The 57,671-nt window shown below is 56.3% G+C and carries 49 protein-coding genes (1 of these 49 running past the window's edge); 22 read left to right on the top strand and 27 right to left on the bottom strand.

What is annotated here, in order from left to right; translation table 11 throughout:
* On the bottom strand, positions 1–462 hold the 5' portion of the coding sequence (locus tag ACA052_RS00245) for a choline sulfate utilization transcriptional regulator (protein WP_497647879.1). The gene continues 489 nt to the left of window position 1, outside the view; the window shows 462 of its 951 coding nt (coding positions 1–462); its start codon is at positions 460–462; its stop codon lies off the left edge, out of view.
* A gap of 114 nt (positions 463–576) precedes the next feature.
* Between ACA052_RS00245 and betC the strand changes: the two genes are divergently transcribed.
* The 3 genes from betC to ACA052_RS00230 all read left to right on the top strand — a co-directional run bounded on the left by betC (position 577) and on the right by ACA052_RS00230 (position 4,737).
* A complete protein-coding gene (gene betC, locus ACA052_RS00240; protein ID WP_497647878.1) occupies positions 577–2,091 on the top strand; it encodes a choline-sulfatase in 1,515 nt (504 codons plus the stop codon).
* 16 nt (positions 2,092–2,107) lie between these two features.
* Entirely contained in the window at positions 2,108–3,028 is a 921-nt protein-coding gene (gene choX, locus ACA052_RS00235; RefSeq protein ID WP_497647877.1) for a choline ABC transporter substrate-binding protein, read from the top strand.
* A 140-nt stretch (positions 3,029–3,168) separates the two neighbouring features.
* Positions 3,169–4,737, top strand: a complete 1,569-nt coding sequence (locus ACA052_RS00230; RefSeq protein ID WP_497647876.1) for a SulP family inorganic anion transporter — start codon at positions 3,169–3,171, stop codon at positions 4,735–4,737.
* An 80-nt stretch (positions 4,738–4,817) separates the two neighbouring features.
* Here ACA052_RS00230 and aroE read toward each other — a convergent pair whose 3' ends face one another.
* Together aroE and hemF are read right to left on the bottom strand one after the other, a co-directional pair.
* Entirely contained in the window at positions 4,818–5,639 is an 822-nt protein-coding gene (aroE, locus tag ACA052_RS00225; protein WP_497647875.1) for a shikimate dehydrogenase, read from the bottom strand.
* Between the two features lie 64 nt (positions 5,640–5,703).
* Entirely contained in the window at positions 5,704–6,618 is a 915-nt protein-coding gene (hemF, locus tag ACA052_RS00220) for an oxygen-dependent coproporphyrinogen oxidase (protein ID WP_497647874.1), read from the bottom strand.
* 172 nt (positions 6,619–6,790) lie between these two features.
* Here hemF and ACA052_RS00215 point away from each other — a divergent pair, with 172 nt between their 5' ends.
* Positions 6,791–7,768: an NADPH:quinone reductase gene (locus ACA052_RS00215; RefSeq protein ID WP_497647873.1), complete on the top strand. Its 978-nt coding sequence runs from the start codon at positions 6,791–6,793 to the stop codon at positions 7,766–7,768.
* 140 nt (positions 7,769–7,908) lie between these two features.
* Here ACA052_RS00215 and tsaC read toward each other — a convergent pair whose 3' ends face one another.
* The 3 genes from tsaC to ACA052_RS00200 all read right to left on the bottom strand — a co-directional run bounded on the left by tsaC (position 7,909) and on the right by ACA052_RS00200 (position 10,727).
* Positions 7,909–8,466: an L-threonylcarbamoyladenylate synthase type 1 TsaC gene (gene tsaC / locus ACA052_RS00210; RefSeq protein ID WP_497647872.1), complete on the bottom strand. Its 558-nt coding sequence runs from the start codon at positions 8,464–8,466 to the stop codon at positions 7,909–7,911.
* A gap of 54 nt (positions 8,467–8,520) precedes the next feature.
* A complete protein-coding gene (gene dprA, locus ACA052_RS00205; protein ID WP_497647871.1) occupies positions 8,521–9,621 on the bottom strand; it encodes a DNA-processing protein DprA in 1,101 nt (366 codons plus the stop codon).
* Positions 9,622–9,701: 80 nt separating this feature from the next.
* On the bottom strand, positions 9,702–10,727 hold the full coding sequence (locus ACA052_RS00200; protein WP_497647870.1) for a LysM peptidoglycan-binding domain-containing protein: 1,026 nt from the start codon (positions 10,725–10,727) through the stop codon (positions 9,702–9,704).
* Between the two features lie 172 nt (positions 10,728–10,899).
* Here ACA052_RS00200 and def point away from each other — a divergent pair, with 172 nt between their 5' ends.
* The 5 genes from def to ACA052_RS00175 all read left to right on the top strand — a co-directional run bounded on the left by def (position 10,900) and on the right by ACA052_RS00175 (position 15,566).
* Entirely contained in the window at positions 10,900–11,406 is a 507-nt protein-coding gene (def, locus tag ACA052_RS00195) for a peptide deformylase (RefSeq protein ID WP_109627010.1), read from the top strand.
* Positions 11,407–11,463: 57 nt separating this feature from the next.
* Entirely contained in the window at positions 11,464–12,423 is a 960-nt protein-coding gene (fmt, locus tag ACA052_RS00190) for a methionyl-tRNA formyltransferase (protein WP_497647869.1), read from the top strand.
* Positions 12,420–13,730: a 16S rRNA (cytosine(967)-C(5))-methyltransferase RsmB gene (rsmB, locus tag ACA052_RS00185; protein ID WP_497647868.1), complete on the top strand. Its 1,311-nt coding sequence runs from the start codon at positions 12,420–12,422 to the stop codon at positions 13,728–13,730. Before fmt ends, rsmB begins: the two co-directional genes overlap by 4 nt.
* Before the next feature lie 22 nt (positions 13,731–13,752).
* Positions 13,753–15,126 (top strand): Trk system potassium transporter TrkA, encoded by a 1,374-nt coding sequence (trkA, locus tag ACA052_RS00180; protein ID WP_497647867.1) that lies wholly within the window; start codon positions 13,753–13,755, stop codon positions 15,124–15,126.
* Positions 15,127–15,251: 125 nt separating this feature from the next.
* A complete protein-coding gene (locus tag ACA052_RS00175) occupies positions 15,252–15,566 on the top strand; it encodes a tetratricopeptide repeat protein (RefSeq protein ID WP_497647866.1) in 315 nt (104 codons plus the stop codon).
* Here ACA052_RS00175 and ACA052_RS00170 read toward each other — a convergent pair whose 3' ends face one another.
* The 3 genes from ACA052_RS00170 to tag form a co-directional block, all read right to left on the bottom strand.
* Complete coding sequence (locus tag ACA052_RS00170; protein ID WP_497647865.1) at positions 15,567–15,806, bottom strand: PilZ domain-containing protein; 240 nt, start codon at positions 15,804–15,806, stop codon at positions 15,567–15,569.
* A 107-nt stretch (positions 15,807–15,913) separates the two neighbouring features.
* Entirely contained in the window at positions 15,914–16,801 is an 888-nt protein-coding gene (locus tag ACA052_RS00165; RefSeq protein WP_497647864.1) for a lysophospholipid acyltransferase, read from the bottom strand.
* A 40-nt stretch (positions 16,802–16,841) separates the two neighbouring features.
* Positions 16,842–17,399: a DNA-3-methyladenine glycosylase I gene (gene tag / locus ACA052_RS00160; protein ID WP_497647863.1), complete on the bottom strand. Its 558-nt coding sequence runs from the start codon at positions 17,397–17,399 to the stop codon at positions 16,842–16,844.
* A gap of 81 nt (positions 17,400–17,480) precedes the next feature.
* Between tag and glyQ the strand changes: the two genes are divergently transcribed.
* From glyQ to ACA052_RS00140, 4 genes are all read left to right on the top strand, one after another.
* The gene (gene glyQ / locus ACA052_RS00155; RefSeq protein WP_008155694.1) at positions 17,481–18,434 is read left to right on the top strand and encodes a glycine--tRNA ligase subunit alpha; all 954 of its coding nucleotides are present in this window, start codon (positions 17,481–17,483) and stop codon (positions 18,432–18,434) included.
* Positions 18,431–20,485: a glycine--tRNA ligase subunit beta gene (gene glyS / locus ACA052_RS00150; RefSeq protein ID WP_497647862.1), complete on the top strand. Its 2,055-nt coding sequence runs from the start codon at positions 18,431–18,433 to the stop codon at positions 20,483–20,485. The genes glyQ and glyS overlap by 4 nt, the downstream gene beginning before the upstream one ends.
* 6 nt (positions 20,486–20,491) lie before the next feature.
* Positions 20,492–21,025, top strand: a complete 534-nt coding sequence (gene gmhB, locus ACA052_RS00145) for a D-glycero-beta-D-manno-heptose 1,7-bisphosphate 7-phosphatase (RefSeq protein ID WP_497647861.1) — start codon at positions 20,492–20,494, stop codon at positions 21,023–21,025.
* 82 nt (positions 21,026–21,107) lie between these two features.
* Positions 21,108–21,887: a lysophospholipid acyltransferase family protein gene (locus ACA052_RS00140; protein ID WP_497647860.1), complete on the top strand. Its 780-nt coding sequence runs from the start codon at positions 21,108–21,110 to the stop codon at positions 21,885–21,887.
* A gap of 548 nt (positions 21,888–22,435) precedes the next feature.
* Here ACA052_RS00140 and ACA052_RS00135 read toward each other — a convergent pair.
* The 3 genes from ACA052_RS00135 to ACA052_RS00125 all read right to left on the bottom strand — a co-directional run bounded on the left by ACA052_RS00135 (position 22,436) and on the right by ACA052_RS00125 (position 26,453).
* Complete coding sequence (locus ACA052_RS00135) at positions 22,436–24,808, bottom strand: TOTE conflict system archaeo-eukaryotic primase domain-containing protein (RefSeq protein WP_497647859.1); 2,373 nt, start codon at positions 24,806–24,808, stop codon at positions 22,436–22,438.
* Between the two features lie 128 nt (positions 24,809–24,936).
* Positions 24,937–25,794: an Nmad3 family putative nucleotide modification protein gene (locus ACA052_RS00130; protein WP_490182506.1), complete on the bottom strand. Its 858-nt coding sequence runs from the start codon at positions 25,792–25,794 to the stop codon at positions 24,937–24,939.
* Positions 25,779–26,453, bottom strand: a complete 675-nt coding sequence (locus ACA052_RS00125; protein WP_497647858.1) for an Nmad2 family putative nucleotide modification protein — start codon at positions 26,451–26,453, stop codon at positions 25,779–25,781. The genes ACA052_RS00130 and ACA052_RS00125 overlap by 16 nt, the downstream gene beginning before the upstream one ends.
* 357 nt (positions 26,454–26,810) lie before the next feature.
* Between ACA052_RS00125 and ACA052_RS00120 the strand changes: the two genes are divergently transcribed.
* Together ACA052_RS00120 and ACA052_RS00115 are read left to right on the top strand one after the other, a co-directional pair.
* Positions 26,811–27,137, top strand: a complete 327-nt coding sequence (locus ACA052_RS00120; RefSeq protein ID WP_020333669.1) for a helix-turn-helix domain-containing protein — start codon at positions 26,811–26,813, stop codon at positions 27,135–27,137.
* 140 nt (positions 27,138–27,277) lie between these two features.
* Entirely contained in the window at positions 27,278–27,730 is a 453-nt protein-coding gene (locus tag ACA052_RS00115) for an ImmA/IrrE family metallo-endopeptidase (protein WP_202884430.1), read from the top strand.
* A gap of 413 nt (positions 27,731–28,143) precedes the next feature.
* Here ACA052_RS00115 and ACA052_RS00110 read toward each other — a convergent pair whose 3' ends face one another.
* The 3 genes from ACA052_RS00110 to ACA052_RS00100 form a co-directional block, all read right to left on the bottom strand.
* Positions 28,144–29,487 carry a DNA-processing protein DprA gene (locus ACA052_RS00110; protein WP_497647857.1) on the bottom strand — a complete coding sequence of 448 codons (1,344 nt, stop codon included), beginning with the start codon at positions 29,485–29,487 and terminating at the stop codon, positions 28,144–28,146.
* Positions 29,487–31,583 (bottom strand): RecQ family ATP-dependent DNA helicase, encoded by a 2,097-nt coding sequence (locus ACA052_RS00105; RefSeq protein ID WP_497647856.1) that lies wholly within the window; start codon positions 31,581–31,583, stop codon positions 29,487–29,489. Before ACA052_RS00105 ends, ACA052_RS00110 begins: the two co-directional genes overlap by 1 nt.
* A gap of 269 nt (positions 31,584–31,852) precedes the next feature.
* Complete coding sequence (locus ACA052_RS00100; protein ID WP_497647855.1) at positions 31,853–32,989, bottom strand: hypothetical protein; 1,137 nt, start codon at positions 32,987–32,989, stop codon at positions 31,853–31,855.
* 237 nt (positions 32,990–33,226) lie between these two features.
* Here ACA052_RS00100 and ACA052_RS00095 point away from each other — a divergent pair, with 237 nt between their 5' ends.
* From ACA052_RS00095 to ACA052_RS00085, 3 genes are all read left to right on the top strand, one after another.
* Positions 33,227–33,652 carry a hypothetical protein gene (locus tag ACA052_RS00095; protein ID WP_497647854.1) on the top strand — a complete coding sequence of 142 codons (426 nt, stop codon included), beginning with the start codon at positions 33,227–33,229 and terminating at the stop codon, positions 33,650–33,652.
* Between the two features lie 86 nt (positions 33,653–33,738).
* On the top strand, positions 33,739–34,308 hold the full coding sequence (locus ACA052_RS00090; RefSeq protein ID WP_497647853.1) for a hypothetical protein: 570 nt from the start codon (positions 33,739–33,741) through the stop codon (positions 34,306–34,308).
* 68 nt (positions 34,309–34,376) lie between these two features.
* Positions 34,377–34,670: a hypothetical protein gene (locus tag ACA052_RS00085; protein ID WP_497647852.1), complete on the top strand. Its 294-nt coding sequence runs from the start codon at positions 34,377–34,379 to the stop codon at positions 34,668–34,670.
* A 73-nt stretch (positions 34,671–34,743) separates the two neighbouring features.
* Here the strand turns inward: ACA052_RS00085 and ACA052_RS00080 are convergent, their stop codons facing one another.
* The 8 genes from ACA052_RS00080 to ACA052_RS00045 form a co-directional block, all read right to left on the bottom strand.
* Positions 34,744–34,962, bottom strand: coding sequence for an AbrB/MazE/SpoVT family DNA-binding domain-containing protein (locus ACA052_RS00080; protein WP_497647851.1), 219 nt, complete (start codon positions 34,960–34,962; stop codon positions 34,744–34,746).
* A 113-nt stretch (positions 34,963–35,075) separates the two neighbouring features.
* The gene (locus ACA052_RS00075; protein ID WP_497647850.1) at positions 35,076–35,513 is read right to left on the bottom strand and encodes an Xre family toxin-antitoxin system antitoxin; all 438 of its coding nucleotides are present in this window, start codon (positions 35,511–35,513) and stop codon (positions 35,076–35,078) included.
* 27 nt (positions 35,514–35,540) lie between these two features.
* Entirely contained in the window at positions 35,541–35,855 is a 315-nt protein-coding gene (locus tag ACA052_RS00070) for a hypothetical protein (protein WP_497647849.1), read from the bottom strand.
* Between the two features lie 326 nt (positions 35,856–36,181).
* A complete protein-coding gene (locus ACA052_RS00065) occupies positions 36,182–36,538 on the bottom strand; it encodes a hypothetical protein (RefSeq protein ID WP_497647848.1) in 357 nt (118 codons plus the stop codon).
* 169 nt (positions 36,539–36,707) lie between these two features.
* The gene (locus tag ACA052_RS00060) at positions 36,708–38,552 is read right to left on the bottom strand and encodes a TniQ family protein (protein ID WP_497647847.1); all 1,845 of its coding nucleotides are present in this window, start codon (positions 38,550–38,552) and stop codon (positions 36,708–36,710) included.
* Positions 38,552–39,493, bottom strand: coding sequence for a TniB family NTP-binding protein (locus ACA052_RS00055; protein ID WP_497647846.1), 942 nt, complete (start codon positions 39,491–39,493; stop codon positions 38,552–38,554). The genes ACA052_RS00060 and ACA052_RS00055 overlap by 1 nt, the downstream gene beginning before the upstream one ends.
* Positions 39,490–41,457 carry a TnsB C-terminal domain-containing protein gene (locus ACA052_RS00050; RefSeq protein WP_497647845.1) on the bottom strand — a complete coding sequence of 656 codons (1,968 nt, stop codon included), beginning with the start codon at positions 41,455–41,457 and terminating at the stop codon, positions 39,490–39,492. The genes ACA052_RS00055 and ACA052_RS00050 overlap by 4 nt, the downstream gene beginning before the upstream one ends.
* Positions 41,454–42,182, bottom strand: coding sequence for a hypothetical protein (locus ACA052_RS00045; RefSeq protein ID WP_497647844.1), 729 nt, complete (start codon positions 42,180–42,182; stop codon positions 41,454–41,456). Before ACA052_RS00045 ends, ACA052_RS00050 begins: the two co-directional genes overlap by 4 nt.
* A 453-nt stretch (positions 42,183–42,635) precedes the next feature.
* Here ACA052_RS00045 and ACA052_RS00040 point away from each other — a divergent pair, with 453 nt between their 5' ends.
* From ACA052_RS00040 to ACA052_RS00025, 4 genes are all read left to right on the top strand, one after another.
* Positions 42,636–44,393 (top strand): N-6 DNA methylase, encoded by a 1,758-nt coding sequence (locus ACA052_RS00040; protein WP_497647843.1) that lies wholly within the window; start codon positions 42,636–42,638, stop codon positions 44,391–44,393.
* 486 nt (positions 44,394–44,879) lie between these two features.
* Entirely contained in the window at positions 44,880–46,169 is a 1,290-nt protein-coding gene (locus tag ACA052_RS00035; RefSeq protein ID WP_497647842.1) for a hypothetical protein, read from the top strand.
* Between the two features lie 764 nt (positions 46,170–46,933).
* A complete protein-coding gene (locus ACA052_RS00030; RefSeq protein WP_497647841.1) occupies positions 46,934–48,469 on the top strand; it encodes a site-specific DNA-methyltransferase in 1,536 nt (511 codons plus the stop codon).
* 18 nt (positions 48,470–48,487) lie between these two features.
* A complete protein-coding gene (locus ACA052_RS00025) occupies positions 48,488–51,193 on the top strand; it encodes a DEAD/DEAH box helicase (protein WP_497647840.1) in 2,706 nt (901 codons plus the stop codon).
* Positions 51,194–51,454: 261 nt separating this feature from the next.
* Here the strand turns inward: ACA052_RS00025 and gyrB are convergent, their stop codons facing one another.
* Genes gyrB through dnaA form a run of 4 tightly spaced genes read right to left on the bottom strand, consistent with a single transcriptional unit; the run spans position 51,455 to position 57,671 of the window.
* Positions 51,455–53,878 (bottom strand): DNA topoisomerase (ATP-hydrolyzing) subunit B, encoded by a 2,424-nt coding sequence (gene gyrB, locus ACA052_RS00020; protein WP_497647839.1) that lies wholly within the window; start codon positions 53,876–53,878, stop codon positions 51,455–51,457.
* Positions 53,879–53,883: 5 nt separating this feature from the next.
* Positions 53,884–54,987 (bottom strand): DNA replication/repair protein RecF, encoded by a 1,104-nt coding sequence (gene recF, locus ACA052_RS00015; protein ID WP_497647838.1) that lies wholly within the window; start codon positions 54,985–54,987, stop codon positions 53,884–53,886.
* 20 nt (positions 54,988–55,007) lie between these two features.
* The gene (dnaN, locus tag ACA052_RS00010; protein WP_017341709.1) at positions 55,008–56,111 is read right to left on the bottom strand and encodes a DNA polymerase III subunit beta; all 1,104 of its coding nucleotides are present in this window, start codon (positions 56,109–56,111) and stop codon (positions 55,008–55,010) included.
* Between the two features lie 39 nt (positions 56,112–56,150).
* The gene (gene dnaA, locus ACA052_RS00005) at positions 56,151–57,671 is read right to left on the bottom strand and encodes a chromosomal replication initiator protein DnaA (protein ID WP_497647837.1); all 1,521 of its coding nucleotides are present in this window, start codon (positions 57,669–57,671) and stop codon (positions 56,151–56,153) included.

Raw genomic sequence — 57,671 nt, 5'->3', positions numbered from 1 at the left:
AAAACGCCCATCACCGAACAGCACTGCCACGTCGATATCGGTGCGCAGCATATTGAGGCTGCGTTCACTGGTAACCAGGCTGACGTCCACTTGAGGGTTGGCCGCATGAAACCGGTGCAAACGCGGCATCAACCAATAGGCGGCAAAGGCAAAATCAGTCGCAACCTGCAGCACTTCATGTTGGTTCTGTGCGCTGATCGCGCTCAATCCTGCGTCGATATTCTGCAAACCGAGCTGAACCTGTTCAAACAGAATGGTCCCCGCCTCGGTCAACTCAATCCCACGGTAGATGCGGTCAAACAGACGGGTAGCGAGCTGCTCCTCCAACCGCTTGATCTGCTGACTGACTGCCGGTTGCGTGGTGCCGAGCTCCACTGCAGCGGCGGTGAAACTGCGCTGGCGGGCGGCCGCTTCGAACGCTCGAAGCAAGTCGAGCGACAAATCACCAAGGGCGTCGTACATAAGCTGGGCTTATCCTAGTCATTGCCTGAAGCGGGCTTTACCAGAGAGCGCATGGAATCCATGCTCGATCGCAGCACTCTCGCATAAATATTCACTATGGAATGCCGCGATCACATGAAGCGCAAGAATATTCTTTTCATCATGGCCGATCAGATGGCCGCGCCAATGTTGCCGTTCTACGGCCCTTCGCCCATCAAATTACCCAATCTCAGTCGCCTCGCCGCCCAAGGCGTGGTGTTTGACGCCGCTTATTGCAACAGCCCACTCTGCGCGCCGTCGCGTTTTACCCTGGTCAGCGGTCAGTTGCCGAGCAAAATTGGCGCCTACGACAACGCGGCCGATTTCCCCGCCGACGTACCGACGTATGCCCACTACCTGCGGCGCCTCGGTTACCGCACTGCCCTGTCGGGCAAAATGCACTTCTGCGGTCCGGATCAGCTGCACGGCTATGAAGAACGGCTGACCAGCGACATTTACCCGGCCGACTACGGCTGGGCCGTGAACTGGGATGAACCGGACGTGCGTCCGACCTGGTATCACAACATGTCGTCGGTGCTGCAAGCCGGGCCGTGCGTGCGCACCAACCAGCTGGATTTCGACGAAGAGGTGGTATTCAAGGCTCAGCAATACTTGTTCGATCACATCCGTGAGGACGGCGACCAGCCATTCTGCCTCACCGTATCGATGACTCACCCACACGACCCGTACACCATTCCCAAGGCATTTTGGGACATGTACGACGACGCCGACATCCCGTTACCCGAGACACCGGCGCAGACCACACTTGATCCGCATTCCCAGCGGTTGTTGAAGGTTTACGACCTGTGGGACAAGCCCTTGCCTGTGGATAAAATTCGTGACGCGCGCCGTGCGTACTTCGGCGCTTGCAGCTACATCGACAGTAACGTCGGCAAACTCCTGCAAACGCTCGAGGAAACCGGGCTAATCAATGACACCATCATCGTGTTCTCCGGCGACCACGGCGACATGCTCGGCGAGCGTGGCCTCTGGTACAAAATGCACTGGTTCGAAATGGCCGCGCGAGTCCCCCTGTTGATAAGTGCGCCCGGGCAATTCGGGGCTGGCCGCGTGAGTGCCGCGGTTTCCACCGCCGACCTGCTGCCAACCTTTGTGGAACTGGCTGGCGGCTCACTGGAGCCAGGCCTGCCGCTGGACGGACGTTCACTGGTCTCGCACCTGCAAGGGCAGGGCGGCCACGACGAAGTCTTCGGCGAATACATGGCCGAAGGCACCATCAGCCCGCTGATGATGATTCGCCGGGGCGCCTACAAATTCATCTACAGCGAAGACGACCCTTGCCTACTCTTCGACGTACACAACGACCCGCTTGAGCAGGAAGAACTCAGCCAGTCGCCGCCACATCGGGCGCTGTACGAGGAGTTCCTGGACGAAGCACGGGCCAAATGGAACATCCCGGAGATTCATCAACAGGTGCTCGCGAGCCAGCGTCGCCGGCGCTTCGTCGCCGATGCACTGACCATCGGCAAGCTGAAGAGCTGGGATCACCAGCCGCTGGTGGACGCCAGTCAGCAGTACATGCGCAACCACATCGACCTCGACGATCTGGAGCGTAAAGCACGTTATCCACAACCCTGCCAAAACCAATAATGTTAAGGGGAAGTCCATGCAAAAGTTATCCACAGTACTGACGGTCGGGCTGCTGGCCCTGGGCAGTGCGGCGGCGTATGCCGATCAAAGCTGCGAGACGGTGAAAATGGCCGACCCTGGCTGGAGTGACATCGCCGCGACCAACGCCATCACCGGTTTTCTGCTGGACGGCATGGGCTACAATGCCAAAGTCGATACCCTCGCGGTGCCGATTACCTTTGGCGGGTTGAAGGATGGCCAGGTCGATGTGTTCCTGGGTAACTGGATGCCGGCGCAGCAGGGCTTCTACGACAAGTTCGTGGCCACCGGCGACGTCACGCAACTGGCGAAGAACCTCGACGGCACCGAATTCACCCTCGCTGTTCCGGACTACGTGTGGGACGCGGGTGTGCATAACTTTGCCGACCTGAATAAATTCGCCGACAAATTCGACAAGAAAATCTACGGCATCGGCTCCGGTGCGCCGGCGAACATCTCGCTGCAGGAGATCATCAAGAAGAATGATTTCGACATGGGTCAGTGGAAACTGGTCGAGTCCAGCGAGCAGGCGATGCTGGCGGAAGTGTCCCGCGCCGTGAAGAAACAGAAGTTCGTGACCTTCCTCGGCTGGACGCCACACCCGATGAACGTGCAGCTGAAAATGCATTACCTGAAGGGCGGCGAAAAGTACTTCGGTGACACCGGAAGCGTGCACACCCTGACCCGCAAGGGTTACGCCGAAGCCTGCCCGAACGTGGGCAAACTGCTGACCAACCTGAGTTTCACCCAAGACATGGAGAACAGCATCATGGCCGAGGTGGTGAACAAGAAAGTCAGCAACGCGGACGCGGCCAAGGCGTGGATCAAGGCTAATCCGGCGGTGCTGGATAAATGGCTGGATGGCGTGAAGACGGCGGATGGGAAGGATGCGTTGCCGGCAGTAAAAGCCAAACTCTGAGCCAGTGTGGGAGCGGGCTTGCTCGCGAATGCGGTGGGTCAGTCGACATTGAAGTTGCCTGACCCACCGCATTCGCGAGCAAGCCCGCTCCCACAAGTGTCATCCTGATACCCTTTGCAAAACCCCACCCGAGAGGACCCATGGCCTTCCCCAGCCGCCATTCACTCTTTCCCTTCCTCAGCTGGTTGCCCCGGCAGACCCGCGCCAGCATCGGGCGAGACTTGATTGTCGGTCTCAGCGGCGCCATTCTCGCGTTGCCGCAATCCATTGCCTACGCCCTGATCGCTGGTCTCCCACCGGAATACGGCTTGTACGCCGCCATTATTCCGGTGCTGATCGCTTGCCTCTGGGGTTCGTCGTGGCACCTGATATGCGGTCCTACGGCCGCGATCTCTATTGTCCTGTTTGCCAGCGTCAGTCCTCTGGCCGTTCCCGCGTCACAGGACTACATCACGCTGATCCTGCTTCTGACGCTCCTCGCCGGCATTTTCCAATGGCTACTGGGGATGCTGCGTTTCGGTGCCTTGGTCAATTTCGTCTCGCATTCGGTGGTGTTGGGTTTCACCCTCGGCGCGGCGGTGGTGATTGCCATCGGACAAATGCCGAACCTGCTGGGGCTGGACTTGCCCAGCCAGGCCACGGCATTGAACAGCCTGATCAAACTCTTCAGTCACCTTCATGAGGTGGATAAACCTTCACTGGTCCTCGGCCTGGTGACGGTCGTCGTGGGCATTGTGTTGAAACTGCTGTTGCGGCGTTGGCCAACGCTATTGATCACCCTGGTGCTGAGCGGATTGCTGGTGTGGTTGTGGCCGTCGATGTTTGGCCATGTGAAGTTGGTCAGCGCCTTTGTCGGGCAACTGCCACCCTTTAGTCCGCTGCCCCTGGACCTGGAGCTGATCCTGCGTCTGCTGCCCAGCGCTGTGGCCGTGGGGATGCTTGGCCTGGTGACCAGCCTGTCGATTGCTCGCTCGTTGTCAGCCCGTTCGCAACAGTTGCTCGATGCGAATCAGGAAGTCCGCGCCCAGGGTTTATCGAACATCGTCGGTGCGTTTTTTTCCGGTTCGCTGTCAGCCGGCTCTTTCACCCGCTCGGGCCTGAGCTACGAAGCGGGCGCCTGCTCGCCAATGGCCGGGGTGTTTTCAGCGCTGTGGGTCGCCCTGTTTGCGATTTTCGGGGCGACGTTGATCGCGCATATTCCGATTCCGGCCATGGCGGGCAGCATCCTGTTGATCGCCTGGGGATTGGTCGACCATCGCGGCATTCGTGCCTTGTTACGGGTCAGCCGCGCCGAGTTCGTGGTGATGGCGCTGACCTGCGTCGCCACACTGTTGCTGGAACTGCAGACGGCAATCTATGCCGGCGTACTCGCGTCGTTGTTCTTTTACCTCAAGCGCACATCACAACCGCGGGTTCAGCATTGGCGCGAAGGCAATGAAGACATTCTGCGAGTGGGGGGTTCGATCTTTTTCGGCGCCAGCCATTACCTGCAAGTGCGCCTGCAACGGATGCACGGTGCGCGAGTGGTGATCGAAGCGCAGCAGATCAACTTCATCGACTATTCAGGTGTGGAAATGCTGCACCAGGAAGCACGACGGCTGCTTAAGCAGGATCGCAGCCTGACGCTGCGCGGGGCAAGGCCGCCGGTGGTGGAGGAGTTGCGCAAGCTGGAAGGCGCGGAGAAATGCCCGATCCGCTTCGAAGATTGAAAAGATCGCAGCCTTCGGCAGCTCCTAAAGGCGTACACAAAAACCATGTAGGAGCTGCCGCAGGCTGCGATCTTTTGATCTCAAAGACCTAACTGCCGACGCAATTCAGCCAACACCGGCGCCGTATCCGGTCGTACACCACGCCACAGATAGAAGGCCTCCGCAGCCTGCTCAGCCAACATCCCCAACCCATCCATCGCCACCGCAGCGCCCTGTTCACTGGCCCAGCGACAGAACGAAGTCGGCTCCTTGCCATACATCATGTCGTAGCACACAGTCTTGCCCGGTTCGATCAGGCTGCTGGCAATCGGTGGGACGTCGCCTGACAAACTCGCCGACGTTGCGTTGATGATCAGGTCGACCGATTCCTGCAGCCAGTCGAAGCCGCTGGCCGACACCGGCCCCAGGTCCGAGAACAGCTCCGCCAGTAACTCGGCTTTCTCCACCGTGCGGTTGGCAATGATCACCGAAGCCGGTTGCTCGGCCAGCAGTGGCTCCAACGCGCCACGCACCGCGCCGCCAGCCCCCAGCAGCAAGATACGTTTACCTTTGAGGCTGAAACCGGCGTTGACCGTCAGGTCCCGCACGAGTCCGGCGCCATCGGTGTTGTCGCCCAGCAAGGTGCCATCGGCGAGTTTGCTCAAGGTGTTGACCGCACCCGCCCGCTGCGCCCGTTCCGTCAGGCTGTCGGCCAGGCGATAGGCCTCCTCCTTGAACGGCACCGTGACATTCGCCCCACGACCTTCAAGGAAGAAGGCTCGCGCGAAGTCGGAAAAGTCATCGAGCGGTGCCAAGGAAGTGCTGTAGTCCAACTGCTGAGCCGTCTGCTCGGCGAACAAACGATGAATCAACGGCGACTTGCTGTGACCAATCGGGTTACCAAAAACGACATAACGGTCCATCAACACACCTCACCTGTAGGAGCTGCCGCAGGCTGCGATCTTGGCGGCCCCAAAAAAACAGAACTCAACCCTTGGCCAACCAATCTCGGTCTTGCAGGAAATACTCGGTCAGCCGCGCTTCTTCGCTGCCCGGCTCGGCTTTCCAGTCGTAGCTCCAGCGAACTTGTGGCGGCAGCGACATGAGGATCGACTCGGTACGCCCACCCGATTGCAGGCCGAACAATGTGCCACGGTCGTAAACCAGGTTGAATTCGACGTAACGGCCACGACGGAACTCCTGGAATTCGCGCTGTTTGGCCGTGAACGCATCATTTTTGCGGCGTTGCACAATCGGCAGGTAGGCGTCGATGTACGCGTCACCGATGGCGCGCATGAACGCGAAACTGGTGTCAAAGTCCCACTCGTTCAAGTCATCGAAGAACAGCCCGCCGATGCCGCGCGGTTCATGGCGATGCTTGATGTGGAAGTAGCTGTCGCACCATGACTTGTAACGGGAATAGACATCCGGACCAAACGGCGCACAGGCCTGCTCGGCGATGCGGTGCCAGTGCATGCAGTCTTCTTCGTTGCCGTAATAGGGGGTCAAGTCAAAGCCGCCGCCGAACCACCAGACCGCTTCTTCACCTTCTTTTTCAGCGATGAAAAAGCGCACGTTGGCGTGGGAAGTCGGCACATGCGGGTTGTGCGGATGAATGACCAGCGACACGCCGAGGGCTTCGAAGCCACGGCCCGCCAGTTCCGGACGGTGCGCGCTGGCGGACGGTGGCAGACCGCTGCCAAAGACGTGGGAAAAGTTGACGCCGCCTTTTTCGATGACTGCGCCGTTCTCGATCACGCGTGTGCGACCGCCACCGCCGGCAGGCCGTGCCCAGGCGTCTTCGACGAAGTGTGTGCCTCCGTCCTCGGCTTCCAGGGCAGCGCAAATGCGGTCTTGCAGGTCGAGCAGGTAGGCTTTTACGGCCTCGGTGCGGGTCGTCATGTCATCACCTTGAATCGGGCAAAGCTACGCGGCGCACGAATGGCCGGTGGCAAATTGCTGCGTAGGATAACACTGCGCCTTGTTCCGCCGCAGTTGACGAAGATCAAGCTTGGGAGTTCGATAGGCAGCTTCGCGCTACAACTCCAGTAGCCAAGACCCAAGGAGTAGGCAAATGGCAAAGCGAATCCAGTTCCGCACCCATGGCGGCCCCGAAGTGCTCGAATATGTGGATTACCAACCCGCCGAGCCCGGCCCGCAGCAAGTCCGCGTCGCCAACAGGGCCATTGGCTTGAACTTCATCGACACCTATTACCGCAGTGGTCTGTATCCTCCGCCAGCCTTGCCATCGGGCCTGGGCTCGGAAGGCGCGGGCGTGGTCGAGGCGGTGGGCGATGAAGTCACCCGCTTCAAGGTGGGCGATCGCGTGGCGTATGGCAGCGGCCCGTTGGGCGCCTACAGCGAAGTGCATGTGTTGCCAGAGGCCAATCTGGTGCGCCTGCCCGATGCAATCAGCTTTGAACAGGCCGCCGGTGTGATGCTCAAGGGCCTGACTGTGCAGTACCTGTTGCGTCAGACCTATGAACTCAAGGGCGGCGAAACCATTCTGTTTCACGCCGCTGCCGGCGGCGTCGGCTCGCTGGCCTGCCAATGGGCCAAGGCCTTGGGCGTGAAGTTGATCGGTACGGTCAGCTCGCCGGAGAAAGCCGCACTGGCCAAGGCCAATGGCGCTTGGGCGACCATCGACTACAGCCATGAAAACGTCGCACAACGCGTACTGGAATTGACTGACGGCAAGAAAGTCCCGGTGGTGTACGACGGCGTCGGCAAGGACACGTGGCTGACCTCACTGGAGAGTGTGGCACCTCGGGGCCTGGTGGTGAGCTTTGGCAATGCGTCTGGCGCGGTGGACGGGGTGAACCTGGGGATTTTGTCGGCGAAAGGATCGTTGTACGTGACCCGGCCAACGCTCGCGACCTACGCCAACAACGCGCAAAACCTGCAGCGCATGGCGGATGAGTTGTTTGAGATGATCATCAGCGGGAAGTTGAAAGTGGATATCAGCCACCAGTATCCATTGGCTGAAGCGGCGAAGGCGCAGACCGAGTTGTCGGCGCGGCGGACCACTGGCTCGACTGTTTTGTTGCCTTGATACCAGACTGTGGCGAGGGGGCTTGCCCCCGTTCGGGTGCGAAGCGCCCGCCAATGAGCAATGCGTTCTAATCGACCGAACGCATCATCAGGCTGTGGACTGCTGCGCAGTCCAACGGGGGGCAAGCCCCCTCGCCACAGTCAATCCGGGCGCACAACATGCCCCGTCGCCAGATCACGGATAACACTCGGGTTCTTGCGCCCACCCAAATTCCCACCCAGGACAAAATCAACCTGCCCACGGAAATACTGCTCGATGCGAATGCGCGTCCGCGCCGCCGGCCGGCCCTGCGGGTTGGCGGACGTCGACACCAGTGGCCCGACCGCCGCGCACAAATCCCGCACCATTGGGTGATCGCTGACCCGCAGCGCTACCGTTTCATGCACACCGGTAATCCATTGCGGCAACAGATTCTGGTGCGGCACCAGCCAGGTATTCGGCCCCGGCCAGGTGCTGGCCATGCGGTCCATCCACAGTTCAGGGAAGTCTTCGAAGAGGAAATCGAACTGGCGAATGTTGTCGGCCACCAGGATCAGGCCCTTACCCATCGCCCGCCCCTTGATCATCAACAAACGCGATACCGCTTCTTCGTCCCACGGGTCACAACCCAGGCCCCACACCGCTTCGGTTGGATAGGCAATCACCGCCCCTGCGCGAATGGCTTGCGCGGCTTGTTGCACACGCCAACTGTTGACCATGAAAAACTCTCCGGAATAAGGCTATGCGCAGTTTACCGATCTTCCTTATAAAACCTAGCTCACCCGTGCAAACCAGCGCCCGCTTTCACAGACCGCCCGGCCTTCCATTTCCAGTTCCGTCAGCGCAGCGAGCACTTTGGGCAAGGTCCAACCGCTGGCGACGGATAACGCTTCACTGGTGTGCGGCGCCGCATGCAGCAGCATAAGCAGTGGATGGGTCACCGACGGCGGCTCCATGGACAAGGGTAACTGTTGCCAGCCGCGCAAGGCTTCGAGGATATGGTCGATGGTTTCCACCAGCATCGCGCCGTCACGAATCAACTGATGACACCCCTTCGCGCCGGGATGATGAATCGATCCTGGAATCGCATACACCTCGCGACCTTGCTCCGCCGCCAGCCTCGCCGTGATCAACGAACCACTGGCAACACTAGCCTCCACCACCAGTACACCGAGGGACAAACCGCTGATGATTCGATTGCGTCGCGGGAAGTTACTGGCGGTGGGACCGGCGTCCAGCGGGAACTCCGAAAGCACGGCGCTGCCCGATGCAATCATCGCGTCCGCCAGCCGTCGATTGCGCTGTGGATAAAACTTTTCAAGTCCCGTGCCAAGTACCCCGACCGTTTGCCCGCCAACGTCCAGGGCAGCTTGATGCGCGGCGGCATCAATCCCCAGCGCCAGGCCACTGGTGATGACAAAACCGGCGCTGGCCAGGCTGCGCGAAAATGCGCCAGCAGTGTCCATCCCCGGCCTGGACGCACGCCGACTGCCCACCATCGCCAGTTGCGGTTTTTCCAGAATCCCCGGATCGCCCGCCACAAATAACAGCGGCGGTGAATCACTGATCTCCGCCAGCAGCGCCGGGTAGTCAGGCTGGTCCCACATCAGTAAATGCTGGCCCGGACGCTCTAGCCAGGCCAACGCGTGGCTCGCGCCGTCACGGACTTCACTGGCGCGCCGGGCATCCGAACACGCGAACGGCAGCCCCAATGCACGCCATGCACTGGCCGGTGCGCTGATCGCCTTGGACGCCGAGCCGAAGGCTTCCAGCAATTTCTTGAACCGCGCCGGACCGAGTTCCGGCAGGCGATGCAGACGTAAACGAGCTTCCAGTTCCGCAGGGGAAACCGATGTAGCAGCAGACAGCGACATGGATCATCCTTGATCGTTATGAGCCCCGTTCAAACGGGAATAAGCTGTGGATAACTCTGTTGGTAACTTGTGAAGCCTGCTTACGGATTTCGCACCTTGTCCAGCACCGCCAAGGAGCGCGATGCGTTGAGCACCAATCCGTAACTGAGTTTGTCGTACGTTCGGAAAACCATCAGTAAACCGGCACGCTCATCAGGAATTTTCAGCGGCTGGCCGGTAATCCGGTCGCGCACGGTTTCGCCGGTTTTCATTACCACCAGCACGTTGCCTTCCGCCAGGCCGTCGCGCTGCCCCTTGTTCAGCGTGACGACATCCATTGCGCCAATCTGGGTGACCCCACGCGGCACATCGATGATCAACCCGTTGATCTCGGTCTTGGGCGAACTGGGCATGAATGTCGAGTTGATCGATCGCTCCTCGCCAGTGAACAAACGGTCGCCGAGACGGACTTCCTGAGTCGTGCGCTGCAGTGCCAACGTGGCAACGTCGCCTTCGGTGGCGACAATTTCGCCGCCACCGATGTCGTCGGCATTGATGCCCAGGAATTCTTTGCTCTGTGGATCGGTGTAGACCTTGCCCTGGCGGAAGATGCCGTACACCGGTTGATCCGGATCGAAATGACCTCGGGCGAAAATCCGGTCACCGGTGCCACTGAGCACGCGTTCGGCATCGCCGGCGACGATGTAGGGCGCCTTGTCGAAATCCTCGACCTTGTCGACGATGCGGTTGCTCAACAGAAAACTGTTGATCGATTGCAACGGAATGCTCGGGATGGCATCGGCCACCGGACTGCTGCGGATGCGTGGCGAGAGCTTGATGGTGCCACGGGAAGCGCCGCGATTGAGTGTCAGGTGCGGCTGGCCGTTGACATAGACCAGCGACAGCGTATCCCCGGGATAGATGAGATTGGGGTCCTGAACCTGCGGATTGGCTTGCCAGAGCTCGGGCCACTTCCACGGCTCACGCAGGAATTTCCCGGATATGTCCCAGAGTGTGTCGCCAGCGACAACGGTGTATTGCTGTGGAAAACCTTCCCTGAGTTGCACTTGCCCGTGCGCCAAACCGGCCGAAGCCAGAAGGAGCAAGGCGAGTAGTGATTTCCTCATGCGGTGAATCCCTTTATTATGTGCGTTCGCGTGAAACGCCAGAGCCCTCGTGGCTCGCTCCTGTTTCTTTGCAGAAAAGAAAAGGGAGCTACGCTTCACAACGGTAGCCTGCATCTTCGGACCCGCCAGGCCATCGACCCGACTTTACCTCACACGTGCAGCAAATAAGCTTATGGCCATTTTAGACATCCTCGAATTCCCCGACTCGCGTCTGCGCACTATCGCCAAACCTGTGGCTGTAGTGGACGACGAAGTACGTCAGTTGGTCGATGACATGTTTGAAACAATGTATGAAGCGCCAGGCATCGGCCTCGCCGCGACCCAGGTCAACGTGCACAAACGTATCGTCGTGATGGACCTCTCCGAAGACCGCAGCGAACCACGGGTGTTCATCAATCCCGAGTTTGAATCCCTGACCGACGAGATGGAGCAATACCAGGAAGGCTGCCTCTCGGTGCCGGGCTTCTACGAAAACGTCGATCGCCCACAGAAGGTCAAGGTCAAGGCGCTGGACCGCGACGGCAAACCGTACGAATTGATCGCAGAAGGTCTGCTCGCCGTGTGCATCCAGCATGAATGCGACCACCTGAACGGCAAATTGTTCGTCGACTACCTGTCCAACCTCAAACGCGACCGAATCAAGAAGAAACTGGAAAAGCTCCATCGCCAGAACGCTTGATGCCCTCCTTTCAAAGGCTTGCTGCGGCAAGCCTTTTTCTTTTCAGAGATTGCTCCCATGACTGAGCCACTGCGCATCGTCTTTGCCGGCACCCCGGAATTCGCCGCCGAACACCTCAAGGCCCTGCTCGACAGCCCTTATGAGATCGTCGCGGTCTACACCCAACCGGACCGTCCGGCAGGCCGTGGGCAAAAGCTGATGCCAAGCCCGGTCAAGCAACTCGCGCTGGAAAACAATATCCCGGTGTTGCAGCCGCCGACGCTGCGCAACGAAGGCGCGCAGGCCGAGCTGGCCGCGTTGCAGCCGGATTTGCTGGTGGTGGTTGCCTACGGCTTGATCCTGCCGCAAGTGGTGCTGGATATTCCGCGCCTGGGTTGCATCAACAGCCACGCCTCCTTGCTGCCACGCTGGCGCGGTGCGGCGCCGATCCAGCGCGCCGTCGAAGCGGGCGACAGCGAAAGCGGCGTGACCGTGATGCGCATGGAACTGGGCCTCGACACTGGGCCGATGCTGTTGAAAGTCACCACGCCGATCACGAGTGAAGACACGGGCGGCAGCCTCCACGACCGTCTGGCCGAAATGGGTCCACCGGCAGTGATTCAAGCCATTGCCGGTCTCGCCGCTGGCACCCTGGAAGGCGAAGTGCAGGATGACAACCTCGCCACCTACGCGCACAAATTGAACAAGGATGAAGCGCGCATCGACTGGAGCCGTCCGGCCATTGAGCTGGAACGCCTGGTCCGCGCTTTCAATCCGTGGCCAATCACCCACAGCACGCTGAACGGCGAAGCCCTGAAAGTACTGGCCGCCAGCCTTGCCGAAGGGCAGGGCGCACCGGGTGCAATCCTCAGCGCCAGCAAGGACGGCTTGGTCGTTGCCTGCAGCGAGCAAGCGCTGTGTCTGACCCGTCTGCAATTGCCCGGCGGCAAGGCGCTGAACTTCAGCGACTTGTTCAACAGCCGTCGTGAGAAATTCGCCGTCGGCACCGTCCTCGGTCAAACGGCGGACGCTCAATGAATCCACGTCTGGCCGCCGCCAAGGCACTCGCCGCTGTTCTAAACGGAAAAGCCTCGCTCAACAGTTCTTTGCCGACACAAATGGATAAGGTTGAAGACCGCGATCGCGGTTTCACCCAGGACCTGGCGTTCGGTACCGCTCGCTGGCAGCCGCGATTGTCGGCACTGGCGGCGAAGTTGCTGCAGAAGCCATTCAAGGCAGCGGATGCGGATGTCGAAGCGTTACTGCTGGTCGGTCTCTACCAGTTGCTCTACACGCGGGTTCCGGCCCACGCCGCCATCGGCGAAACCGTCGGTTGTGCCGACAAGCTCAAAAAACCGTGGGCCAAGGCCTTGCTCAATGCCGTGCTGCGCCGCGCCCAGCGTGAAAGCGAAGCGCTGCTGGCCGAACTTGAACATGACCCGGTGGTGCGCACCGCGCATCCCCGCTGGCTGCAAAAATCCCTGAAGGCGTTCTGGCCTGAGCAGTGGGAAGCCATTTGCGCGGCGAACAACGCGCATCCGCCCATGATTCTGCGGGTCAACCGGCGTCATCACACTCGCGACGCCTACTTGGGTCTGCTGACCGACGCGGGTATCGCCGCTACGCCGTGTGTCTACAGCCAGGACGGCATCATCCTCGACGCCGCCGCCGACGTTCGTAGCCTGCCAGGTTTTGCCGAAGGCTGGATCAGTGTGCAGGATGAAGCGGCGCAACTGGCCGCCGATCTGCTTGATCTGGCGCCGGGCCAGCGGGTGCTGGACGCCTGCTGTGCGCCCGGCGGCAAGACCTGCCACATTCTCGAAGCCGAGCCTGCATTGGCCGGCGTGGTGGCGGTGGACCTCGAAGCCAAGCGACTGGTGCGGGTGCGGGAAAATCTGGCGCGCCTGGGCCTGAGCGCCGAACTGATCGCCGCCGACGGCCGCGACACGGCGACCTGGTGGGACGGCAAGCCGTTCCAGCGCATCCTGCTCGACGCGCCGTGCTCGGCCACCGGCGTGATCCGGCGCCACCCGGACATCAAGTTGACTCGCCAACCCGACGACATCGCGGCGCTGGCGGTCCTGCAAGGTGAACTGCTCGACGCTATGTGGATAACGTTGGACGTGGGCGGCATTCTGCTTTACGCCACCTGCTCGACATTGCCGACCGAGAACACCGAAGTCATCGAAGCCTTTCTCGCTCGTACGCCGGGTGCTCGCGAACTGGACCTCGCCACTTCAGCCGGGATCAAGCAGCCCCATGGTCGCCAGTTACTGGCACAGGAAGGCGGCCACGACGGGTTCTACTACGCCAAGCTGATCAAGATCGCCGCCGCGCGCGGTTAAACGGATTCAATGGAGTGACTGGATGAAAATCATCATCCTCGGTGCGGGGCAGGTCGGCGGTTCGCTGGCGGGGCATTTGGCCAGCGAGGCCAACGACATCACCGTGGTAGACACCGACGGCGAACGTCTGCGCGACCTCGGCGATCGGCTGGATATCCGCACCGTGCAGGGTCGCGGTTCGCTGCCAACGGTGCTGCGTCAGGCCGGCGCAGACGATGCCGACATGCTGGTGGCCGTGACCAGCAGCGACGAAACCAATATGGTTGCCTGCCAGGTCGCCCACACCTTGTTCCACACGCCGACCAAGATCGCCCGGGTCCGCGAAGCCGCCTACCTCACACGCTCCGAACTGTTCGATAACGAAGCGATTCCGGTCGATGTGCTGATTAGCCCCGAGCAAGTGGTCACCAACTACATCAAGCGCCTGATCCAGCATCCGGGTGCGTTGCAGGTGATCGATTTCGCCGAAGGCAAAGCGCAATTGGTGGCCGTGAAGGCTTACTACGGCGGACCGCTGGTGGGTCAGCAGTTGCGTCAGTTGCGTGAGCACATGCCGAATGTCGAAACCCGCGTCGCCGCGATTTTCCGTCGTGACCGGCCGATCCTGCCTCAGGGCGATACGGTGATCGAGGCGGACGACGAAGTCTTTTTCATCGCCGCCAAAGCGAATATTCGTGCGGTGATGAGCGAAATGCGCCGCCTGGATGAAACCTACAAACGCATCGTAATCGCCGGTGGCGGGCAGATCGGTGAGCGCCTGGCCGAGGCCATCGAAAGTCGCTATCAGGTCAAGATCATCGAGATGAACCCGGCGCGCTGCCGCCATCTCTCAGACACGCTGGACAGCACGGTGGTGTTGCAGGGCAGCGCCTCGGACCGCGATCTGCTGCTGGAAGAGAACATCGCCGATGCGGACCTGTTCCTGGCCCTGACCAATGATGACGAGGCCAACATCATGTCTTCGTTGCTGGCCAAGCGCCTGGGCGCGAAGAAGGTGATGACGATCATCAACAACCCGGCCTACGTTGATTTGATTCAGGGCGGCGACATCGATATCGCCATCAGCCCGCAACTGGCGACCATTGGCACCTTGCTCGCCCACGTACGGCGTGGCGATATCGTCAGCGTGCACTCATTGCGCCGGGGCGCGGCGGAAGCCATCGAGGCGATTGCCCATGGCGATGCCAGGTCGAGCAAGGTGATCGGCAAAGCCATTGAGAACATCGGCCTGCCGCCGGGTACGACGATTGGCGCAATCATTCGTGATGAAGAAGTGATCATCGCCCATGACGATACGGTGATCGAAGCGGGGGACCATGTGATTTTGTTCCTTGTGGATAAAAAGCATATTCGCGATGTGGAGAAGCTGTTCCATGTGGGGTTGAGCTTCTTCTAATTCAGATGCTTGGTGTTTCATAAAACGCCAAGATCGCAGCCTTCGGCAGCTCCTACACCGATCCCTGTAGGAGCTGCCGAAGGCTGCGATCTTTTGATCTTCGCTACATTAAAGGAAATCCACCCATGCTCGAATCCCTGGAAAAAATGCTCGCCAAGGGTGTGGATAACTCATTGCTGCGCTTCGGCCTGGGCAAGGGTTATCTGGATCTTGGAGAGAACGCCAAGGCGGCGGAGCACTTCCAGCGTTGCGTCGCATTCGATCCGAAGTATTCCGCGGCCTGGAAGTTGTTGGGCAAGGCGCATCTGGCGCTGGCGGATTACCCGGCCGCGCGCCAAGCGTGGGAACAGGGTCTGGAAGCCGCCCGAGCCCACGGCGACAAGCAGGCAGAAAAAGAAATGATGGTGTTTCTGAAGAAGCTTGAGCGTCAGGCGCCTTGATCAGAGATACCGCAGGCCAATACCGTCGGCGTCGACCAATACCACTTCCATGCGAACCCGCGGCGCGCCTGTGGGTAAATCCTGCACCTGACCATACACAACCGCGCCTTTTGGCAACGCCGACAAGCCTGGGTGCTTGACGTAGACGCCTGTGGTCGAAAGGTTTCGAGTCTGGCCGAGGCATTCGCCGAAGCTTTCGTGGGTGATCTTGATGCGGAATGATTTGCGGTGGTCGGACATCTTTTTGCGCCCTTGATTGAACCGTTGTGGATAAGCCGAAGAGCACGATCAAAAGATCGCAGCCTGCGGCAGCTCCTACAGGTTATCCACAGAGTGTGCCAATTACGTCAGTACCAGCGTTCTTCACCCGGTGGGCGCTTCTTGAAGCGTTTCATGCTCCACATGTACTGGCTTGGATACGCCCGCACATAGCGCTCGACCACCTGGCTCATGGCCGCGCAGGACGTCTTGGTATCGGTGCTGTACATGGCCTCCGGCGCGGCTTCGAGGATCACTTTGTAGCCGGAGCCGTCCGGCAACCGCAGCGCATGCAGGAACACGCCGACCGCTTTACCGCCCGCGAGCATGTTCGGCACGAATTTGCTGGTCAAGGCCTGAGTGGCGAAGAATGGCACGAAGATCCCGGCGGACTCGGACGGTTCCGGGTCAGCGGGAATGCCCACTGCACCACCTTTGCGCACTTCCTTGATGACACTGAGGATGCCTTCCTTGGTGGAAGCCGCCACACGGTTGCCCAATTGCACCCGCTGCTTGCGCAGCAAATCATCTACAGCCTTCAATTTCGGCGGACGATAGAAAATGATCGGTTTGCACTGGCTGCAATAGAAGTGATTCAACACTTCCCAGTTGCCGAGATGGCTGGTGATGCCCACGACACCCTTGCCGGAGGCGAGGGCGTCTTTCAATACGTCCAGGCCTTCGACTTCACGCACCAGATCGATTGAACGCTGAGCCGGCCAGATCCAGGCGCAGGCGCTTTCGGTCAGGGATTTGCCAATGTCTTTCAGGCTCTGGCCCACCAGACGCTCGCGCTCGGCCGGGTCCATCTCGGGAAAGCACTTGGCGAGGTTGATCCGCACCACATCACGGGAACGGTTGGGGAATTTCCACATCATCCAGCCAATGGCCGAGCCTACCGCCTGTACTGCCCGCCACGGGAGCAGGGCAAACAGCCGCAGAGCGCCTACCAGCAAGGCGCCTTTAAACTTATCCACAGGTCACTCCTGATCTTGTGCTGTGCGCGAGGCGGCTATTCTAACCGCCGTTCGCCAGCGTCGCGTAGCGATCGCAATCCCGGGTGTGGTCCATGACCATCCCCGATGCCTGCATCAGCGCGTAACAAATGGTCGGACCGACGAACGTGAATCCGGCCTTTTTCAAGCCTTTGCTCATCTCGACAGCGACCGGCGTGACCGCCGGCACTTCGGTGCGATCCTTGAAATGATTGATCACCGGCTTGCCGCCGACGAACGACCAAAGAAATTCCACCGGGTCTTCGAGCGCCAGCCAGGCCTGGGCATTGCGCCGGGCGGCGTTGAGTTTGAGGCGGTTGCGAATGATCCCCGGATCGAGCATCAATTCATCGATTTCCGCGTCGCTCATCTGCGCCACACGCTGGACGTCGAAGCCGAACATCACCTCGCGATAACGCTCACGTTTGCGCAGCACGGTGATCCATGAGAGGCCGGCCTGGAACCCTTCGAGCAAAAGCAACTCGAACAATCCCTGCGCATCGCGTAGCGGCGTGCCCCACTCCTGGTCGTGATAAGCCATGTACAGCGGATCTTCGGAACACCAAAAGCAGCGTGGCATAAGGCTCCAGGGGGCGTGCGCAGCAATGAATCGGGTATACTCCCGCTCTTTAAATCGCAGCCCAAGAAACAGGTGAATTTCGTGAGCCAGCCTACGCCAGCCGTGCGTACCTTCCAAGACTTGATCCTCGCCCTCCAGCAATACTGGGCCGAGCAAGGTTGCGTGGTACTTCAGCCCTACGATATGGAAGTAGGCGCCGGGACTTTCCACACTGCCACGTTTCTGCGCGCCATCGGCCCGGAAACCTGGAACGCCGCTTATGTGCAGCCCAGTCGTCGCCCGACTGACGGCCGCTACGGCGAAAACCCGAACCGCCTGCAGCACTACTACCAGTTCCAGGTCGTCCTGAAGCCGAACCCGGACAACTTCCAGGAACTGTATCTGGGCTCCCTCAAGCACGTCGGCCTGGACCCGTTGGTCCACGACATTCGCTTCGTTGAAGACAACTGGGAATCGCCGACCCTGGGCGCCTGGGGCCTGGGCTGGGAAGTCTGGCTCAACGGCATGGAAGTGACGCAGTTCACTTACTTCCAGCAAGCGGGCGGCATCGAGTGCTACCCGGTGACCGGCGAGATCACTTACGGTCTTGAGCGCCTGGCCATGTACCTGCAAGGCGTGGACTCGGTCTACGACCTGGTCTGGGCTGACGGCCCGATGGGCAAAGTGACCTACGGCGACGTGTTCCACCAGAACGAAGTGGAGCAGTCGACGTACAACTTCGAACACGCGAACGTCGAGAAGCTGTTCGAATTGTTCGACTTCTACGAAAGCGAAGCCAAGCGCCTGATCGAACTCGACCAGCCGCTGCCGTTGCCGAGCTACGAAATGGTGTTGAAGGCCTCCCATACCTTCAATCTGCTGGATGCGCGCCGGGCGATCTCGGTGACTGCGCGCCAGCAATACATTCTGCGAGTGCGCACCCTGGCGCGTTCCGTTGCGCAAGCCTACCTGCTGGCTCGCGCCAAGCTGGGCTTCCCGATGGCGACCCCGGACCTGCGTGATGAAGTGTTGGCTAAGCTGGAGGCTGCACAATGAGTGCTCAAGATTTCCTGGTTGAACTGGGCACCGAAGAACTGCCACCCAAAGCCCTGAACACCTTGGCCGACGCGTTCCTCGCGGGTATCGACAAGGGCCTGCAAGCCGCAGGCCTGAATTACGAGACCAAAACCGTCTACGCCGCGCCACGTCGTTTGGCCGTGCTGATCACCTCGCTGTCCACCCAGCAGCCGGATCGCAGCATCAACCTCGACGGCCCGCCACGTCAGGCCGCGTTCGATGCCGACGGCAACCCGACTCAAGCCGCCTTGGGCTTCGCCAAGAAGTGCGGCGTCGACCTGAGCGAAATCGATCAGAGCGGCCCGAAACTGCGTTACAGCCAAAGCATCGCCGGCAAACCCACCGCGAGCCTGCTGCCGACCATCGTCGAAGATTCCCTGAACGACCTGCCGATTCCGAAGCGCATGCGCTGGGGCGCGCGCAAGGAAGAATTCGTTCGCCCGACCCAATGGCTGGTAATGCTGCTCGGTGACCAGGTCATCGATTGCACGATCCTCGCCCAGAAGGCGGGTCGCGATTCCCGTGGTCACCGCTTCCATCACCCGCAAAGCGTGCGCATCACTTCGCCGGCCAACTACCTGAGCGACCTGCGTGCCGCTTACGTGCTGGCCGATGCCAACGAGCGTCGCGAAATCATCAGCAAGCGCACCGAAGAGCTGGCGACCCTGCAGGAAGGTACTGCAATCGTTCCGCCAGCGCTGCTCGACGAAGTGACCGCGCTGGTTGAATGGCCGGTGCCGCTGGTGTGCTCGTTCGAAGAACGTTTCCTCGACGTGCCGCAAGAAGCGCTGATCACCACCATGCAGGACAACCAGAAGTATTTCTGCCTGCTGGATGCCGACGGCAAGTTGCTGCCACGTTTCATTACCGTGGCCAACATCGAAAGCAAAGACCCGCAGCAGATCATCGCCGGTAACGAGAAAGTGGTTCGCCCACGCCTGACCGACGCCGAGTTCTTCTTCAAGCAAGACAAGAAGCAGAAACTCGAAGACTTCAACCTGCGCCTGCAAAACGTGGTGTTCCAGGAAAAACTCGGCAGCGTCTACGACAAGGCCGAGCGTGTTTCCAAACTGGCGGCGTTCATCGCCCAGCGCATTGGCGGCAACGCGGCATGGGCTTCCCGTGCCGGCCTGCTGTCCAAGTGCGACCTGGCGACCGAGATGGTCGGTGAGTTCCCGGAGATGCAAGGTGTCGCCGGTTACTACTACGCCCTCAACGACGGCGAGCCGCAAGATGTGGCCCTGGCGCTGAACGAGCAATACATGCCGCGTGGTGCCGGCGCTGAACTGCCGACCACCCTGACCGGTGCCGCCGTGGCCATCGCCGACAAGCTCGACACGTTGGTCGGCATCTTCGGCATCGGCATGCTGCCGACCGGTAGCAAAGACCCGTATGCCCTGCGCCGTGCTGCTCTCGGCGTATTGCGCATCCTGATCGACAAGAAGCTCGACCTCGACCTGAACGACGCCGTGGCCTTCGCCGTGAATGCGTTCGGTACCAAGGTCAAGGCTGCCGGCCTTAACGATTCGGTGCTGGAGTTTATCTTCGACCGTCTGCGTGCCCGTTACGAAGACGAAGGTGTCGACGTGGGCACTTACCTGTCGGTGCGTGCCCTGAAACCGGGTTCGGCACTGGACTTCGACCAGCGTGTTCAAGCGGTAGAAGCCTTCCGCAAATTGCCGGAAGCGGCGGCGCTGGCTGCGGTGAACAAGCGCGTTTCGAACCTGCTCAGCAAGGTTGAAGGCTCGGTTCCATCGGTCGTCGAAGCCAAGTACTTCGACAACGCCAACGAGTTCTCCTTGTACTCGGCGATCCAGCAGGCTGACCAGGCTGTTCAGCCGATGGCAGCAGCGCGTCAGTACAGCGAATCGCTGGCGCGCCTGGCGGCCTTGCGCGAGCCGGTGGATGCGTTCTTCGAAGCGGTCATGGTCAACGCTGAAGATGCCAAGGTCCGTGCCAACCGCTATGCGCTGCTGGCGCGTCTGCGTGGCTTGTTCCTCGGCGTCGCCGATATTTCGATGTTGGGGTAACACTGTTTGAAACTGCTGATTCTCGATCGGGACGGGGTGATCAATTACGACTCCGACGCTTACATCAAGTCGGTGCAGGAGTGGATTCCGCTCCCCGGTTCGATCGCAGCCATCGCGCAGTTGAGCAAGGCCGGCTGGACGATAGCGGTCGCTACCAACCAGTCGGGCATCGCTCGCGGCTATTACGACATCGCCGCCCTGGACGCCATGCACGAGCGCATGCGCTCGCTCGTGGCGGAGCAGGGCGGTGAAGTCGGGCTGATCGTCTATTGCCCACACGGGCCGGACGAAGGCTGCGATTGCCGCAAGCCGAAACCCGGGATGTTGAAAACCATCGCCACGCATTACAACGTATCGCTGACTGATCTATGGTTCGTCGGCGACAGTCTCGGTGACCTGGAAGCCGCCAAAGCCGTCGATTCTCAGCCAGTTTTGGTAAAGACCGGGAAAGGCGAAATAACCTTGGGCAAGACCCTGCCGGTAGGCACCTTGATTTTTGACGATCTAGCGGCGATTGCCGCAGAACTTATCCACAATTAGAGCGCTTTCGAGATTCCTGACCAAGGATTGTTCGGGATTGCGCTTTATATAGACGGGCAGAGCCCGCACGGTAAACGTCGCCATGTCGATATTCCAGGCCATCAGAACCTTCCTCTTTTACCTGCTGCTGGGCACCAGCTCTTTGCTCTGGTGCAGCCTGAGCTTTTTTATCGCGCCGTTTTTGCCATTCAAGGCACGCTATCGCTTCATCAACGTCTACTGGTGCCGCTGCGCCTTGTGGCTGAGCAAAGTCTTTCTGGGCATCAGCTATGAAATCAAAGGCGCCGAGAACGTACCTGACCAGCCCTGTGTGATTCAGTCGAACCACCAGAGCACTTGGGAGACTTTTTTTCTCTCTGCGTATTTCCAGCCTTTGAGCCAGGTACTTAAGCGCTCTTTGCTATTTGTACCGTTCTTTGGTTGGGCCATGGCCATGCTACGACCGATCGCCATTGATCGTGACAACCCTAAAGCAGCGCTCAAACATGTGGCGAAGAAGGGCGATGAGCTGCTTAAGGATGGTGTCTGGGTACTGATCTTCCCTGAGGGGACGCGAGTGCCCTATGGCACTGTCGGAAAATTCTCTCGCGGTGGTACAGCTTTGGCGGTCAACGCCGAACTTCCGGTACTACCGATTGCGCACAATGCCGGCAAATTCTGGCCGAAAACCGGTTGGGCGAAGAAGCAAGGCGTGATCACTGTCATCATCGGCGAACCGATGTACCCAGAAGGCAGTGGCCCTCGAGCCATCGCCGCACTGAACGACCGGGTTCAAGCCTGGAACGAGAAAATGCAGCGCGAAATGGGCTCGCTTCCACCCGCTCCACAAGCCCCGGCCGCCACTGATCAAGTGGCTGTCTGAGTTCTGTGGATAACCTGTGTACCGTTTCGTTGAAAAGCGTCGAATTTTGTTTTTAAGTTAATGATTTATATACATATTTCATAACGGACTAAAATCAGGAAAAAGGTGCATAAGTTTTTTTCGGGCGCAAAAAAACCGGCTGATATAGCCGGTTTTTTTATGTGCGGGATTCGGATATTTCACGCATCAAAAGATCGCAGCCTGCGGCAGCTCCTACCTGTATTTATGTTCCACCTGTAGGAGCTGTCGCAGGCTGCGATCTTTTGATTTTTACAAATAAAAAGGCCAACGCTTGCGCGTTGGCCTTTTTCATTAGCAGGCTCTCGCTGGATGTCGATGGGCATATTAAGTGTCATGGCTACCCTAGGTGGAATCAGGGTTCCACGTGGAACATGGGCACCATAAATGTCGCATTTGAGCCACGATAAGTGTCGTACTGCGGTTATTTGACCATATTAAATGTCGTTTCCGGAAGCAGCATCCTCACCGTACTGAAGGAGCTTGCTGGCTGCATCCAAAATCGAAATCCAAAGGGACCGACTGTGCTGCTAGAGCAAGTCCATAGTGGCTAGAGAGTCAGCCATTCGGTACCCCATCGCTTTGTAGCCCGCCTGCCGCTTATCCCACATCCTCATCAACGCGACATTACCCGCGTCTACGAAGTCGATCACTCGCACGTCGGCCTTATCGGCATGCGCTCGATGCAACCGGCCTGCGTATTGCTGAAGAATTCCTTTCCAAGAGATAGGCATTGCCAGCACCAATGTGTCCAATGCTGGATGATCGAAGCCTTCACCAACTAGCTTTCCAGTTGCAACGAGGACGCGTGGAGCATCAGGTGGCAGTGAGTCAAGATCGTGCATGCGGGCGATTCGCTGCTTTTTTGGCACACGCCCATGAAGTGTAAAAAGGTTATGCACGCGCCCCTTCAATTCAGTCTCAAGTGCATCCACATGTTCAGTACGCTCAGTCAGCACCAAAATCTTCCTACCTTGGCTAAAGGCTAGCTCAACCTCGGAGACAATTTTGGCTGTACGCTCGACATCGTCGGCTAAACGTCGAAATACATCCTGAATCCCTGAGCCATCGGGGACGACAATGGGCTTGGAAAGTAATCGGGGCACCACAGACAAATCATGAGGGGCACTTGCCGGTCGAGTAGCAGAGTGCCGGATCGGTCCGCATTGCATAAAGATGATAGGTTGCTGCCCATCACGTCGTATTGGAGTTGCTGTAAGTCCCACCACATACTTTGCAACAGCACTTCTCAGTAACGACTCGAACGAGACCGCTGACACGTGATGGCATTCATCAACTATGATCTGGCCGTAGTTTTTTACCGTATCGCTGACCTCACCCTTTCGCGATAAAGACTGCATTACAGCGATATCGATGGCACCTGTGGGTTTTGCCTTTCCACCACCGATAGTACCCACGACTTCATTGCCAACACCTAGAAATGCATGCAAACGCTCTTGCCATTGCCGTAGCAGCTCAGTCCTATGCACGAGCACCAACGTGTTCACACTACGCTTCGCTATCAACGCGGCGGCAGTTACGGTTTTGCCAAATGCTGTCGGCGCACACAGGATACCGACGTCATGACTAAGCATCGAGCTGACCGCAACTTCCTGATCAGAACGCAACGTGCCGAGAAAGCTCACGTCGATGGGGTCGCCCGCAAAGCGTTCATCTTGGAACTCAGCGGTGATTCCATTTTCCTCCAGAAGCTCCAGAGCCGCATCCAAGCATCCCCGTGGTAAGGCGATGTGTTTAGGGAAATTTTGCGCGCAGCCAATGATCCGAGGCTTGTTCCAGACGGACATTCGCATTGCCTGGGCTTTATAAAACTCAGGATTTTGAAATGCCGCGAGTCGGACAAGCTGGTTTGCCAAGGGTTGCGGTAACTCCGATTTTTCGAAGTACACCAGGTTTGCCAATGTGATACGGAGAGACGCAGGTAACGGGCAAGTCAACTTATGCGATCTCGTATCGCGGCCTTTCCAAGGCTCTGCATCCCCCTCGTCCTCGACATACGCGACGCCTACAGGATCACGGTTACCCATCGCCCGGATAATAGCCGGCTCAATATCCCCAGGGCTCATCCGCTGAATGGAGGCCAGAAAGGCCCATTGATCGGAATGAGGTTCCAGTGACTCATCTACAAATACGCTGTTATTTTGCGCCCTTGCACGCTTTTGCAAAGGCAGAGCAATGAGGTTCCCAAAGCCACCCTTCGGCATATAGTCCTGGTTCGGAAACAGTCGATCATAGGAACTGAGTGCCAATTGGCGAGTACGCTCACAGGCATGACTGATGATCGAAGCACCTAGGCGGCGTGCATCAAAAGCAGAAACATTACGGTCGAAAAAAATCCACGCATGAGCACCATTGCCTGAGCGTGAAATCTCCAATGCCACTGGGACATTTAGCTCATGACACGACTGAAAAAAAGCTCGGGCATCATCACGCCATTCAGCCTCATCGAAGTCGACGGCCAGAAAGTAACAGGTGTCATCAGGGAGCAAAGGATAGATACCAACCACCACGTCGCCTGCCAAGTGACGAAAAATCACCTCATCAGTCAGCGGCAGCAATTGACGATTGCCGCAATCGCCACATTTGATTCGCGGCTTCTCACAAACCCCAGGGCGCCATTCGTTAGCACAGGCAGGCGCGTATCCTGACTTGCCGGCCTTGCTTTCCCAACGGATGGGATAAACGTCGGCTCTACCGCGAAACAGGTTTCTGAATAGGTCAACCTTGGCATCTGTATTGAGCAGCCGCGAAGCCTCAATTTGAGCAACCGGTATCTTCACCGGCTCAACAGGCAGGTGCCAATCAATCCCATGAGCGTCAAGCAAGGCAATTAGCCTCGCGTTCTCAGCTTGTAATGTCGCCAGCAGATTGGCGTCTGTCACAGCTTTCCACCTCTACCATTCAGAACCAGCGCACAACCCAGCGCTGCTGACCTCAATCCAACAGAAACATAGTGGTTATCAAAAGTCCAAGATTCTGATCTCGCATCCACGATGCTTGAGCGGCGTCTCTAATGTCCAACGACTTCAAGCAGTCCCTTAATCCACGCGATGGGCTCCGGCTTTCCTTTGGAGTCAAACACAAACTCTTGCCCTCGCGCTGCGCTTTTGAGAAGACAGAATTCCCCATCGGAAGTCCAACGATTCAGGTCTGGATGGAAGCTCAACATAGATATTCCGTCACTAGGGAACAACCAAGACGGCATCCTCCATTGAGTTTGGTTTAGAGCACCTGGTGCTGTGAGCATCAGGGTGTCATGAATATGGGGAAACACCCCTGCACCAGGAGTATTCGTCAGCTGCCCATCGAAAACCAAATGGTCAGCTGCCAAATACAACGTGTTCGCCTTGTCTTTACCATAAGAGAAGTGGGGGTGATAGCGCGCCCAGGGAATGGCCGTCTCAGCTAAATCATCCACTTTCAAAATTTCTCCGACTTGCAGCCATCCCCAGATAATGTGCCGAGCGGGTTCACTTCTAATGAATCTCCAGACACCATCAATTTTTTCGACGGTCCGAAAAGAACCAAAGAAAATGAAGATATCCCCAGCCTGTACCTTTTGATTGAGCAGGTGCCCCTGTGCGCTACCAGTTTGACCGAGTACAGGCCTCCATCCAGGCTGCCGTTTCAAGGCTGTGTGACGCAAATCGGGATCTAGATGGGCGAAATGTCGCACACGCTTCGGATCATCTGTTAATTGCGCAACAAGCTCACCCACATCAAGCCCATCGAACTGGATTTCGGAATATCCAATAGACGAAGCTTTGTCTGGGATAGGTAGGGAAAACAAGCGTCCATCCGGCAGGATTGGACTGGGGCAACCACCGGCAGCTGAATCAAAACCCTTTCGACTTAAGATGATCCGCATTGACGTCCTCCACAGGGAGTTTTGTTCAGCACTTCGTCTTCCGGCCAATCCGTCGGGTTGCTATGTCGCCCTGGCTGATAGCGCTCTTTAATGTATTGGATGAAACGCAAGGCCTGTTCAGGTGGCGTCAAACGCCCGTGTGCTGACTGCCCCTTCGGTAACCATGGCCGACACTCGACGGGAATGCTTATTGCGCGAGCGCCAAAGTAGTAAAACGTATCCGCCACCAGAACGTACTGACCTGAAATGTCTCGTTTTAGGTCAAATTCGCTAGGCCCAGAATCAGCCCAGTGGTTCGGATTTTTGAGCTGTTCGAAGTGTGAAAACTCGCATGCACCGGTTACCAAGGGACGGTAAATATTGTCGCCTGCCTTGGGTATAGGGCCAGGCAGTTGCATGTCCGGAATCTTGTCTTGAAAACGATGATCGTTGAAGTAATCACGCAAATGACGCTTCTCACCAATCCGCATCAGATAAATCAATCGCTCTTCGCCGACGCGATCACCGGTCAGCGCAACTGACGTGAAACCTGCAATCCATTGGCCTTCATCCTTAGTCCGGCGAATCATGGGTTTACAGGTCGCAAGGGTGAGTGTGTAGCCAAACGGGTTAGGCGCGAACCCCGTATCGTGGGTCATCTTGTAGCTGAATAGTTGCATCAAGACCTCCCCCTAATCTGTATTGCAATCTGCCTTCCGGGCTTCAGGAGGCGCACGAGGTGGTGTTATCAAGCGGTGTAATTCTGAGAGTCAAAGTGAATCGTTCAATACATCGCACTGACGAAAGAAGCCCTATTCATCGATTCTGGTATGACCCACCTCAACATGACTGAACCGATTCCAATCTCGGTGGAGTCAAATATGAAGTCAACTACATTGACGGCACGAATCTTCACAGCTACTATCTTCTCTAAATAGAGAATAAAGATTCTTGATAGAAAAGCTGGGGTATCGCAGGGGAACCGAGGTGGGAATATGAGACTGACACCGTTTGGAGAAGCTGTACGGCTGCTTCGAATGAAATTCGATCTATCCCTGAAGGCGATGGCTGAGGCCATGGGGATTAGCTCGGCTCATCTGAGCGGCATCGAGTATGGTGAAAAAAGACTTTCGGATAAGCACATTGAAGCGGCATTGGAGTTTTTTGCTAGTCGTGCAACTGATGAACAGATCCGCCAGCTAAGAATTTCCGCAGAACAATCGAAGGATGTGGTGAGCACTGCTGAGCTTGACTCCAACGCAAGGGGTCTAGTGGCGGCATTCGCTAGGCGCCTGCAAGAAGGAGCTACTCCGGGTGACGACATAGTGAATTGGGTAAACCGAAGGACGTCAAAAGAGGATTGACAGTGACAACACTCTACTCGAATGGGAATTTACGAAGTCCATCGGGCCTGAGAGTCAGCCCACACAGCTATGGCTCTCTAGAAGAGGTAGCGTTGGGAGTCCGAAAGGTACTTCCAACTCTCCAAGGAGAGACATATAGCTTGGATTGCTGCCGAATCTTAGAGCACACCCTTCCTCAAGCTGGCTTCAATTACAGAATTGAAGAGGTTGCGGAGCTGGATGAATGCGCAGCATTTACCATCCCGGACCAGGGACTCGTAGTCGTCAGAGAAGACATCTACGAATTGCTTCAGAAAGGAAATGTATTTGGACGAAGCACCGTCATTCATGAGATGGCGCACATCGTGCTCAAGCACGCGGCAAAATTGCACCGAGGAGCACAGCTGAAAAAGCACCAGTTTTACGAAGACTCTGAATGGCAAGCCAAGGCTCTAACGGCAGCAATTATGATGCCCCTAGAAGCATGTAAAGAGGCAGAGTCCGCCGAACACCTAGCAAAAATTTGTGGAACCAGCGTTCAAAGCGCTCGCTTCAGAATTGATCGATTGGTTAAGGAAGGCAAAATTACGGGTCAAAGGAGTCTATTTATCTAATAAATAGACTCTAGAGAAAAAGCCCAAGAAGTGCCGCAAACACTTCTGGGCCTTGGTGAGGTGAAAAAGGGTCAACCAAACCACCCTGATCTCTGCACCGATGTCTTGAGGAAGACGCCGGGAGTGTAGTACCAGCAGTAGGTCAGGGCAAGCAAAAACCCTTCAATTTTCACGGGAGGGCCTCACATGGCTTACTCAACAGTGAAGAGCGTTTGGGTGCGTCAGTACCGCCGGTTCCGCTTTGGGCGATGGGAAAGCGTTTGCCAGCACTGGCGCTCGCATCCTGACCAATTGTCTTTGTTCTGACGAACGGCAGGTGAATAGGCAGGCCTTCCGGGGTCTGCTTTTACCGTTCTATTTGCGCCGCAAGTGAGTAGCTGCTCATGCCCGTAGAAAAAAACATGTCTAAAAATTCAATCAATACCTAATCCCAACTGTTGCTTAACCCGTAGGGATTGATAACGAACAGGCTTGGTCAACTTTTTTACCACCCCTTCATCAGCCGCCTGGGCCAACCATTGAACAACCAGCGATTTGGGAAGCTCAAAACGTTCAGCGAGTGATTCAGTTGTATGAGGCTCGTCCATCTTCTCCAACTTCTGAAGAAAAAAACGATAGAAGCTTAGCTCGAAAGGCTCTTCCTTCAACAGGGGGACCTCTTCACTATCCAACCCACGTAGCCCTCCACTATCTGCAATGACCGACGCAGGACGTTTTGACGCGAGAGCATGATTCTGCTTTGAAGGCTGTTCTAGGCCAGCGATGTCCCTACGAACATCTTCTTTGAAGGTGCTCTTGACTGACAACAGATCATCACTGGACACAGAAGAAGTCGCTACAGGTGCTGACAGCGCCACGGTGGCTAGCTCATCAAGCTTATCGCTACACCAATGTCCGCCCCTGTTTACAAGTTCTGCGTTGCCTGCATTAAGGTCCGAGGTCCTCTTCACCCACAGAGGTATCCACCCATGCTTGAGGTTTTCTATAGCACCATTCCAAGTGCCTCCCTTGATACCTGAATGAACAACCAGTGCAGCTTGGCTGAGGCAATAAATATATTTATTACGGGCCATAGCGTTGCCCGCATTAAAACCCGCCTCTGGATGAAAGGGTGAAATGAGTACTAGATTGTTACTCATCAAACCACTACGCCATTTCGACGAAGTTACTGCCTTCAATAGGCTATCAGCCATCACGCCACAAGCCGTACCTTCGATCTCCAAACATCCAAGCATTGCCGCCTCATCCACACCTCTTGCACCGCCGGAAACCACCGAAATACCCGCCTCGGCAAACGTTTGTCCGGCCTTCCGGGTGAAATCTAGATCAGCGTCCACCGCGTTGCGCGAACCTATGATTGCAATACTTGCCAGGTTCAACAACTTAGCGTTACCGCAGCCAAACAACACAGGAGGGGCATCTGTACGCAGGTACTTTTTCAGCCTCCAAGGATAATCCTGATCCGAACGAGTGAGGACCCAGATACCCGCTCGACTCCATTTCTCCATTGCTAAGGCCAACGCATGGCCACGCCCAAGCAACTGCTCAATACGCGATACAGGAATCTTGGTATCTGACCAACCTCGCAACAGTGCAAGAGAATCGAGCGCGAGCAACTGCGCAGGGGTGTTCCCCTGCTCATTCAACCATAAAGCGAAGCGCCCCCATTCGCTAGGCGAAAGAGGCTTGGCCTCTCCTGTGGCCTTAGAGAAATGAGCGGTGAGCAACAAAATTGCTTGGGTGTTAGGGTTAATCATTAGTCATGTGATGCCGTAGAAGAGAGAGCTGTCGGGTAAACCGGACCGCTTCCGGCTCGTCGGAGCAATGCTGCGATGACGGTTAGAGTCCATCCGGAGTCGACCATGTCATCGAGTAGCAGTACAGGTCCGTTTGGTACAGCCCCTACAATTTCAAATACTCCATCAAGATTCTGGCACTGATGGAAGCTATTTCGTTGCAGCTTTTGCGCTTCATTATGACGTGTCTTGCGTACGGCATCGAGAAACGGAATGTCGAGTCTCGCCGCGAGTCGGCGCGCAAAATTGGGTACAAGATCAGGGTGGCCAAAGGAGGGGACACAACATACCCACGTAGGAGCCGGCTCTGGTCGCCAGCGGTTGGCAATCATGTCCACCATCGCGTCCACTAGCGCATCGTCAAAATGATTTGATGCCTTCCCGTCAGCGACTCGCTGCCCCCATCCTGCATCACGCCAGCGCGACAACACTCGACCTTCCTGAGCCTGAATCTCCGGGGGGAGTCTATAAGGGAAGCCGTACCGCTGAAATGCACCTGAAGCTGTCTGTTTTCTGGGAGTAATCGGCATTTCAGCTTGACGTATATATGTCGCAGCGGCGTGCACCAATCCAGCGTCAGTTGCACCCGGTGCAATTGTCTCGCCAAGACAATTGGCACAGCGACCACAGGCCGCCGTTTCTGGGTCATCCAATGCCTCTCTTAGAAACGCCATCAAACAACCGCGCTCTTGCAGATACTCCTGAACCTGCTGCCACTCCTGCTCGCGCAACTCTGTCAGGCGAAGAATTCGCTCTTCGTCTAACTGATAATGAACAGGGGTACGACGCCACTGGGATCCCACCTTGATTAGAGGTGCTGGACTTTCAACACTGAGGTATTTGAGTACCTTTTCAATTTCTCGCTGCGCAAGGTTGGTATACCTCTCCAACGCTGGCACGCTTAGCCCATCAAAGCGGGTGAGCGCCTCAAGTACTTCCTCAACTTGCTCTGGCGAAGGGAACGCCGAGCGCCTGAAAAACGCATGAATATCTTCATCTTCCGGTCCAGAGAGCAGGACTCCCAGTGCGCGATCAATCGCTCGCCCGGCCCGCCCAACTTGCTGGTAATAGGAAACTATAGATCCTGGCGCCTGATAATGGATCACAAAACCCAAGTTGGGCTTGTCATACCCCATACCCAACGCACCGGTAGCGACCAACACCTTAAGGTCATCTTGTAGCAATCGATCCTCTAGGTGATGGCGATAGCTACTGATATCGGGGAAATTAGGATGCGTGATCTTGCTGTGGTACGCAGCTGCCTCTATTCCGTTTTTCATGAGCCAATCGGCGACCTGCTCGGCATCGTTTTGGGTAAGGGCGTAGACAATCCCAGTCCCATCCAGGTGAGGAATGTGCTGGGCCAGCCAAGCTAACCGCGATGCCTGATCAAGCTGGGGCAGCGTTTGCAAAGCCAAGCTCTCGCGCACTAAAGGTCCGCGTTGGATCGTGATCTCACCCAACTGATCGAGAATGTCGGTTACCACTCGGTCGTTAGCGGTGGCCGTGGTACCCAGAACAGCCGTATTAACCGGCAGCACACGCAGAATATTGACGATTCTTCGGTAGTCGGGCCTAAAGTCGTGACCCCAGTCGGAAATACAGTGGGCTTCATCAACAACTATCAAACCGATCCGCTGTGCAATCGGCTGTAGAACCTCATCCACGAATCCGTCATTGGCAAGTCGCTCGGGCGAGATCAACAAACAATCTACGCGATCAGCCAGGACCTCCTGCTTCGCTTGCTCCCAGTCGTCGCGGTTACTCGAATTCATGGTGATGGCCCGGATGCCCAAGCGATTGGCAGCCTCAATCTGATTACGCATTAGGGCTAAAAGGGGAGAAATAATAATTGTTAGGCCCATACCAAGGTCGCGCAAAATACGCGTGCTGATGAAATAGACCGAGCTTTTTCCCCACCCCGTACGCTGTACAACCAAAAGCTTCTGGCGCTGATTGACCAATGCATCAATCGCTTCCCATTGCCCATCGCGAAATTGTGCAGTTGGATCACTTAAAGCCGTCTTGAGCAACTGTTCTGCATCGTTGCGAGTCATCTTCGTCGTTCCTTCGTATGCTGGGGGCTTTCCGTACGCACTGATTACCTTCCCAACGGGGGAAGCAATCCAGCAGTTCCTCGATTGAGTCGGGCAGAGCCCAGAGGTTGTGATAAAAGCGCAGCAGAGCACACCCTGCTTTTACATTGCAATTGAATCCCACGCCAAAAGAAGGAAGCATGCTGCGCTGGGAGGATTCCGAGGCTGCTGAGGGCCCCTCGATGCAATTGGATCGTTGCCCTCCGACAAAACGCTCAGCATCGCAGTAGCTATCGAGGAATCACAATCTCTTCATCTAACACGTCCACCACGCCTGGTTTGAGGGGATCGATCCAGTCTGCTTTGGCGCGTCCCCAACGGAGCAGTTCGAGTTGCTCCATAGAATGCTCATGGCGTTCGGCGCTCTCTTCCAGAGCATTGAGATACTCACGAATGACTTGCGCCCGCCGCCAGTTCTGCGCATCGACTTCAAGTTTCGCCAGCCGCTGCTTTTCCGCGTCTTGTCGACGCTTTCGCTCTAGCGCAGCTTCGCGAACTCGCTGGCGCTCGGCGTCTTCAATCGCCTGACGTTCATTGCGGACTAAAAATTCCACCGCTCGGGTGGCCATTAGTCCCACCAGTTTATTGAGCTGCAATTCCACTGGCCGGCTATCTGAGTCAACAATTTTCCCTCCGTAACCTTCGTTTACCAGAACTTGCAGCCTACCGGAGGGGGTGAACTGCCATTTCGCCCAATAGCTCCATTCCCCTTTGGCCTGGGCCGCTAGCTCCTTGGCGGTAGGCTCATACTGGGAGCGCAGTGACGCTTCAAACAACCGCAAATGCAGGACATGGCCAAACATCAGAATCTCAACACGGTGCTTCCCTTGTTGAACGGTATACCCCCGTTTCTCCAAGGCTTTTAGCAGCGTGTCCGCCACTTTCAGTGCACGACTTTGTAATGCGGGAGAGACTGAAATATTCAGCCCGTTGCCGTGCGTCTGCGGCATTCCGCGCTGATCGATGATCGGTCGCACTAATGCCTCGCGAGCAGCCGCAATCACTGGATGCCACGCCTTGATGCGCTCCGGTACCACAATCTGGTTTTCCGGCTGCTGCTCAAAACTCAGCACGCGCTGAAGTCGGCTGTCGACGACTTCAGCGACCGGATTCTGAGCAGAGGTTGGTGCGACAGTGCGATACAAATAACCGGGATGGCCGGTGTATTCACGCAGCTTGGGGCGCGGGGACACGCGCTTACCCGCCTTGACCTTGGCCCAATGACCCCGTGGCGGGGTGGGGATTTGCAGGCGTGAGCAGAGCTTTTTCAGCCCAACATCGGACAAGCCGTAGCGCGGCGCGACCACCTGCACCGGCTCCGCCCAAACTTCCTCCAGCAACTTTGCCCGGTCATAGCGTTCCACCATTTAACTCATCCTCGATTATGCGCAGTGCAGTTCGACTCCGCCGGCCCCGCCCAGAAGCACACCGGGACAGCGGTCGAGCCCTCGGATCACACGCTAGGGCCCAAGCCTACCTAGCCCGTCACAGGGTAAACAACGCACAGCTGTAAACCAACGTGTTGATAAACAGGCGTTGACAGTCTCAATTAGCTCAAGTACCGTGCAGACCATATCAACCGTTTACCCAACAGGACATCCCCCATGGTCGACACCATCCAAACCGCTTTAAACCAACTCACTACCGAGGGTGACCTGATCCATGGCACCGCCGCCTTGGTCGAGAGCATCAAAACCCACACCCACCTCTCCTACAAAAAGATCGGCGACGCCGCCGGCGTGACGGAACAAGGCGTGCGCCGCTGGCGTGAAAACAACTCGGGCCAAGCCTCACGCGTTCAAGCCCTGGTGAACTTTGCCCAAACCCTCATCACTGCACCGGCGGGGGCTGCCGTACGAGCCGCTGCTGGCAACGCCGCCGATGCCCTGCGGGCCGTCACCCCATTGGCGGTCCAAACCTGCATCAAAGAGGGGCTGGAGACGCTGCTGGGCATCGGCCTCAGCGCCTGCACTATCGTAAAGCTTGAAACAGCCAATGGTAAAGTCACCATCGAACTGGCCCTGGAATAAGCCCCGCCGCTTGCAGCCCGGTGACCCGCACACGCTAAAGCACGGACGAACGTGCGCCCCTCTCAAAACCCTCAAAGGAATGCGCCATGGCCCGTACATTGTTGGATGTCCAACTCGCCCGACTGCTGTATCCGCTGCTCATTGAACTGGCCTCCGCCCGGCAGATCCTGACCTATGGTCAACTGATCGAACGCGCCCAAGCTCGTTACCCGGATGATCAACGGGTGGCCAACCTGATTCCGGTGCGCATGGGGCGCATTCTCTGGGTGATCTACGATTTTGTGGCAGAGCGCGACCTGCCGCGTTTGACCCTGATCATCGTCAGCGCCGGGGATCAGTACCCCGGCAGTGCCATGTGGCAGCACGATTGTCTAGCCGAACAACAACGCTGTTTTGCCTTTGACTGGTCCACGGCCGATCAGGCCTTTGACCTGTACGGCCAACACAGTGAAAAAGCGGTCACGCCCCTTCGGTGTGTACCGCGTGAGCAAGCGAAACAGCTGATGGCGGCCCACTACCACGACCCGCTGAATGTTTACCCGAGTGGCATTCGCGCTCTGCGCGAAGCCATTATCGAAAACATCATGAACGGCCTGTCGGTGGAGGAGGCGTTTCAAATCGAAGCGCAGCTACTGACACCGTCGACGCAGGCTTGAGGCCACGCGTCTTCGGCTTTTGAATCCGCTCCCCAAACCTGTTTGCCCCCCTCAAGAGGAACTCCGCGATGAACACGCTCCAATGGGATGTCGACACCCTCGCTTCGCTCGGACGTATTTTTTTGCGCAAGGTGATGAAGAATTTGCGATTTGCAGACTCAACCGTGCAGTTCGGTGAAATGGGGCAGGGCATCCAGCCCAACTACCAGGTGTGCTTCCCCAATGGCAACGTGAACACCTATCGCGGCGCCAATCACAAACCCTTTATGCCGCTAGGCACCTTCAACCGGGAACACATTTCCCAGCCGTTTTCATCTACGGATCTTCAGCGTGCCTTCGACGCCGCCGTCGCCGCGCGCTAGAGTAGCCAAACCGCTGCGCTGCCTCATCACGAGACTCAGCAGCGGTAGCCCTGCGCCCGCTAGTGGCATGGGCCTAGGACGACCAACCTGGCACTTGTGCGTCTGCCGGGGTATCTGCGATCAGCTCGTCCAGCGTCAGCTGTTTGCTTACTGGCCTGAGCACCAAGGTGTCGTGCTCGAATACGGCACAGTGCATGGCTGAGCCAGCCACCAAGTTGTTTTCCAACACAAACGCATTTGGCACGGTAAAAATCAGCGCCCCGTGCCAACGACGAAGAACAACTGTGCTCATGATTTAATCCTCAACAGGGTTGAACGCCGTCAGGCGCCATTCCATCCGATTCCTTCAGGTCCACTCGCCGCTACGACCCAAGGCGAGACAGGCGCGGCACGAAATCACCGACTTCAGCTTAAAACCCCGTGCTCGATTTGCCCCACCAACGTGAGTAGTGCGTGCCGCTCCACCTCAGTGCCGAGCATGTCGTTTGCGCAGCGGCCACCGAGGCCATACGTCGGCTTGCCCATCCATTCCTGGGCTTGAGCTACATTGCCTTCAAATAGGGCGTAGACGCGCGTGAGGACCACAACCAATTGAAAGAGCTGATCACTTTCGCCGGGCGTAAACCGTCCCGATTGACGTCGACGTCGCAGCGTTGAAGCGGGTATCGCCAGTCGCTCGCGTAGCTGCTTCGGCGTCAGCTGGAACTCTAGGCCCACACGCTCAAGGACGCAGAAGGGGAAACCCGCTCGAATCAGGCTCAGCAGTGCATCGCCTCGTGCAGGGATTCCCAAGCGTACCCAGCCTGCTTCCTCGGCACAGCCGTCAACGATCCAATAGCGCATGTTCACCCCCTGCCTGGATAGGCCACGTCAGTGCAGGCAATAACGCGAGCCGAGCCTCGCGGCCGTTTTGAACAAAGTCAGCAGATGCTCCAACGATTGTCGCCCGCCATGGGTGTGAAAATTGACGGCCAAAAAGCACTGATGGTCCGCCGTTTCGATCAAATAACGACGGTCATAGGCCAAAATCTGGGTAACTGCCTCCGAGAGAAATAGCGCGCCGTCCTGGTACTCATAATGTTTGTACACCGTGCCGACGAGACAACCGCAACAGATGCTGACGTCCATCAAATAACCGCTGATGCGGTGTTCGGGATACATCTCCAGCAGGGCGGTGAGGAGCATCTCTGTTTTTCGAGGCGATAACATAGTCATGACCCCAGGGCTGTTGAATGACGTGTGCAGATGTCTCGCGCCAACGGCGGACAAGGCCTGCACGCTTCCGTAAACCACGCTGCTTGCGTAAACCTGGGACGGTTACGCAGATAAACTGGTTTACGCCTGCTCGGGCTGAATGCCGGCGCAGCACGCAGACGGCTTTTGAGTGTCATGCAACACCGCGCTGTACCAATGGACATCGCTTCTCCCGTCAGGAACAACCGGGTTGAAGCCAACCGTTGCACCCGACGACAACCCACCGTTGCGACTCAGATCAGTCAACTTCTGGCCCTTCAATGGCAGTGACGCGCTGTCGGATGAACCCCTTTCAGCAAAATCTTGAGAAACGCGTCCAATGATCGACGGCCTCCAAGTCGGGCAAAACTGACGATCACGTAGAAGCTGCCGCTCGCTGTAACGCAGATCCAATGACATTCGCGCTGCTCAATGCGCAGAACATCATTGGTGCGGATCCTGTGCCCATCTTGCAACCAGCCGTCTGGCCTCGCGTGCACATGACCGTATACCTGCCCAACGCAACAGCAGGCAATCATCCGCACGTTGATCAGATACCCCGTCACGGGAGCCTCAAATTCAGTGCGCCTGGCGCGCGCCAGCTGGCGCAGGGCGTAATGACTGATAGGGGCCATTGCTTACCTCCGGAACCCGATTGAAGCAGTGCCCTGTTGGCTAACCAACTCACTGCCAGGATGCCTAAAGTCCGGTCACTGATACCGCCAGGGTGCACTTACGATGGACCGATACGAGCACACGGCTCAGTCACTTCGCCACTCAACGCTCGCGCCGTACAACCAGCCCTTATGCCAACACGGGAGAGGTCCTGAAACGCTCTCGTTTGCTGGGCTGGGATGCCCTGACCAAATCGTCGATGCGCAGCAATACGCCGCGTCGAGTACCCTGGCCGGTTCTTGGTGCGAGTGCAGGTTCAACACCGCCGGGTACCAATCCTCGCAACATCCAAATGGATTTCGTGTCGTTGCGGCGCGCCAAGTCGGCTAGCACGGCAAACTCAGAGGTGAACTCCAACAACCCGGACAGCGGAATCACCCAATGCAATTTGCCATTGACTGACTCTCGATGCGCCTTCAAAAAACCGGTCTCAATCCATTCCTTAATCGACTCATGCTTCCAGCCGCGAAGACGCGCGAGCTGGGTAATGCTCAACACCGGTTCGAGCTGTTCCTCTTCAAAACAGCCTTTGATTTCAGCCATGTCGTAGCGCAGACCCGCGATGCCCGGCACTTCAGCAATGACCGCCACAGGAAGAATTTCCTGGTGCAGAATTTTTTGCAGGACCTGACAAATGTGCGTATCCGGGATGCCGTTTTTGCTTGAGATGCCTTGCAGTCCCACCCAGGCTGACTCGTCAACCGCTCGCGATTGAACGCCCTTATGCAGGCGCTTCACCAATGTATCAACATCGGCAGCCAGAAATTCGGCGGATACCAGCGAGGGACGTTGGGCCTTGGTCTTTCTATCCAATGCACCGGATTGCATGAGCTTTTCAAATACCACTTTGCTAACACCTAGCCGACGTCGAACCTCGGTCGCGGTCAGGTAATGCAAGCGATCCTGGCGCACTTTCTCGACGACGTCCCGGTGAATGGACACGAATCGATTTTTGCCGTTAACAGTGACTTTGCCCCGGATTTCGCCGGTGGTCACCGCACTACGAATCAATTGCGAACCAATTCCAATCAGACGTCCAGCTTCTTCCGAAGTCAGCCAACACTTGTCTTTTAGGTGTTGCGGATCGATGGTGCTGAGCCGCAGGTTAAGGTGGCCGTCAAAGTTATGGGTCAGATGCTGGACCAGCGCTTGCCGAATACAGTCATACGCCGGATCGGTGTAGCGCTGATGCAACTCGCGGTACCAGCCCCCCAATCGTTTGGCCAAACCTGGCCCTTCAGTGCTGGCCAGGCGGCTGCGCAGAGCCTCATCGAAACGCTTCGGCCATTGCAACAGCAGGCCAAAACCGGTGTGCGCCTCTACCATCATTTCATCGGCCGTCGACTTGCCCCGTGAACGACTCTGACCGGTGAACTGCTTGCCGAGCAGACACAACAAATCGACCAGATCGGCGGGAGGCACACCACTGCGCCAAGCCGGTGGCAGCGAGTGTCGAGCCTGATGCTCTACACCCAGCATGAGTGCTGAAAGGGCCAGCGTCTGCTCGCTGGCTGTGACGCCAGTATTTTGCGCGTAAGGCTGGCCACAATCGCAGCGATCAAGCTGACCGAGCGCATTGAAGCTTTGGCCACAGGCGACGCAGCTCGACACCAACTGAATGTCGTGATGAGGGCAGGCTGTCATCAGCACATGGCCCCAACCGATGCGTTGATAAGGATGCTGTGCAATACACCGGGGGCATACCTTGTGACCCTCACGTATCTGGTATTTGGGGCGAAGCATGACGTTGCAACTGTCTGGAGCTGGTTGGAGAACGGCCAACTGGGCTGCATCGAGGTGCAACACCTCCGACAGCTGGGCAAGCTCAGTGTCACTGTAGGCCAACCGGGATTTCAACCCGAAGCTGGCCAAAAAGGCTTTAAGGCTTGGGGCCAGGTTACGCTCACTGACCCGTCGCAGAAAACCGTGCAGGGACTCATCGGGATGCGGTTGCAGGCGCACGATCAAGCTCATTATGCCACTCCCTTTGCGACGGCCCGGGGAACAGACATGTGTGCCTCGGTCAACATTCTGGCGAACCCCTGCCCCAGCAGACTTTCTACAGGGGGGTTGCCTTCAAAGGGGTTAAATTCGAGAAAGCGGGTGTTGATTGCTTCGGCGTAGGCGCGGGCCAAGGTCTTCTCAGTGATGCGCTGTTTCGTTGCCAAATGCTCTGCCGCATGGAACAGCTTTACCAGCATGCCAATGCGACCCAAACAGGCCGCGTAGACGCGTCTGGCATAGTCCAGGTCTGTCGCATCGGGAATGACCCAGCCAGCATCACTAAATGCTTCAGTCAATGACAACAGGGCACGGCGAAACTCCAATTGCTCGCCTTCGTGATTCCAGTTGTAGGGACGAAACTCAAACACCGCTTCAGCGCGGTCGCGCAGTTGTTCATTGCGGGTCAAGACCTCGTTTGCCAAAGGCAATCCAGTGAGCACCAAGGTCAGCCCCATCTCTTCGCCGAGCACCTTCAACCAGTCCGCCGCTTCCCGGGCAGCAGTGCGAGAACCACGCTCGGCAAAATGTTGCATTTCGTCGAAGACCAGGACCCTCGTCCCGGTAATCTTGATCAACTCGCAAGCCATGCGAGTCAGCTCTTCAGAGCTGGAACGGTTATAGCGCGGGGAACCCAAACCCTCCAGCAAGGCAATAGGCAAGGAGCGACGCGTTGGATTTACCGGCGTTACGACGCGCACAATGGGCATACGTCGAATGCCGTCGACCACTTTTGGCACGTTGTCGGCCATGACAGTTTTAACCAGTTCGCTCTTGCCGACCCGGGTCGGTCCAAAGATCGGCAGGATCAAGGATTCGCCGGCCAGACCACGCTTGACCGTAGACTCCAAACGGCTCAGTGCCTGGCTGAAGGTTGCGTGCTCGATCAATTCGTACTTCACCAGAGCACTCATTGCGCGTCTCCTTTAACGGATTTCTTACGGCGCGGCGCGGCTGAGAGCACTGCTGTCGTGGAAGGGGTGTCAGGAATCGTCTCGGCTGCCGGAAGAGGCACCTCCTGACGCAAGGTCTTGAACCGCTCGTCTTCACGCTCACGCCCTCGCGCAGCATGATTCCTATTTTTCATACTTCCACCGACCGCCCGGTCACGACCCTCTTTCAGCATCTGCACATGAGCGATTTGGTAGTCCTCGCTTGACAACTCGGCATCGCTTTTCCCGAGGAAACGGCGAATATTGCGCGCCTCTTCAAAGCCGATCAAAGGCATCCCAGGCCGCTTGTTGTGCGCTTCGATCAACACATTGGCATCGTCGGGATCGACAACAAAAACCGAGCGGCAATCGAGCGGATTGAGTCGTACCTTAACCTTGGTTTTTTGCCCCCGGCGCTGATACAGCTTGCTCAACTCGGAACTGTTGTATTTCATGGTGTCGTGACAAACACCCTCCCGACCCAACGTTTTTTCATCGGCGTGATAACGCAGACAAGCATTCCTGAACTCCACAGGGTCTGGCGGTGGCATCACTGGATGTTGCCTCTTCAACAACTCCATGGCCCGTGCCGGCGAGCAGCCGGGTTCAAAGCGGTGCTCCAACCGTTGAAGAGGGGATTGCATGTACACGTCCGCTACCCACTTGATGATCAAAGCCTCAAGCTCCACGACGGTGTACAAACGCTCCTTCATCGCACGACCAATGGGGTCACGCTCCAATGACGACTGCGACTTCGTGGATCCAGGTAGCGTATTGATCAGGCCAGACTTCAGCGTGCCGAAAAACCGCTCGATAAATGGTTTGGCCTGCGGCTTTCCAGCCATCGGGTAGTCAATCGTGGTGTTCAGATAACGCAGTGCATTCAGCACCACACCGCCGTGATGTTCCTGCGCATTGTCGAGTACGATCGTCTCGATTGCCGCCGGAACCAACCAGGGGTTTTTTAGCCGATAACGCTCGCTGAATGCCTCACCTTTTGGCGAAAAGCAAAATTCAAGCGCCGACAGGACGAAGTCCTGAGAGGGCTTTTTGATGCCGCATTTGAGCATGGGAACTGCGCCCGTGGCCGCGTCAATGCCCGCATACAAAGTGGGCCGGCCAATCGGCCGGCCTTGTGCATCGCAGCAAATGATGTCAAGTGGAGTCGCATCGACTTCAACCCTTTCGTACGGACGCTCCACCAACAACTTGCGGATTGCCGTGCGCATCTCTTGATCGTGTGTAGCTTTCGACACTCGGCCTTGGGTAATCATAGTTTGCTCCATCGCGTGAATACGACGAGAGACACTGCGACGTGAAATGCCACGAAAAGGCGCATTGCGCTGAGCGGCACGCTCTCGGCACTGGTGATTCACCAATTTGGTGATTTGGCTGACGTTGAACTTGTCGGTCTGAAAGTACGACCGCATGATTTCATCGGTCACGGTTTCCTCGAAATCCAGATCTTCAAGGGTCTGCATCCGACGTTTGTTGCCACGGGCACTGAATCGCGGTGCCAGTTGGTCCATTGAGCTAGCGAGGCTCGACGACTTGCGCCAACGCTGAATCGTCCGCGTGGAGGGTAGGGCCACCTTCAACTGGTCGCAGCGGGCTTTCAGACTCTCAACCGTCTCTGCCCAGGAGCAACCGTCACGACGCGCTTCGTCAATGTTCTCAAGCAGCTCCAGCCGTTGATCCAGCGTATTGCGCTCACTCTGTGTCAAGTTGCGCACCGGCATGGGTTGGACGGCGGACATCGTTGGGCCGTAGACACGACGGTATTGGCCTTGCGCGAAACGTTGCTGGAAATCATCGGTGTTTAGGACGAACTCTTCACCCCGCGAGCCTTGCAGGACAATTTGAGAGATCTCCGGGCGAATGGACGTTACCCGGAGCACCTGGTCGCGTTCGAGGATGATGCTATCGACTGACAAGGCGCGGTTCATGGGTACACCTCCAAAACCTGGAGGTGAGACAGATCGCCATTAGCGGCACGTACTGTGCTGGTTGGCGAGAAGAGGGGAATGGACAAATCGGCCGCCAGCAACCCAGTCAGCAGACCCGCAAGCACTCCGATTCGGCCAGACGTCAAACGCAAGGAAATTTCTTCGGTCAACCAGTCGGAACGAGAGTCGAGCAAGGTGCTTATTTCTTTTTCCGCTGTTGCACGAGTCGACTCAAGATACCCAGCTCGCAGATGGTGCAGGCTAGACAGTGTCTGCATGACCGTGGGCGACACTGCGGTGTCCGGGATGATCATGAAGCCAATACCGTGCTGGCGAAGACCGCTCTCAATGCCTGCACGCTTAGCCTCGAACTCCTCAATAAACCGAGAATGCTTGGCATCAATGGCCAGAGCGCTCCCATCATCAAGTAGGCAGAGGAAATCGGGTGTGTAGAAACGCGGCTTAACGCCTGGCCGAGGACGATAATGCTGACGAGATGGCAGCACCTCGTTGCTTTGCAATTCGAGAGAGAAGGGCTGCGCCGTCAGTTCGATCACGCGCGGATCAATATCCAGCATCACGCCGATATCGCGCTCAAGCGCGCTTTCAACGCGCAAATCGCCACCCTTGCTCTTCAGCGATTTGAATACGAGTGCGCGTCGCCCACGCTTTATTCTGCGGGAAACATCCCTTGCAAAAGAGGGACTATCGATGTCTTTGATCATGCTGGTGTGCTCCTACGATGCACTAGAAAGTGTTATTCGCCGTAGAAGAAAGTCAAATGACTTTAATATCTAATTAACTATAAAAATTGTGCTTACTTAAACAATAAAAAAACACCGGAACAAAATTTTTACCAGCAATTCAACAAATTGAAAAACCTCACATAATTCAACTAGATATAATAAATGAAGTAAGTTAAGTATAATTTTCGACCAGTGGTAGCGGATAAATGCCTACGCAACTAACCCGAGGCAGCAATCGCCATTCCTGGTACCTCTACTAACGTCCAAATACGGTGTTGGAGATGGTCCGTTAGCGTTCATACTTTCCACATCAGCTTGCTTTAATGAGCCAAAGCATAACGAGACTTAAAAAAGTAATCAATACTTTTTTGACGATAGCTACGATTTTGTTTAACCTAATGCGCTCTGTCCCTCCACCTGCACGAGACGCCAATGACCCAAGATGAGCAACTCCTCGAACAGTTGATGGAGGTTTTCGTTGACCGGTCTTGGGCCGAAGCTTTGCCGCTGGTTTTGCAAACCACGGCGTGGGCTAGCTTATCGCGTACCGAATCTCTACCGGTGGATCTCACGCTACCCCGTCAAATGAACCTGTCGCCGCAGGAGCAAGCAGACAATTTCAGATGCGTACAGCCGCTGATTTCCTCTCACCTGACCAGTACGTCTTGGACAGTCGACGCGACTCTCTTGCAGCACCTTCCGCTGTTGATTGAAAAGGTCGTCATGCTAGAGAAGCAGTGGTTACGGAAATGGTGCGCCGACGACGTACTGTATTGGTCATCTGAACCAACACCAGCGACGACCGCTATCGCCCCGAGCCTGGCCAATTTTCTGGTTTCCCTCGCGACTTTTGACACTCCTGATCAAATCTACCTGCCATGGGAACGGTCGGGCCAACTCGCGGCACGCTGTCGACGCAGAAACATTGATTGCTGGATCGAATCCCAAGCCCCCTTGATGGTGGATCTGGTGTTGGCTCAGCTCAGTGGTGCGCATCCCAACGCTCACCGAAACGACCCGGTTCTATCACCTGTCGAATTAGGGCCGGGCCAACTCAAACAATTCCCGGTTAGCCTGAGCATCCTTGAACCAGCTCAGCGTTATTCATTGAAAGACATCGAGAACGATCCACACAATCGTTTTCCAGAAAAGACCCATTCGCATGTGGTTCTGAATGTCAGACACCTCCTGGCCCAGACCCGAGGCAAAATCGTGGTCGTCGTCCCGAATGGCTTACTTTTTAATGCGGGCGCTGAGCGACTGCTTCGAGCTTATTTACTTCAGAAAAGGATGATCCACACCGTCATCAACCTACCGGATGGGCTGTTCACTGGATCTTCGACTTTCAATTCAGTGCTTATTCTGGATACGGTGAAACCTTCCGACTCCATTCGATTCGTGAAGGTAACGGAAGAGTTCATGGCCTACGGGCCTAAAAAGCGCACTGATCTCGTTAATCTTCCACAACTGCTACGGACAGTTAGGGATCGCTACAGCAATACGATGGCGATCAATGTCAGCGTTAGTGAAATTCCGCAAGACGATTGCAACCTTGAGGTCGGTCGATACCTGCTGGACGAAAAGACGAGCAAACTCAGTGCGGCGCTGGCCATTCAGCACACCACTAAATTAATCGACCACTTCGAAATCGTCCGTGCACGTCAGTACGCAACGACTGCCCAAGGAGTCCCCGTGCAGGAAGTTCAGGCTCTAGACCTTCCCGACTATGGCTATGTGCAGAGCGCGGGCAAAGACTCGTTATTTGATCTCAGCGCTCCGAAGGCGCAGACCTATTTTATCCGTCGAAACGACGTTTTGATTTGCCTCAAAGGGGCAGTGGGGAGGGTCGGTATCGTGAAATCCGCTCCTGAAAGTGGAGCAGGTGGATGGGTCGCAGGCCAATCATTGGCCATTCTACGCGCCCGGTCCTCTGGCCATTACGACCCAGGGGCGCTGATGGTCTATTTACGTTCGCCTATGGGACAGACCCAACTCCGTCGACTGGTGGTGGGGAGCAGCATTCCCACACTCCAAGGTTCGGCACTCAAAGAAATGGAAATCCCGACGATGAACATCGTGCAACAAGGAATGGCCATCGAAGCCCTGGAGGCAGAGGCGTCCGTGCAATGGGAGATTGACCAGTTGCGTCAGAAGCAATCAAGAATCGCCTTGGCGCTCTGGACACTGTGAGCTGTAGTGCTGGACTCAGAAAAATTGAAAGCGAAGGTGAGTGTCCATCATGCAGGGCACAAAGCCGTGCTTAAACCACATCATCCTCGCTAGGCGACTCGCTGTTTGACCACCCATGGGCTCAGCGAATAAAAGCGTTGCGGCAAAAAATTGACCAGTCGCGCGCAGTCTTCTGCAAGCAAATTTTCTACATTCGTAGCCGTAGCCGTGTTGCTACTTATCTAGGAGACGAATCATGCAAAAGAACCAACCCGTAATCATCCGCCACATGGCAAAGAGCACTGCGAATAAACCCACCGGTGGCGGTGCGAAAGCCGGGGCGAGTACAACGGGGCCTAACCCGTTTCCGGGAGGAAACTGGCCCAGCAAGGTCCCTCGTGGAAAATCCGGTGGCAATCGTGGACAGGGAACCAAGGCATAACAACTTTAGGATTGCCTTTCGCAAGGACGCGAACAGCCAACCTCTTCCTGATGGAACCTCTACCTATGGCCACCTGCGATAACTCCCCACAACCGCCATACCCACGACTTGGCGAATGCTACCGGTTACTTGCGAAAGCATTGGACACAAAATCCGGGAACCGTCAGATTGATCGGCTGGCTAGGGAAGGGGATTTTGACTGGCAACTCATTCCTCAGCTCCGTGAAGATTTCATATGGGATCCCCTGTCAAAACGGGCGGGAGAACCTTTTGCTCACTTTTTGATGGCGTCTGTGGAGACCCTTCACGAAGGCTATGTCCGTTTGGTCAAGACAATACAGCTGGACGCACTGACCAGGTCGCAAAGTCTGCCGGCGTTGATCACCAACCTGTATGCGCCTTATGCCGCCTCATTCCTGCTTGAGATGCGCAAAGCCATACCCAGCCCACCTATTGTGGCCATGCTGGATACGCAGCGGTACGCCGTCGATGTCGTGTTTGATTGGCTTGAAAGCGAACTAGGTATTGCGCCCAAACAACTCAGTCAGCGCCTCTATCCGGACTCAACAGGGGTGAACAAAAATGGCCGTCAGGACCTACAGCGCTGGCGCAATGGCACACAATTGCCGTCGCTCAATAGCATCACGCTAATCACCCACGAACTGCTTAACCATTACCCCCATAAGGTTCATCTGATTAGTGCGGGCCGCGAATGGCTGATCACTGCAAGAGTGCTGAGCTATCTGGCAGACGAAGCAAGCGCTCACGTCGACTTACGCAGCATCATCCTTCGAGAAGTGCTCGGCAATATTCCCAACGATGACATCGGGTGGATCCTGTCGAACTTAAATATCAAAGCGGCCGAGCACAAACGAGCGGTCGTGGAGAGCGGGTTATTACTGCAAGAATATTTGAAACGCACAACAACAAAGCCCATAGGCGCAATGGCCACCACTCGGCGAACATTAGACGAATTCAGGCAAAAACTGGCCACCGTCGAAGAGGAAGATGTCAGCGCTTACTACCTGGAATGGCTGGAAGGCCGCTGGCATGTGCTGGCGGGGCGACTGGAAGCGGCCAAAGACCATTACGCGCGAGCCGCTGACCTTGCCCTCTATCGGTCAGGACCGACACAAAAGGACATTATTCGAGAGGCCCTGTTGCTCGCGGCCTATCTGGCCGACCTGCCCCTCTATAAACGCCTGAAGCATCGAGCTTTGGCCTTTGACCTGAGCTTCCTACCGGGTTGGGAAGAGTCGGTAGCTGATGCGCATGAACTGAAGCTGATCCGGGGCAATTTTGAACTGCGTTTTCCGCCGCGCGGCCATTTCGTCGAGTCAGCGGGATTCGTGTAATTGTCCATTATGGTGAATTGCCCCCCACAGTTGTCCACAGCCTGGTGAAGCTGATCGTCGCGTTCCATGGTTGCGCTATACCAGAAGGGTGGGGATTGGCCTGTATGCGTCCGGCCAAGTCATCTAGGTGTGTTCGCCGGACGCTTAGGGGAACACTCTTCTAATTTCATGATGGAGGGCTAGGAGGTCCTTCATGAAGGCTAAGTCAGTCTGGTCAATACAATACAATACAGTTGGATGCCTTCTTGACCCTAAAGTAAAGGCTGCACGCACTGATCATGGACATTCTTGCGCCATAGGTAGCACCATTCTTGCTATGGATGCGCCAAACTGTAACCCCTCCATAGTTGTTTTGCTGGATACGAGACGGCACACCGCGACGTCGTAAAACGAAAGCGGGCGAAAGTCAGCAGTTTTCTAGGCCAGGGGCTAGCAGCGCATAAGGTATCGGCAAATTACACTTAGCATCGCTAGCATTCTGATTCAGCGATCTTAAAGCGAGACGTAGCGGCTCACGGTAGAACGTCTGGCATACTTCGATGCATGTCGTCGTGAGCGATCAATCCTGGCGGAGTCTTATCGTCCACGCGTCGGCGCGAAGGGATGAACAGATCCGCTCGATCTTACCAGCCGCCGGCCTCCAAGACGGCCAGCCCGAAGGCTTGAAAACAGTTGCAGCGAGTCGAGCTACGTTTCAGAAAATTTTTATCGGTTAGCAGGCATCTGGCCTGTGGCCGTCCACAACAGAAGGACAAGGGCAAGCGATGCCGTTTCTTGATTGGGTAAACAAAAACCAAGCGATGGAGGTGACGAGAGAGGTCCCCTACCATTTATTAGAACACGAGTCGTCGTATGGTGAAGTGAGTGGCACGCATGCCGACAACCTGCTGATCCAAGGTGACAATCTCCTCGCCTTGAAGGCATTAGTACCGTTCTATGCAGGCCGGGTCAAATGTATCTTTATTGATCCACCCTACAACACCCAAAGTGCATTCGAGCACTACGACGACAAGCTTGAACACAGCCAGTGGCTGTCCATGATGTATCCTCGGCTAGTGCTACTGCGTGATTTGTTGGCTGAGGATGGGAGCATCTGGGTAACGATTGACGATAGGGAAGGTCATTACATCAAAGTTTTGATGGACGAAGTCTTTGGCAGACGGAATTTCATAAGTTCTTTCGCATGGCAGAAAGCTTTCGCAAAAAAAAGTAAGGCTCAGATTAGCGGAAGTCATGACCATATCCTGCTGTATGTGCGAAACAAGGAGCGTTGGAAGCGCAATTTACTTCCTAGAGAAGGTAAAGCGCTAAAAGCATTCACTAATCAGGATTCCGATCCGAGAGGCCGGTGGCAAAGTGTTTCTTATTCGGTTCCGTCCGAAGATGCGGATAAGCGTACAGAGTATAGATACCGTATAGAATTGCCATCAGGACGAACTGTTCTGCCGCCGGCCGGCCGGCACTGGAACGGGTTGCCCGACCGGACGGAGCAACTGCGAGCCGATAATAGATTGTGGTTCGGAAAAGACGGCAACAGCGCTCCGAGAGAAAAGGTATTTCTTACCGAAGTACAGGATGGAATAGTCCCAGACACATGGTGGTCGCATGATTTGGCCGGTAGCAATCAGGACTCAAAAAGGGAGTTACTTGCCCTTTTCCCAGAAAAAGAGCCATTTGGCACCCCAAAACCCGAGCTACTCATCAGTCGCGTACTGACCATTGCATCAAATCCCGGTGATCTTGTATTGGACTCTTTTTTGGGGTCAGGGACGACTGCTGCTGTTGCGATTAAAATGGGCCGCCGTTTTATTGGGGTGGAATCTGGGGAGCACGCAAAGAGCTATTGCAAGCCGCGCCTAGAGAAGGTAGTTGATGGAGAGCAGGGGGGGATTAGTTCGGTTGTCAATTGGAAGGGAGGTAGTGGCTTCCACTTTTGTAATTTGGGTGCTATCGCGTTCGACACTTTAGGCCGTATCAGCTCAGAAGTTAAATTTCCTACGTTGGCTGCCTTTGTTTGGCATTTCGAGACAGGCGAGCCGGGCAACGATGTTTTCGAATCACCGATTCTTGGTATCCACAAAGGCGTTGCCTACTACCTGCTATTTAACGGGGTACTGGGCGACCGCAAGCCAGCGGGGGGTAATGTATTAACCAGTACTGTCTTAGAGACTATCAAACAGCTCCATCAGCACAAGGGTCCTCGCGTGATCTATGGCGAAGTGTCGCGTCTCGGGGCGGCTCGATTAGAAGCGGAAGGGATAACGTTTAAGCAGATCCCCTACGACATCAACATGCGCTAAGCCAGGAACAGAAATTACATGCTGACTCTGAAGACATACCAGCAAACCGCGTTAGACATCCTGGAAAATTTTCTGACCGATTGCCGTAGTAAGCCGGTGGCAGATGCCTATACCGCTTCGCTCGCTCGCCAGGGACGCACTAACGAAACCTATCATGCCCTCTTCGGTGAAACTCCAACAGTGTGTCTACGCGTCCCCACCGGGGGCGGTAAGACCATCATGGCAGCTCATGCTGTAGCACTTGCTGGAAATGCGACACTTGACAGCGATTCTCCGGTAGCTCTGTGGTTAACGCCTTCAGACACAGTTCGTTCGCAGACCATTGAGGCTCTGAGTAATGCGCGCCACCCCTATCGGCAGGCGCTTGCTCACCGTTTCGGAGATAGGGTGCAAATCTGCGACCTTGAAAGTTTGCAAACTATTAACCCACAAGATGTGGGAAAAAACGCCATCATTGTCGTTTCTACCGTTCAAGCATTCAATATCACTGATACTTCAAAGCGCAGTGTATATTCGTTCTTTGAAGAACTAGCACCGCACTTTGAGGGCTTGCCGCCTCATCTAACCTCAGAGTTAGAGAAAGTTGGCGAGAGAGACTTGGCGGTCCAACCTTATCTTTCCATTAAGGATGAGGGTCGCGTCAAACATTCGATAGTTAACTGGTTGCATTTGCAGCAACCCATCATCATTGTTGACGAGGCCCATAATTACCGCACGGATCGCTTCGTGCAAACCCTTGGCCGGGTAAACCCATCCTGCATCATTGAATTTACCGCCACACCCGTGCTTGGCAACAATGTGCTGTACCACGTTGCAGCCTCGGAGTTGAAGGCCGAACAGATGATTAAGCTGCCAATCGTATTGGCAGAGCATCCACGAGGCTGGCAGGAATGCCTACGCGACGCCTTGTTAACTCGGTCACGTCTGGAACTATTGGCCCAAAAGGACACGGGCTATGTCCGACCTATTCTGTTGGTTCAGGCTGAGCCTAAAGGGGGCGAGGCGGTTGTGGATGTAGTTCGCCAGTACCTCATTGAGCAGGAGCGTGTACCCGAGAATCAAATCGCTGTCGCAACGGGCAAACAGAAAGAGCTAGATGGTATCGATTTGTTCGACCCGTATTGTCCAATCCGCTATGTAATCACTGTTGAGGCCTTGAAGGAGGGCTGGGATTGCTCGTTCGCATACGTACTGGCCAGTCTTCAATCAGTAAACTCGGCTAAGGACGTAGAGCAGTTACTAGGTCGAGTGCTACGGATGCCTTACGCGACGAACCGTTCACAGGATGCCCTAAACCGCGCGTATGCACATATCGTTGCTGATAACTTCGCGCAAGCAGCGGCGACTTTGAAGGACCGAATGGTTCAGAATATGGGCTTCGAGAAGCTGGAAACAGCTGCGATTATCGTGCCTCAACAGTTACTCGATTTGGCGGGAGGGAAAGAAAACCTACCGCAAAGCATCCGTGTCGGCGTACCAACGAATCCCGCGCCACTGCCAGAATGTCACATTGAGCTGCCGGCCGCCCCAGATATGCAGCACTGGCCAGAAGAGATAAAAGCGTTGGTGCAAATTAAACAAACAAGCCAGGGTGTGACTGTTCTAGTTCCGGGCAATGTGGACAGCGATACTTTATCACAGGCAGAGGTATTCATAAGCCAAACTGTGCCAGTTCCTATGATAGCTATGGTAAAAGAGCAGTTCGACTCGTATCGCGCCATCCGACAAGCCATCCGGGCACCTGCTCAATTTGGCGCAGCATTTGCGCCTATTCCTCAACTATGTTTGATACTAGACGAATATCTTGAAGTTGTAGAGCGCGAGACCCTTTCTAGTATAGGATACTGGAGTCTGCTGGACCAGGCGATCCAACTTTCCGGCTTTAGTATTGTTGAAACCGTTAATTCTTTTGAAATTGACGTCAACGGCGAAAAAGTCAAATGGCGCCATATCGACTCTCAACAGCTTCACTTGAACGATGTCGCGGGGCAGGTAAGTCAATATGATTTGGTACGTTGGCTTGATTCTGAGTTGCGCCAGTCAGATATAGGCCAACTTCAGATGCAGGCCTACTTAATTAAGATGCTAACTTATCTAACCGCGGACCGGGGCTTCACTTTAACCGCACTGGTGCGAGCTAAGTATCAACTTATCCTAGCATTACGTAAGGAAATCGAGCGCCTTCGTCAGATAGCTATGGCAAAAGGTTTCCAACTTCGACTTGTGGACATGGCAGTACCGGCTGATAACCAATTAGTAAATCACAGCTTTACTTTTCACCCAGGTCGATACCCCGCGCGCCAAATATATCAGGGTAGTTACGAGTTTAATAAGCATTTTTATCCACTTATCCACGACTTGCGGGAGAAAACACCGGCAGGCCGAACCGCAGAAGAGTTTCGGTGTGCGATGGCTATCGATAGCCATGAAAAGGTCAAACACTGGGTCAGAAATATCGAGCGTCAAGAGAAATTCTCGTTTTGGCTGCCTACATCTTCAGACTACTTTTATCCTGATTTTGTAGTCGAGCTACACGACGGGCGCCTGTTGCTCGTTGAATACAAAGGCGAACCCTACAAAACCAACGATGACTCGCGCGAGAAAAAGCAGATAGGTCAGCAGTGGGAGCAAAGCAGTGGTGGGCGCTGCTTATTCTTGTTTGCTGTTGAGCGGGATGACCAAGGGCGAGATGTATTCAAACAAATTGCTGACAAGCTAGCGTAACGAGGAGAGTGGCAGGGAGGGGCTCGGCATTCTTGAAGAGCTGGTCTCTCCCAAAAATGAAAAATCGCACGAGATTTTGAGTCTTAGACCGGCTTAGCATACCCGCATCAAGGACTTAAACATGTGCTAAGAACATGATTTTTATAGGTTTCCTCACGACACAGCCATGTAGAAAAACCCCGACGCCAACGCCGGGGTTCCTCTTAAGTGATGACAATAATCCGCCCAATTGCGACACTTAATGTGCCCATCGACACTGGATCAGAAGTCCAGGTTAGAAACCGCCAAGGCGTTACTTTCGATGAAGTCACGACGAGGTTCGACCGCATCACCCATCAGGGTGTTGAAGATCTGGTCCGCGCCAATGGCGTCTTCAATGGTCACTTTAAGCATCCGGCGCTGGCTTGGGTCCATGGTGGTTTCCCACAGTTGATCCGGGTTCATTTCACCCAGACCTTTGTATCGCTGGATGGTGTGACGCTTGGTGCTTTCAGCCATCAGCCATTCAAGCGCTTCCTTGAACTCGGTGACCGGCTTCTTGCGTTCGCCACGCTGGATGTACGCGCCCTCGTCCAGCAGTGTGCTCAATTGAGCGCCCAGGGAGACGACCGTCTTGTAGTCATTGCTGCCGAAGAAGTCGCGGTTGAAGGTGATGTAGTTCGACAGGCCGTGGGAGATCAGTTCGACCTCTGGCAGCCAAACGTTACGTTCACGGTCTTCACGAAGACTGGCTTTGTAGACCAGACCGGACTTCTCGACGGTGCGCAGACGCACTTCGTACTTGGCCATCCAGTCCTGCATCGCTGCGTGGTCGGACAGTTGCTCCATGCTCACTGCAGGCAGGTAAATGAAGTGTTCGGTCAATTCCTGAGGGTACAGGCGCGACAGACGCTTGAGGGTCTTCATCACCAGACGGAAGTCATTCACCAGGCGCTCGAGGGCTGGACCGGAAATACCCGGCGCCTCTTCGTTCAAGTGCAGGCTCGCATCTTCCAGGGCCGATTGCGTCATGTACTCTTCCATGGCGTCGTCGTCTTTGATGTATTGCTCTTGCTTGCCTTTCTTGACCTTGTACAGCGGTGGCTGAGCGATGTAGATGTAGCCGCGCTCGATCAGCTCCGGCAACTGACGGAAGAAGAAGGTCAGCAGCAGGGTACGGATGTGCGAACCGTCGACGTCAGCATCGGTCATGATGATGATGTTGTGGTAACGCAATTTAGCGATGTTGTACTCGTCACGCCCGATGCCACAGCCCAGCGCGGTGATCAAGGTGCCCACTTCCTGCGAAGAGATCATCTTGTCGAAACGCGCCTTCTCGACGTTCAGGATCTTGCCCTTCAGCGGCAGGATGGCCTGGGTCTTGCGGTTACGTCCCTGCTTGGCGGAGCCGCCAGCAGAGTCACCTTCCACGAGGTACAGTTCGGAAAGGGCAGGGTCTTTTTCCTGGCAGTCAGCCAGTTTGCCCGGGAGGCCGGCGATATCCAGCGCCCCTTTACGACGGGTCATCTCACGGGCTTTACGCGCCGCTTCACGCGCACGCGCCGCGTCGATCATCTTGCCGACAACCAGCTTGGCTTCGTTCGGGTTTTCCAGCAGGAAGTCGGAGAAGTACTTGCCCATTTCCTGTTCGACCGCGGTCTTCACTTCGGAAGAAACCAGCTTGTCTTTGGTCTGGGAGCTGAACTTCGGATCCGGTACTTTCACCGAAATAATCGCGGTCAAGCCTTCACGGGCATCATCACCGGTTGTAGCGACCTTGTGCTTCTTCGCCAGGCCTTCCGCTTCGATGTAGGTGTTCAGGTTACGCGTCAGCGCGGAACGGAAGCCCACCAGGTGAGTACCGCCATCGCGCTGTGGAATGTTGTTGGTGAAGCACAACAGGTTCTCGTTGAAGCTGTCGTTCCACTGCAGGGCGATTTCCACGCCGATGCCGTCTTCACGCTGGATGTTGAAGTGGAACACCTGGTTGACCGGAGTCTTGTTGGTGTTCAGGTATTCAACGAACGCACGCAGGCCGCCTTCGTACTTGAACAGCTCTTCCTTGCCGCTGCGCTCATCCTTGAGGACGATACCAACACCGGAGTTGAGGAAGGACAGCTCACGAATCCGCTTGGCCAGGATGTCCCAGCTGAAGTGGATATTCTTGAATGTCAGGTCGGACGGTTTGAAGTGAATCTGGGTACCGGTGGTTTCGCTCTCGCCAACGATTTTCATCGGCTCTTTCGGAACACCATGGATGTAGGTCTGTTCCCAGATCTTCCCACTGCGGCGCACGGTGAGGACCAGTTCTTCGGACAGGGCGTTTACAACCGACACACCTACACCGTGCAAGCCGCCGGATACTTTGTAGGAATTGTCGTCGAATTTACCGCCGGCGTGCAGCACGGTCATGATGACCTCGGCTGCCGAGACGCCTTCTTCTTTGTGCACGTCTACCGGGATGCCACGACCGTTGTCACGAACGGTGATGGATTCATCCGGGTGGATAATGATGCTGATGTCGTCGCAGTGGCCAGCGAGCGCTTCATCGATGGAGTTGTCGACTACCTCGAAGACCATGTGGTGCAGACCGCTGCCATCGTCTGTGTCACCAATGTACATACCGGGACGTTTGCGTACGGCATCCAGGCCTTTCAGCACTTTAATGCTCGTTGAGTCGTAGGTATTCGTATTTTCTTCGCTCAATGCCTTCACTCCCGATGGTCGTGGGTCTGGGTGATACGGCCCTGTTCCACGTGGAACAGGGCGACTGGCGTTTCCGTCTGCCAGCCTTCCCTCAATAATTCGTGATCTACACAAGTGATAAACACTTGGCAGCGTAAGTCTTCCAGCAAGCGGCAAAGCGCGCGGCGGTGGTTTTCGTCCAGTTCGGACGGCAGGTCATCCACCAGATAAATACATTGGCCGCGTCGGGCCTGGCTGACCAAGTGCCCTTGGGCGATACGCAATGCGCAGACCACCAACTTCTGCTGCCCGCGGGACAATATGTCCGCAGCGTTATGTGCGCCTAATCTAAGACGCAAATCAGCGCGTTGTGGTCCGGCCTGGGTATGACCCATTTGCTGATCCCGCTGAACGGACCCAGCGAGCACGGCGCTCAGTTCGCGGTCCTTATCCCAACCTCGGTAATAGCTGAGCGTCAAACCTTCAAGCTCAACCAATTCGCTCAAGGTCTGTTCAAAGACTGGTTTCAAGGCTTTGATGTAGGCGCGGCGGTATTCATCTATTTCAGCGCTGGCTTGGCACAGCTCCCTGTCCCAAACCGCTTGCGAAACGGCGTCAAGTGTACCATGCCGAAGCCAAGAGTTTCTCTGGCGCAAGGCCTTCTGCAAGCGTTGCCAGGTGGACATGAATCGCGGTTCCACGTGGAACACACCCCAGTCTAGAAACTGCCGACGAATCTTCGGCGCACCTTCCAGCAAGCGGAAGCTATCGGGGTTAATCAACTGCAGCGGCAGGATTTCCGCCAGTTGCGCCGCACTTCGGGCGTTCTGCCCGTCAATGCGGATCTGGAACTCCCCTTGGCGATCACGCGAGATGCCCAATGCGCTATGCCCACCTTCGGCCATCTCCACTTGCCCAAATACCGTACAGGCAAGCTGCTCATACTGGATGACCGGTAAAAGGCGGGTGCTACGAAACGAACGGGCAAGCCCCAGCAAGTGAATGGCTTCCAGAACACTGGTTTTGCCGCTGCCGTTGGCGCCGTAAAGAATATTGATTCGGGGGGAGGGGGAGAAGGTCACCGGGTGCAGATTGCGCACCGCGGTGACCGAGACGCGACTTAGGGACATCTAGCTTCTGCTGGGCATGATTACAGGCGCATCGGCATGACAACGTAGGCCGAGTCGTCATTGTCGGACTCTTGCACCAGCGCGCTGCTGTTGGAGTCCGACAGGATCAGGCGAACCTGCTCGGTTGTCATCACGCCCAGCACGTCGAGCAGGTAGCTCACGTTAAAGCCGATTTCCAGATTGCCGCCGTTGTACTCAACGCCGACTTCTTCTTCCGCTTCCTCCTGCTCCGGGTTGTTCGCCTGGATCTTCAACTGACCATTGGCCAGTTGCAGACGAATGCCGCGGTACTTCTCGTTGGACAGAATCGCGGTACGGCTAAAGGCTTCACGCAGTGCCTGACGATCGCCCAGCACCAGCTTGTCGCCGCCTTTTGGCAGTACGCGCTCGTAGTCAGGGAATTTACCGTCGACCAGTTTCGAGGTGAAGGTGAACTCGCCGGTGGTGGCGCGGATGTGGTGTTGGCCCAGCACAATGCTGACGATGCCGTCGGGCTCGGTCAGCAGGCGCGCCAGCTCAAGGATACCCTTGCGCGGCACGATCACCTGGTGGCGATCCGGTTGACCGATATCGGCCTGCATCGAGCACATGGCCAAGCGGTGACCGTCGGTTGCCACGGCGCGGATAATGCCCGCCGAGACTTCCAGCAGCATACCGTTCAGGTAGTAACGCACGTCCTGCTGGGCCATGGCGAAGCTGGTGCGCTCGATCAGGCGGCGCAGCTTGCTCTGCTCAAGGCTGCAGGTCAGCGAACCCGGGCCTTCTTCCACAGTCGGGAAATCGTTCGCTGGCAGCGTCGACAGGGTGAAGCGGCTACGCCCGGCCTTCACCACCAGCTTTTGCTCGTCGACCTTGATGTCGATCAGCGCGTCGTTCGGCAAGCTCTTGCAGATGTCCATCAGCTTGCGCGCAGGCACGGTGATGGAACCTGGATCGGCCGGCTCTTCAAGTTGCACACGACCGACCAGCTCGACTTCCAGGTCGGTACCGGTCAGCGACAGTTGCTGGCCTTCGACAACCAGCAGCACGTTGGAGAGCACCGGCAAGGTCTGTCGGCGCTCGACGACGCCTGCGACCAGTTGCAGGGGTTTCAACAGGGCTTCGCGTTGAATGGTGAAATGCATGGTCTAGTCCCTTGCCTTAATAAGCTGCGCTGGTGTTCATCAAGTGGTCAGTGTACGCAGCAGGTTCTTGTAGTCCTCGCGGATGTCCGCGTCGGATTCCTTAAGTTCGTTGATCTTGCGGCAGGCGTGCAACACGGTCGTATGGTCGCGGCCACCAAACACATCGCCGATTTCCGGCAAGCTGTGGTTAGTCAGCTCCTTGGACAATGCCATGGCCACCTGACGCGGGCGAGCGACCGAACGTGAGCGACGCTTGGACAGCAGGTCCGAAATCTTGATCTTGTAGTATTCGGCGACGGTGCGCTGAATGTTATCCACAGAGACCAGTTTATCTTGCAGTGCCAACAGGTCTTTGAGGGATTCGCGAATCAGCTCGATGGTGATGTCGCGCCCCATGAAGTGCGAGTGGGCGATCACGCGTTTCAGCGCCCCTTCCAGTTCCCGGACGTTGGAACGAATACGCTGGGCAATGAAGAACGCCGCGTCGTGGGGCAGATCGACTTTGGCCTGGTCGGCCTTTTTCATCAGGATCGCAACACGGGTTTCCAGTTCCGGCGGCTCGACGGCAACCGTCAGGCCCCAGCCGAAGCGGGATTTCAGGCGTTCTTCAAGGCCTTCAATTTCTTTAGGGTAGCGGTCACTGGTGAGGATGACCTGCTGGCCACCTTCAAGCAGGGCGTTGAAGGTGTGGAAAAACTCTTCCTGCGAACGCTCCTTGCGGGCGAAGAACTGAATGTCATCGATGAGCAACGCATCCACCGAACGGTAGAAGCGCTTGAACTCGTTGATCGCATTCAGCTGCAGGGCCTTGACCATGTCCGCCACGAAACGCTCGGAATGCAGGTACACGACCTTGGCATTCGGGTTCTTCTTTAATAGGTGGTTACCCACAGCGTGCATCAAGTGAGTCTTACCCAAGCCAACGCCACCATAAAGGAAGAGCGGGTTGTAGCCGTGCTTGGGATTGTCCGCCACCTGCCAGGCCGCAGCCCGTGCCAGTTGGTTGGACTTACCCTCGACGAAGTTCTCGAAAGTGAACGTTCGGTTCAGATAGCTGGTGTGCTTGAGCGCGCCTTCGACCTGTACGGTGCGTTGCTCGGACCGAACCGGTGCTTGCTGTGAACTGGCGCCGGCCATTGGATCAAAACTGTCGCGGGACGGTTCTTCACTGACCTCGGCCATCTTTTGCGTCGAACGTTTGGTCTGTGTGGCCACCGGAGCGGCCGCCGAAGCGCTGACAGGCGCATGAGCAGCCTGAGCCTGGGACGCCGCAGCGGCCAACGGCGCATTGGGTGCGGCGCGTGGTGCCGAACTGCGTTTGCTGCCTATTAATAAGGAAAGCGCAGGCGCGGTGCCATTGCCATGCTCATCCAGCAGCTCGAGGACGCGGCCCAGGTACTTTTCATTGACCCAGTCGAGAACAAAACGATTAGGTGCGTAGACACGCAACTCGTCGCCTTCGGCTTCGACCTGTAGTGGACGGATCCAAGTGTTGAATTGTTGGGCAGGCAGCTCATCGCGCAAAAGCTCTACGCACTGCTGCCAAAGTTCCACTGACAC

The organism is Pseudomonas sp. LBUM1644 (assembly GCF_059716195.1).
This window is presented reverse-complemented; position numbering and strand designations above follow the sequence as displayed.

What these genes read in the sequence shown, in the direction of transcription:
- betC (WP_497647878.1), top strand. Translation starts at nt 577, where the DNA reads ATGAAGCGCAAGAATATTCTTTTCATCATGGCCGATCAGATGGCCGCG.
- choX (WP_497647877.1), top strand. Translation starts at nt 2,108, where the DNA reads ATGCAAAAGTTATCCACAGTACTGACGGTCGGGCTGCTGGCCCTGGGC.
- ACA052_RS00230 (WP_497647876.1), top strand. Translation starts at nt 3,169, where the DNA reads ATGGCCTTCCCCAGCCGCCATTCACTCTTTCCCTTCCTCAGCTGGTTG.
- aroE (WP_497647875.1), bottom strand. Translation starts at nt 5,639, where the DNA reads ATGGACCGTTATGTCGTTTTTGGTAACCCGATTGGTCACAGCAAGTCG.
- hemF (WP_497647874.1), bottom strand. Translation starts at nt 6,618, where the DNA reads ATGACGACCCGCACCGAGGCCGTAAAAGCCTACCTGCTCGACCTGCAA.
- ACA052_RS00215 (WP_497647873.1), top strand. Translation starts at nt 6,791, where the DNA reads ATGGCAAAGCGAATCCAGTTCCGCACCCATGGCGGCCCCGAAGTGCTC.
- tsaC (WP_497647872.1), bottom strand. Translation starts at nt 8,466, where the DNA reads ATGGTCAACAGTTGGCGTGTGCAACAAGCCGCGCAAGCCATTCGCGCA.
- dprA (WP_497647871.1), bottom strand. Translation starts at nt 9,621, where the DNA reads ATGTCGCTGTCTGCTGCTACATCGGTTTCCCCTGCGGAACTGGAAGCT.
- ACA052_RS00200 (WP_497647870.1), bottom strand. Translation starts at nt 10,727, where the DNA reads ATGAGGAAATCACTACTCGCCTTGCTCCTTCTGGCTTCGGCCGGTTTG.
- def (WP_109627010.1), top strand. Translation starts at nt 10,900, where the DNA reads ATGGCCATTTTAGACATCCTCGAATTCCCCGACTCGCGTCTGCGCACT.
- fmt (WP_497647869.1), top strand. Translation starts at nt 11,464, where the DNA reads ATGACTGAGCCACTGCGCATCGTCTTTGCCGGCACCCCGGAATTCGCC.
- rsmB (WP_497647868.1), top strand. Translation starts at nt 12,420, where the DNA reads ATGAATCCACGTCTGGCCGCCGCCAAGGCACTCGCCGCTGTTCTAAAC.
- trkA (WP_497647867.1), top strand. Translation starts at nt 13,753, where the DNA reads ATGAAAATCATCATCCTCGGTGCGGGGCAGGTCGGCGGTTCGCTGGCG.
- ACA052_RS00175 (WP_497647866.1), top strand. Translation starts at nt 15,252, where the DNA reads ATGCTCGAATCCCTGGAAAAAATGCTCGCCAAGGGTGTGGATAACTCA.
- ACA052_RS00170 (WP_497647865.1), bottom strand. Translation starts at nt 15,806, where the DNA reads ATGTCCGACCACCGCAAATCATTCCGCATCAAGATCACCCACGAAAGC.
- tag (WP_497647863.1), bottom strand. Translation starts at nt 17,399, where the DNA reads ATGCCACGCTGCTTTTGGTGTTCCGAAGATCCGCTGTACATGGCTTAT.
- glyS (WP_497647862.1), top strand. Translation starts at nt 18,431, where the DNA reads ATGAGTGCTCAAGATTTCCTGGTTGAACTGGGCACCGAAGAACTGCCA.
- ACA052_RS00140 (WP_497647860.1), top strand. Translation starts at nt 21,108, where the DNA reads ATGTCGATATTCCAGGCCATCAGAACCTTCCTCTTTTACCTGCTGCTG.
- ACA052_RS00130 (WP_490182506.1), bottom strand. Translation starts at nt 25,794, where the DNA reads ATGCGGATCATCTTAAGTCGAAAGGGTTTTGATTCAGCTGCCGGTGGT.
- ACA052_RS00125 (WP_497647858.1), bottom strand. Translation starts at nt 26,453, where the DNA reads ATGCAACTATTCAGCTACAAGATGACCCACGATACGGGGTTCGCGCCT.
- ACA052_RS00120 (WP_020333669.1), top strand. Translation starts at nt 26,811, where the DNA reads ATGAAATTCGATCTATCCCTGAAGGCGATGGCTGAGGCCATGGGGATT.
- ACA052_RS00110 (WP_497647857.1), bottom strand. Translation starts at nt 29,487, where the DNA reads ATGATTAACCCTAACACCCAAGCAATTTTGTTGCTCACCGCTCATTTC.
- ACA052_RS00105 (WP_497647856.1), bottom strand. Translation starts at nt 31,583, where the DNA reads ATGACTCGCAACGATGCAGAACAGTTGCTCAAGACGGCTTTAAGTGAT.
- ACA052_RS00100 (WP_497647855.1), bottom strand. Translation starts at nt 32,989, where the DNA reads ATGGTGGAACGCTATGACCGGGCAAAGTTGCTGGAGGAAGTTTGGGCG.
- ACA052_RS00095 (WP_497647854.1), top strand. Translation starts at nt 33,227, where the DNA reads ATGGTCGACACCATCCAAACCGCTTTAAACCAACTCACTACCGAGGGT.
- ACA052_RS00090 (WP_497647853.1), top strand. Translation starts at nt 33,739, where the DNA reads ATGGCCCGTACATTGTTGGATGTCCAACTCGCCCGACTGCTGTATCCG.
- ACA052_RS00085 (WP_497647852.1), top strand. Translation starts at nt 34,377, where the DNA reads ATGAACACGCTCCAATGGGATGTCGACACCCTCGCTTCGCTCGGACGT.
- ACA052_RS00080 (WP_497647851.1), bottom strand. Translation starts at nt 34,962, where the DNA reads ATGAGCACAGTTGTTCTTCGTCGTTGGCACGGGGCGCTGATTTTTACC.
- ACA052_RS00075 (WP_497647850.1), bottom strand. Translation starts at nt 35,513, where the DNA reads ATGCGCTATTGGATCGTTGACGGCTGTGCCGAGGAAGCAGGCTGGGTA.
- ACA052_RS00070 (WP_497647849.1), bottom strand. Translation starts at nt 35,855, where the DNA reads ATGCTCCTCACCGCCCTGCTGGAGATGTATCCCGAACACCGCATCAGC.
- ACA052_RS00065 (WP_497647848.1), bottom strand. Translation starts at nt 36,538, where the DNA reads ATGGCCCCTATCAGTCATTACGCCCTGCGCCAGCTGGCGCGCGCCAGG.
- ACA052_RS00060 (WP_497647847.1), bottom strand. Translation starts at nt 38,552, where the DNA reads ATGAGCTTGATCGTGCGCCTGCAACCGCATCCCGATGAGTCCCTGCAC.
- ACA052_RS00055 (WP_497647846.1), bottom strand. Translation starts at nt 39,493, where the DNA reads ATGAGTGCTCTGGTGAAGTACGAATTGATCGAGCACGCAACCTTCAGC.
- ACA052_RS00050 (WP_497647845.1), bottom strand. Translation starts at nt 41,457, where the DNA reads ATGAACCGCGCCTTGTCAGTCGATAGCATCATCCTCGAACGCGACCAG.
- ACA052_RS00045 (WP_497647844.1), bottom strand. Translation starts at nt 42,182, where the DNA reads ATGATCAAAGACATCGATAGTCCCTCTTTTGCAAGGGATGTTTCCCGC.
- ACA052_RS00040 (WP_497647843.1), top strand. Translation starts at nt 42,636, where the DNA reads ATGACCCAAGATGAGCAACTCCTCGAACAGTTGATGGAGGTTTTCGTT.
- ACA052_RS00035 (WP_497647842.1), top strand. Translation starts at nt 44,880, where the DNA reads ATGGCCACCTGCGATAACTCCCCACAACCGCCATACCCACGACTTGGC.
- ACA052_RS00030 (WP_497647841.1), top strand. Translation starts at nt 46,934, where the DNA reads ATGCCGTTTCTTGATTGGGTAAACAAAAACCAAGCGATGGAGGTGACG.
- ACA052_RS00025 (WP_497647840.1), top strand. Translation starts at nt 48,488, where the DNA reads ATGCTGACTCTGAAGACATACCAGCAAACCGCGTTAGACATCCTGGAA.
- recF (WP_497647838.1), bottom strand. Translation starts at nt 54,987, where the DNA reads ATGTCCCTAAGTCGCGTCTCGGTCACCGCGGTGCGCAATCTGCACCCG.
- dnaN (WP_017341709.1), bottom strand. Translation starts at nt 56,111, where the DNA reads ATGCATTTCACCATTCAACGCGAAGCCCTGTTGAAACCCCTGCAACTG.